This is a genomic window from Lysinibacillus sp. F12, from assembly GCF_057773605.1.
In genome coordinates, this window is the sequence record NZ_JBYMLP010000002.1 from 230,687 (window position 1) to 288,357 (window position 57,671).

A 57,671-nucleotide genomic window follows, 5' to 3' on the forward strand; every position below is an offset into this window, starting at 1 on the left:
AACTGGTTTGTTGCCAATCTGCCATCCCTTGTCTACTTTTAGGTGTTGGATGGAGCCAATGACCAAGTAGGAGAGACTGCTCTGCTTCAATAAACGTATCGCTAGCTCGGTGTTGCTTGTCACCTTCAAAACTCTTTTCAATATAATGGGCCATTGTTTGATAGCTCTCAATTATGCGAAGAATGAGTTCGTCAAAATGGGAAGAAAGCTTCAGACAGCCATCCATTTTAGTCGTACAATGTAGTTCCTGAATAAGCGTGATGAGAATCGTTAATTTATCCTCAACAAGCCATTGTTTTTGTTTTGTACAATATTTCAACGATGCACCAAATACCTGTCTTCCAACAAGAGATTTATATTCCACGCCAAATGCAAAACGTATGTTTTGTCTTGGTAACTCAAGCTCTAATATATATGCCTCGGTAATCAGGGCTGATAGTCGTTGTTCCTTAATCCATTCCTCCTTTTTGACCCAATGCCCGCTTCTCACCTCTCGTATATAACAATTCATAAACGCCTGAAACGTTGCATTCTTTGCAATCTGTTTAGCAATCTGCTGCATGAAATAAACCAATCCTTTCACAGAACCTTTTTACTATTAATTGATAATGATTATCACTCACTGTTGAAAAAATAAGTCTCCCTTATTAGAAAGACTGAGAAGTAAAAGTAAATCGAAACAAATGAGGTGTTGTTAACAATTGATAATGATTATCGTTTTCATTAATAATTACATTTTATAGGTAATATGGAAATGACTCAACTGTCTAAAGACCTATATGACAATACAAACCATTGAAATAGGTAAAAGTATAGAAAAAGTTGGCGTTTTCCGCATCACATATTAGAGATTTTTAATATTTAATGGATTAAAAAGCTTAAATATTACAAGAAAACAAGAATAGTTGTTTAATGAAACAAAGGTTCTTATGGTTTGAAAGACGTGCCATTTCACAAACGATGTACCTGTAGAAAAATAAGTATAGAAAAATAGCAAAAACGTTGATACCGCAACATTTCTGCTATTTAAAAATTTTATATTAATATTTTTGTCATAATTACATCTATTTGTTCTTCCTCATCCATATAAAAGCTGTGTGCCCCGGTCTGCACAAAGCCTATATTCTTATAAAAGCCTATGGCATTGTCATTTTTATCCCAAACTCCTAACCAGATGCTGCTTTTGTTTTGAGCTTCAGCTAATTCGACTGCCTTGTTGATGAGAAATTTGCCAAGACCTCTTCCTTGAAATGGCTGTCGAATATAAATACGTTCAATTTCAAGTGTCTCATCCCCCATTGGTTCAGACTGAGCATCATTGACATTCACCTTTAAGTAACCAGCAATGACATCATTGTTATAGATAAAATAAAATTCTGAAGCTTTATTAGATAATTCTTTTTCCAGCTGATACTCTGTAAATGCTTTCTCCAAGTAAGCGGTCATATTTTCAGGTGAATTATGATCTTTAAAGGTATCATTGAATGTTTCGATACTCACCTCTTGGAGTTTTTTTAAATCACCTATGCTACATTTTGATAATTTGATTGACATTGATTACACTCCTTCAGAACTCTTTATGTATTTTATATTGCAAATGCAATAAAAAGAATATATATTGAATGTAACTTATTTTTGTTGTATATGCAATAAAAAGTGGAGGGAGGTAATAAAAGTGAAATATGTTTTTTATGTCTTAGGCATTTTCATTTTAACACTGGGCATTTCTTTAACTATTCAATCTAATCTAGGCACTTCCCCCTTCGATGCCCTTTTAGTGGGTTTATCTAAAAATATAGGGCTGACTGTAGGTAGCTGGGAAATTATTATAGCTATTATTTTAATAGTTGGTAATTCTATGTTAACCAAGCAAAGGCCCGAATTCTTGGGCTTGATGACAGCCTTTATTACGGGAATTGGAATTGATATGTGGTTATTTGTGTTACACAATTGGATAACGCCTGTAGCTTGGTATAGTCAAGTTGTTAGTTTTGGTGTAGGTTTAATGGTGATTGGGTTAGGGACTGCCACCTATTTACATACGAATTTTGCACCGATACCTGTTGATCGATTAACCTTAATAATTAAAGAGCTCACGAAAAGGAGCATCTTTTTTGCAAGAACCACTATTTATCTCCTGTTTTTAGCGCTGGCGTTACTATGGAAAGGCCCAATTGGCTTTGGAACAATCATAACGGTTTGTTTGGGAGGGCTCATCCTCCATTTCTTTATGCCTATTACTGGCAGAATACTAGATAACCTCCTACAGCACTCTAATACCACTCTAAATGATCAAAATGAAGAGATTGAAAACTAGTATAAACCCAAATATTCTGTTTCTTGCTTAGAATGGGGTGATGTCATTTCCCCCTTTCTTCTATAAAGATAAAAATCCTGCTACGAACAGGATTTTTAAATGAAGTCTATCATGTAACATTATTTTCTTGAAAAAACTTTTTCTTCTCCTCTTCTGTAAATTCTTCTAGGTTTTGATAGGTATAGCGTGGATTACGATCCTTATCAATCACAACAGATCGTACACCTTCATAGAAATCCTTATGTCTTAAAAAGTTTCTTGCCAACATGAAATCTGTATTCAAACATTCCTCTACTGTTTTTTCACGAGCGTCAATAAGCTGCTGTAACGTAATTTTTAAAGAGGAAGGTGATTTCGACAAAAGCAAGTTCTTCGTGTCACGGGCAAATTCGCTTGGGTCATGGTTTAAGGATTGTATGATTTCCTCGACTGAATTTCTTGAAAAATGATGGTTTATTACTGTTTGAAGCTTCTCAAGTTCACTGTTCGTGGATGGATTACTAGAATATTTCTTAATTAGTTGGTGTAAGGTTGCGTTTATATTGTTAGAATGCCAATCTGTCTGTATAACGCTTTGAAGGAAATCAAATAGCTTATCGCTCGTCATATAATGATCTGCTCCGTTCGCAAAAAGGACATCTGCTGCTTTAATAATGGACGCAGTTAATGCCAAATAGTAACCAATAAATCCTGGCGCTTTGTTTAAGAAATAGCCCGCGCCAACGTCTGGAAAAAAGCCAATATCCATTTCCGGCATCGCCCATTTTGTACGCTCTGTAACGATTCGGTGGCTTGCTCCATAGGTTAATCCGACTCCACCACCCATGACTATGCCATCAAGGCAAGCAATAATTGGTTTAGAATAATGATAGATTTCCAAATCCACTTCATACTCTACTTCAAAAAAGTTTTCAGCTACTTTAAATGCTTCTTGACTGGATTGTGCTTGATAAAGTGTTTTAATGTCACCTCCAGCGCAAAACCCCTTCTCCCCTGCCCCTTGTAGTACAATAAGACAGATTTGATCATTCGCTTCCCATTCTTTTAATTTTTCTCTAATGAGGTTAAGCATGTTAGTGGAAAGAGAATTTAAAGCTTTAGGACGATTCAACGTAATGAAGGCTGATCCTCCATCTTCCACCGAAAATAAAACTTCGTTTGCCATGTTGGCCCCCTCCTTTAACAGTGTTTAAAGTGTGGCTGTCTTTTTTCAATAAATGCCTGCACACCTTCTTTGGCATCATTTGTTAAAAATAACTCAGCAAAACGCGTTCGTTCAAGTTCAAGTCCTTTTTGTAAGTTATCCTTCGTGCTTTGAATCACACATTCAATTGTACGAGAGACACATGTCATACTTTTACCCGCAACAAAGGACTGTGCAACAGCTTTAGCCGTCGTCAAAAGTTCCTCAGGTTCTGTTACGAGTTGAATAATACCTAGCTGTAATGCCTCGTCTGCACTCAGTTGTTTACTTGTTAAAATTAATTGGAGCGCTGTTGCTTGATTCGTCATTCTGCTAAGTCGTTGAGTCCCCCCGAATGTTGGGAGTAGCCCAAGCTTTAATTCTGGTAAGCCGAGAATGGCTTGATTCGAAGCAATTCGGAAATGACATCCTAACGCTAGTTCAAGCCCTCCTCCAAGAGCCGGTCCATTAATGGCAGCAATAACTGGTTTTTTCATGGCTTCTACTTCATCGCATAGCGCTTGCCCTGCTTGAGCCATTTGCAATGCTTTTTCCTGTTGGCCAAAGGCTGAAACAAACTCCTTTATATCAGCCCCAGCGACAAAAAATCGGCCAGTGCCTGTAATAATAATGGCACTTGTGTCTTCATCCTCTGCTAGCTCTTGGAAAATGAGACGTAGGTTTTCAATAGTGGCTGATGACAAAGTGTTTGCAGGTGGATGATTTAAATGAATAATTGAAATAGAATCCTCTTTACTAACGTTGACAAATGTATCGATCATGCTGCTCCTCCTAACTAATCATTTTTGGGTTGTCAATGAATGTTCTCGCAAGTGCCCGTTTTTTCATAAAGAGATTTTGCTGTAGCGGAATATTTAATTGTCGAATGTTATTTAGCAAGCTTACTCGTTTTTGTTCATTGCTTTCAGCGGCCGTAATGATAGTAATCGCACTTTCTTCTATTTTGCGGTAACCCTCCTGGCATAATATGTCAGTCATTAATTGTTTTGTTTGGACATGTGCAGTTTTTTTCGACCTGAGCCAGGCTGATTCCATGACATACGTTTCCATGGCCATATCCGCCAACAAACGCATAAATTCTTGCTCCTGTTCGAGTTGAATTTGTGCATTTGCAATGACATGAATAGCTAGTTGCATTAAATGCTTGGAGAGAAGGATGTAATGGTGATTTTTTTCTAATGGTTGAGCGTGAATAAAATCACCCTCTATTGCAGTTGTTTGTACATATTTTTTCCACAGCATTTTAGCCATTGTAAGGCGATTGATTTCATTTGTACCCTCGAAAATACGGTTAATTCTTGCGTCTCGATACAAACGTTCCACTTCATAATCTTGCATATAGCCATATCCACCATGTATTTGAACAGCTTCATCAGCTATTCTTCCAAGTGCTTCGGAACAATGTACTTTATGAAGTGCGCATTCCAGAGCAAATTCAGATATTTTCTGAACTATCGTTTCATTGCTTGCTGATGCAATAGCCTCATCAACTTTCCCAGCCGTTCGGTATGCACCGCTTTCTGCTCCATAAATCAGAACGGCCATGTCAGCAAGCTTTTCCTGTATCAATGTAAAGTCAACGATAGGTCGTTCAAATTGTTTCCGTCCCTTCCCATAATTCACGGCTATTTGAAATGCTTGTTTGGCCGTTCCTATATTAGAAAAGGCAAGCTTTAGACGTGCCATATTCAAAATGTTCATAGCGACTATATGTCCTTTGCCAACCTCTCCAAGAACACAATTGATTGGCACAATAACATCCTCTAAAATGAGCGTGGCCGTTGAAGAGCCTTTAATGCCCATCTTCTCTTCTTCCTGACCCACGGATACCCCTTTAATGGAACGTTCGACAATCAACGCAGTCATCCCCCTATTCGTCTGGGCAAATACAACGAAGACGTCTGCTAGCTGTGCATTGGTAATCCATTGCTTTTCTCCATTTACTAGCCATGCTTTCCCGTCTTCCGTTAATCTAGCATTCGTTTTGGGGCGCAGTGCATCAGAACCCGCTTCGGACTCTGTAAGGGCGTAAGCTCCAATCCATTCTCCAGAAGCCAACTTTGGTAAGTATTTCAGCTTTTGCTCCTCATTTCCAAAATAGATATAGGGTAATGTGCCCACCCCTGCATGAATATTGTAGGAGACACTAAAAGAACCCCCAAAACCCATTTTTTCTGCTACCAGACCAGAAATTTTTTTATTAAGCTCAAGTCCTCCATAAGCTTCGGGTATTTCAATGGCCAGTAATCCAAGATCACCTGCTTTTTGGAACAATTGTCGGGTGATCTCATATTGTTGCTGTTCAATGGATGAGATATTCGGTGAGACATCCTGTTTAATGAAGAGCTCAGCAGTTTTTGCAATGAGCTCTTCTTCATCGTGGAAATCCTCAGGTGTAAAGATCGTCATGTTGTTTTTTAGTCGATCCATATAAGCCCTCCTTGAAAGAAAGTGGAGAAAAGCCATTTACCTCTCCTACTTTATTTCCTCCTTCGGTAAGATGGTTTTTGCTAATTCACTATCTAAATCCTCGAATTTATAATAGGAAATCGTTTCATACAATTCGCTTCTTGTTTGCATATCCTCAATTGCTTCTTGTTGTGTTCCAGTATTTTTTATTAATTCAAATACGCGCTCGTATGCTTTTGCTGCAACTCTCATAGATGTAACGGGATAAATGACCATCGAGTAACCCATTTTTTCAAATTCCTTAGCGGTATAATAAGGAGTTTGACCGAATTCAGTCATATTGGCTAATAAGGGGGCATCTAACTCATTGGCAAATTGTTTAAACTCTTTTTCAGTTTGTAATGCCTCTGGAAAAATAACATCTGCACCAGCAGTAACATATGCTTTGGCTCTTAGTATAGCCTGCTCTAAGCCTTCAACAGACCTTGCATCCGTGCGAGCAACAATCATTAATGTAGGGGCTATTTGTTTAATCATTTTTATTTTTTGAATCATTTCCTCCTTTGGAACAAGAGTTTTGCCATTTAAATGTCCACACTTTTTAGGAAGATTTTGGTCCTCTAGCTGTACGGCAGCAACCCCTGCCTCTAGCATTTCACGAGCAGTACGGGCAACATTTAATACGCCACCAAAGCCCGTATCAATGTCCACTAGCATCGGTAAATTTGTAGCCCGAATAATATCACTAGCACGCTGGGCTATCTCATTTGAATAAATCATCCCTAAGTCTGGTAAACCTCTACTCGCTGTATAAGCGGCACCAGAAAGATATAATGCCTCAAAGCCAACTTTTTTAGCCATCAAACCAGCCATTGCATCATGTACCCCTGGTATTTGCAAAATAGCTGAACGAGCGATATGAGCTTTAAATTGTTCAGCTAATTGTTTTTGTGTCTTTGCTTCTTGGACAATCCATGTCATTTTTAAATACCTCCTCTTTATTGCGTTCGGAATCCATCTAAATTAAATAAATAGATTAACAAATTCATGAACAGCAATTTGTTCAAGCAGCTCTTTATTTACACAAACATCGTTTATTTTATTGAGTTGTTTTTGAGCATAATGCGTACGAAGGTTTTGCTGGAATTTATCAATAATCTGAGGGAATGCTTCCTCACGGCGGAAACGATGTCCTAAAGGATATTCACACTCAATTAGCTCAGTTGATGTACCATCTTTGTAATAAACTTGAACAGCGTTCGCAATGGATCGTTTATCAGGGTCTAAATAGTCGATTGTATATTGGCCTTTTTCCACAACAACCATTTTATTACGCAAGTCATCGATTCGTGGATCTGCCGCCACCTCATCTTCATAGTGATTTGCGGTAATGTCACCATAAATAAGACCAATCGCTGTAATATATTGAAGGCAGTGATCTCGATCTGCAGGATTGTGAAGAGGCCCTTCTTTATCGATAATTCGCATGGCTGATTCATGTGTTGTAATTTCTATGCGGTCAATATCAGCTAGGCGATTTTTTACTTCAGCATGCAAATGAACGGCACATTCTGCAGCCGTTTGAGCATGAAACTCTGCAGGATATGAAACTTTAAAGAGGACATTTTCCATAACATAAGATGCAAGTGGTCTCGCAAGCTTTAATTCTTGCTTATGAAAGAGCACATCTTGGAATCCCCAGCCTGGTGCAGATAATGCAGTTGCATAGCCCATTTCCCCTTTCACAGCCATCATTGCTAGTTGTACGGCCCTGCTTGTAGCATCGCCAGCAGCCCATGATTTTCTTGATCCCGTATTAGGAGCATGTCGATAGGTTCTTAAACTTGAATTATCAATCCAAGCATTTGATAGAGCATTGACAATCTCTTGATGAGTGCCCCCTAAAGCCTTTGTAACAACAGCTGTTGTCGCTATTTTGACAAATAAAACGTGATCTAAGCCAACACGATTTAAGCTATTTTCGAGTGCAAGTATTCCTTGTATTTCATGGGCTTGAATCATCATTTCTAAAACATCTTTCATTTGGAGAGGCTCTTGCCCTTCTGCAACACGTACACGACTCAAATAATCAGCTACAGCTAAAATACCACCAAGATTATCAGAAGGATGCCCCCATTCTGCCGCCAACCATGTATCGTTATAATCCAACCAACGGATCATACAACCGATATTAAAGGCACCTTTAACTGGATCAAGGACATAGGATGTTCCTGGAATACGAGTACCATTTGGAACGACTGTACCTGGTACTACAGGACCTAGAAGTTTTGTACATTCAGGATATTGTAAAGCTAAAATGCCACAACCTAACGTATCCAATAAAACATATCGAGCCGTTTCGTAAGCTTCTTCGCTCGTAATCTTTGTGTTTAATACGTAATCCGCAATATCAATAAGAAGCTGGTCTGTCATCGTTTTTTCATTCGTTTTAATCATCTATATCTTCCTTTCAAGGTATGAATTTGATATACTAGTATGCTGATGGGCATTGGTCAGAATGTCCATCAGCTCTATGGCGAGTTGTTAAAACTTGATTATACCGACAATTCTTCAAGGTTATGACGCTCGCCTATATAATGAACACGAGGTCTAAATAATCGATTATTGTCATGTTGTTCGATCACATGTGCACATAAACCGATCGTTCGAGAGCCAAAGAAAATAGGCGTATATAATTCAATTGGTAAGCCCAGCATGTAGTACACGGGCGCAGCATAATAATCTAAATTTGGATACAAGCCTTTTTCCTCCACCATCACTTTTTCACCGGCTTCGCACATGTGATATAAGCAGTCATCCCCTTGCTCCAAGCATAGTTTATACAAAGCTTCTTTCATGATCTGCGCTCTTGGGTCCATTTTTTTCATATAGACACGATGGCCAAAGCCCATTATTTTATCTTTATTTTTGAGCTTGTTTTTCAGCATCGCTTCAAAGCCCTCCACAGTCTTAGCTTCAAGCAGCATATACATGACTGCCTCGTTCGCCCCACCATGCAAATTTCCTTTCAATGATGCGACAGCACCAGTTAGAGCACCATACAGATCGGATTGTGTGGAGGCAATAACACGAGCAGCAAAGGTCGAATTCGGCATTTCATGTTCACTATATAAAACAAGTGATTGGTCAAAAATTCCCTCTTCTAATGGTGTTGGTTTTCTTCCAGTAATCATGTAATAAAAATTAGCACTATAAGAAAGCTGACTATCCGGTTCTACAACATCTTGACCATTTAATACACGGTAGCTATTCGCAACGATGTTGGGCATTCCACCTAAAAGTCGATATGCTCGTGTTACATTCATTTCAGTCGAACGATCATGGATGTGCTGATCATACCCTGCTAACGCTGAAATTCCAGTTCGAAGGCCGTCCATCGCATGTGTCCCATTTGGTAATAAGTTGAAAATTTGAAAAAGCTCTTGTGGAACGTGATAGTTTTCTTTCAATTTATCCTGTACGTCAGCTTGTTGCTCAGTAGTTGGTAGGTTTCCGTGCAATAATAAATGGACAATATCTAAATAGGCGTATCGCTGAGATAGTTCAATCAAATCATAGCCACGTATAACAATTTGACTGCCTACTACGTCTAAGAAAGACAGTTTTGTTTCCGCAGCAATAACTCCATCAAGACCTGGTGAATACGTTAACTCCATAGATTACAACCCCTTTGTTTAATCATTCTTGTAAGCGTTACCATTCAAACTCGAAAGAACAACAAAAAAACAACTTCTATCCTTTAGAAGTTGTTAATCTACAAAAGTATGACAGAACAAAAAACAGTGAACTTACATCCATTCACAATCATCATACAGTAGCTAACACCTCCCTATCCTCGTAGGTCAATTGATGCTTATTTAGTGGCAGGTCTCCTGACTTATCATCAACGTTCCTATAACACCTTCCCGTTTTGAAGAACAAAACAGTGGTCTCGTTATGGAACTCCTACATACAGTTGCGGGACAGTGTTGGACTCACACCAACTTCCCTTTTAATCAAATGGAATCAAACCCATTTGAACCACCAAAATTTAGCATATTCAATTTGTCTTTTTACCTTAACATAGAGGTTTCCAAACAATCAATATAGGTAAAATTCAGAAAAGACTGATTATAAAAAGCTATTTTTCATTTTTGACGAACTATTCTGCATATTTAAGCATTATTTCGCTCAAAAAAAGATTGTTAATCAATCCCAATGGAGCTATATTTATGAAGCCTGCTTTAAAAAAGCGATTTGTTTTGCATTACGATGAAACGAGGAGTGACGGGATGGGCTATATAACTGAATTAAGAAAGCTTATCGGTAATAGACCAATTATAAGCGTTGGTTCGACAGTTCTTGTTGTTAATGATGATAAGAAAATACTCTTTCAACATCGTTCAGATACGTTGGATTGGGGATTACCTGGCGGTTCAATGGAAATAAACGAAACATTAGAGCAGGTTGCTGCTCGTGAACTTTATGAGGAAACTGGTCTCGTGGCTAAAGAGTTTGAGTTTATCGGTGTTTTTTCAGGACCTGATTATTACTACTGTTATCCGAATGGCGATGAAATCTATACAGTCATTCACCTTTATAGAGCTAAACATGTAAGGGGTGTATTGGAAATGAAGGATGGTGAGAGCTTAAGCCTCACTTATTTCAGTAAGGAAGAACTTCCGAATAATATGGAACAGAGGACGGTCGCTCTCTTAAACAACCTAGAGGGCAAAATATGGGGGTTCGAAAGCTCCTTTACGAAGCTTTCCAAATAACAATGTAAGAATTTTAATAAGGACTTTCTTCGCAAAGACATTTCAGATCATTCCAAACTAGTATTCTTGTGAATTCTTTCGCGAGGGTGACTGGGCAAAATCGCGTTGTATAGCTCAAGTGATGCGGAATGCTTAAATGGTTCACCTTTCATGATTTCCTCTACTAGCTGACCATTTTGCATGACGAGGATGCGATCTGAAATAAAGCGTGTAGCCTGTAAGTCATGAGAAATGAAAATGTATGCAAGTTGCAAATCCTTTTGTAGTGTCTGCAGTAATTGAATGATTTGTTTTCGCAAAATCATATCTAAACTACTAATGGGTTCATCTAAAACAATTAATTTTGGATGTAAGGCAAGCGCTCTTGCAATGTTCACACGCTGTTGTTGTCCCCCACTAAGCTGGGAAGGATACTTTTCGGCAATAGATTTTTCTAACTCTACATGATTAAGTAATTCCTTTACCTTATAGTGTCTCTCAGCTGAGCTATAATGCTCGAAATTTAGGTACGGTTCCTCTAAAATTTGAAAAATAGTGTGCTTTGGATTTAATGAATGATAGCTATTTTGGAAGACTGCTTGTAAATCTCTCCGTATCATTTTTTTCTGTTGGCTAGTGGCATCATAAAGATTAACCCCTTGAAATAGAACCTCACCGGCTGTTGGCCTTTCCATTCCTAATATAATTCGGCCCAATGTGCTTTTTCCTGAGCCACTTTGTCCAACAATGCCTAAGCATTCCCCCTCCTGAAGTGAAAATGATACTTTCTGTAATACAGGAGCATCCTGTCTTCGCTTGAATATGAACGGTCTATGTGCATAGTTCTTCTCAATATTTCTCACTTCTAGTAGCTTCAATTTTTTCACCTCTAAAACATCATTCGGGATTGTAATAGTTTCTTTGTATAAGGATGCTGTGGTGCATCAAAAAAATCATAGACATTCGCTTGTTCAATTAGTTCCCCCTTATACATCACGGCTACATCATCAGCTAGTTCAGCAATAACGCCTAAATCATGCGTCACAAGAAGTATGGCTGCCTGTGTTTCCAGGCGAATCCGATCAAATAATGTCAATACCTGTTTTTGGTTGACTGTATCAAGAGCTGTCGTTGGCTCATCAGCTATGTATACCGAGGCTTGAATTGCGAGTGACAAAGCAATCATTACACGCTGTAGCATTCCCCCACTTAATTGGAATGGATAATAGTGTAAAAGTTTCTCGGGATTAGGTAAATTAACTTTTGACATGCTTTCCATAGCAATTTGTCTAATTTCATTTTTAGTTATAACAAAATGAGCCTTTAATGATTCACGAAAATGACTTTCAATGGTTTGCACACGGTCAAAGGCAGTCGAAGGATTTTGCATAATAATAGATAGATGTCTTCCACGATAAGCTCTCATTTGAGCAGCATTTATCTTCAATAAATCTTGTTGATGGTAGAATATGTGCCCTTTGATAATCTGCGCTCTAGACGGTAAGGCTTGCATGATAGCTTGGCAAAGCATGGTTTTCCCACTACCGCTTTCGCCAATAATCCCCAAAACGCGGCCTTGATAGGCTGTCAGATGAATGGCGTTTAAAATATTTTGTTCTCCAATTTTGACCGATAAGTCTTTCACTTCTAAAACTTTCTTCATAACTTCCCCTTTACTGGTCAGGCGTCTTTAAACTACTTGCCAAAACATTACATACTAGGACAACTAGAACGATAGTAAGCCCAGGATATAGCATTAATTCGGGATGTTGGCGGATATATTGCTTCCCTTCATTTACCATCATTCCCCACTCAGGAGTGGGAGCCTGCACGCCAAGCCCTATAAAGGAAAAGCCTGCAATCTCTAAAATAACCTTTCCCATATCTAATGCAACAATCGTTACAATAGGAGGCCAAACATGAGGGAGATAGTGACGAATAATTAATTTCACACCTGTAGTACCGCTTATTCTTGCCGCTAGAATAAAATCCTTTTCATTCATGCCGATAAATAAACTTCGAATTAGTCTTGAATAATAAATAAGCTGTGTCAAAATAAGTGCGATTAACACATTTTTTAAGCTTGGCCCTAATACACCTAAAAGCCCAAATGCTAGTACAAGTGTTGGAAAAGCTAATAAAATATCGCATATCCGAATAAATAGCGCATCTATTATACCTCTTTTTAAAGAGACCCATGCGCCCAACAGGATCGCTACTACAATAGCAACTATTTGTATGACGAGCGCCGCACCTAAAGAATACCGAATCCCTAAAAGCAATCGTGAGAAGACACATCTTCCTAAATGGTCTGTTCCTAATGGATAGTCCCATGAAGGTGCTAGAAAATTCTTAGAAATATCAACTGCTAAAGGGTCATGAGGCATCATGAGTGGGGCAAACAGTCCTAGTAAACCAATGATGATTAGTATAGTGAGACTCATAAATCTTCTCATATGTATACGTTCTAAGTTCACTTTACTCTCTCCTATTCTTCATCATCAGATGAGGATCCAATAAACGATGCAATACATCTGTGCCTAGATTGGCGAGCACATAGATGACAGCGATCACCAACACATAGCATTGTACAACGGGGTAATCACGATTCGTTATGGATTCTATTAAATATCTACCGAGTCCAGGCCAACTAAATACTTGCTCTACAATGACAGCCCCACCTAGCAAATTTCCGAGTGTCATCCCTAACAAAGTTGATATCGGTATGGCAGCATTCCTCCCCACGTGTCGGATGAGAATGACCGATTTTTTTAAGCCTCTAAGCTGTGCATATTTTACATAGGGCTGCTCGTATTCTTCAATGATGGCAGAGCGGATAAACTGTGAGAACAATCCGATTGTAGGTAAAGCTAATGTGAAAGCTGGTAAAACTAAATGTGCTCCTGAACCTTTTCCATTCGTCGGAAAAATCCCAAGTTTTAAACTGAATAGATAAAGTAGGATAAACCCTAACCAAAATGTTGGAATGGAAACACTTAGGACTGTAAATAATCGAATGATTTTATCGATAAAGGAATGCTTATATAATGCACTCACAACCCCTAACGGAATACTAAAGGTTAAAATAAGGATAAATGCTACTAAAGCTAATTCGATGGTAGCGGGTAGCTTAGCAAATAGCTCATCACCAACGGGTAATTTACTAACAAAAGATGTCCCAAAGTCTAGCTGTAAAACGCCTTTTACCCATAGCAGATATTGCATGATAAAAGGCTTATCTGTCCCTAATTCTTCTCGTAAAGCTTGTATAGCCTCTGGTGTTGGGGCTATTCTTGCAAGTCGAAGAATGACCTCTGCTGGTTCTACTGGTACGAAACGAATAAACACAAAGGTCAGAATAGATACGCCTACTAATACAAATGGAAGTGTGAGAATTCTTTTTACACAAAACATCCAAGTCGATTCGTACATGTCGTCACTTCCTATTTCATCCGATGATAAAAAGAGAGTTGTCCTGGTTCGACACACTCTCTCTTTCATACTTAGTTTTCTTTATCCATTTGTGCATATGGAATGTCATACTCAGAAGCACGTGGTGCAAAATCCTTCATATATGGTTGATAAATAACTTGATTCGTTTCATACGATATTGGATAGAACAATGCTTGTTTGTGGAACATTGTTAAAATATCCGTGTATAGCTGCACGCGTTCTTCTTCATCGGTCCCGACTAATAATTGATGTATGTTAGTATCGATTTCTTGAGTATTTGGTAAGCCTAATTTTGCTTCATAAACACCACTAGCATTTGGTGTAGCTGATTCATTTGCAAAGCTATGTGGATCAGTCGGCGGTCCATTAGTTCGCCAGAAGTTAATATCAACCTGATCATCCATTAATTTTTGCAGACCGACCATCACATCGGCGCCTTCAATATTTAACTGTACGCCTATTTTCGCTAGCTCGCCCTGCATTAACTCTGCCATAGGTTTTTGAATGGCATCAGTAGCAATATAGATTAAATCTAATGTAAGGGGTTGACCATTTTTTGAACGAATTTTTTCACCCTTCTGTAGCGTCCATCCAGCTTCCTCTAGCAATTTCTGTGCTTTTTCAGGATTATATATAATGGGGGCTAAATCAATATTGGCATATGGAATTGCTTCCCAAAATAGCGTGTTAGCCACTTTTTCTGTACCATGTGTAATGCTTTCTACCATTTGTTCCTTATTGATAGCATATTGCATTGCTTGTCGAACCTTTAGCTCAGCTAACGGTCCAGACTGTGTATTGAACAGTAATGCTTTCGTAGACAGTGGCTCAGATGTAGCTGTTCTATATTTGCCACTATCTCTTAAATACGTATAGTTATCTAAACTAATAACCCCTCGCCCATAAATGACATCTAATTCTTCATTTTCAAAGGCTAACGAAATGGATTCCGAATTTGGGATGATTTTAACCTTTATTTTATCTACGAGAGGCTTTTCTCCCCAATAATGTTCATTACGGCTAAATAAAGCATATTCATCTTTTTTATAGTCGGTTAAAACCCATGGCCCTGTGCCAATAGCTGATTGAATGGAATCATTTGTCTTATCGCCGTCTGGGAAGCCATTATCCCCTAAAAAACGGAATGGTCTGACAAAGGCTAATTCGTTTAACACAGGGTAATACGGTTCGTCTAATTGCAAACGTATTGTTGATTCATCTACTTTGACGACCTCTTTTATATGGTTGACCATGCCCATCCAAGAATGCATGTCACGATTCGCTAATACCGCATCAAAATTGCGAATCACATTATCAGCATTAAAGGCAGTCCCATCCGAATAGTTAACATCCTTGCGTAAATGGAACGTATAAGCAGTTTTATCCTCTGAGATGACCCAGCTTTCTGCTAGCTTTGGCGTAATTGTCCCATCATCGTTATACGCCACTAAAGATTCATAAACCATTGCTTGAGCAGTCATCTGATTTGGTAAATATGTATGGGGGTTTAATGGGCCTACATCTAATGGCCAACCAATCGTAATCATTTTTTCATCTGTCTGTTCAGTTGATGCTGAGTTTCCTTTGTCTTTTTCCGTGCTTGTACAACCTGCAAGAAAACTGAAGGTCAAAACAAGCATGTAAGGCAGTAAATACTTCGTCCATCTCATTTTTTATCTCCTATCTCTATTCCCTGTTCATATCTACAAATTGAATAGAAAGAAGGCATAAAAAAACCTTATTCTACAAGAATAAGGACAGATAAACCTACAATACGTAAGCTACCATCCATCTCCCTATCTTTCGTAGATCATCAATGAATCTTCTTACAAGCAGGCATTCTGGCTTATGAATCATCATTTTGCTTCACCTTCCCAAGAAAAAACTCAGTGGTCATCGAAACAAAACTCCTCATTTACAGCTGCGGGACAGCATGGGATTTACACCCATTTTCCTTTTAATCGAACGAAAAATAATTTCATTCAAACTTGTAATGCAATATTTGAAATTAGTAATAAACATAACATGCTCAAATGTTCACGTCAATTTTATTTTCTGAATATAATAAACAGATACAAAAAGACCAGGCAGATAACCTGATCTTTGCTTAACTCCTTTTATCTCTCGTTATCTCGATATAGATTCCTTCACCTCCTGACGCAATAGTTTGGTAGCAGCCACCATATTAGCTAAAGCCGCTATTGTTTCTGGCTCTTTCCTTGTTTTTAAGCCACAGTCCGGATTAATCCAAAATTGATGTTTGTCTAAAACTTGTAAACTATCTCTCATGATGGCTAACATTTCTCCCTCACTCGGCACACGTGGACTATGAATATCGTATACACCTAATCCAATCCCTTTTGTATAAGGATGCACTTGAAGTGAAGAAATAAGCTCTCCATGGCTTCGTGATGTTTCAATAGAAATCACATCAGCATCTAGCGCACTAATGGGTTCTATGAAATCGTTAAATTCGCAGTAACACATATGTGTATGAATTTGTGTTGTATCTTTTACACTCGAGGTAGCAAGTTTGAAGGCATTGATTGCCCAGTCTAGGTAAGCCCCCCAATTTTCTTTACGAAGAGGTAGCCCTTCTCTTAGTGCTGGTTCATCCACTTGAATAATGGAGATACCTGCCGTTTCTAGTGCTTTCACTTCCTTACAAAGTGCTAAAGCAATTTGATAGGCCACATCTTTCCGAGAAATATCATCACGTACAAAGGACCAATTTAAAATGGTCACTGGCCCTGTCAGCATCCCTTTGACAAAGCGCTTCGTTAAGCTTTGGGCATACGCTGACTCTTTCACGGTAATGGATGAAGTCCATTCAACATCTCCATAAATAATCGGAGGCTTCACACAGCGAGAACCATACGAAACCACCCATGCTTTTTCAGTAAAGGCAAAGCCCGTCAGTTTTTCACCGAAATACTCGACCATGTCTGTCCGTTCAAATTCTCCATGAACCAGTACATCTATATCCATATCCTCCTGCAAGTGAATCCAGCGCTTTGTTTCCAGTTCAATAAATGCTTCATAGTCTGTATTCGATATTTGTTTCTTTCGCCAAGCATTCCGATTTCTCTTCACCTCATCAGATTGAGGAAAGCTACCGATTGTTGTTGTAGGGAATAGTGGTAAGGCTAACGCCTGCTGCTGTAATTTTTGACGTTGACTAAAATCACTATGTCGCTCAAAATCCTTTGTGGAGACGGATTGAACGGCTTGCTGGATCATCTTATTTTGACGAATCGGATGATTTTTTAGTGCTTCAATGGCTTTCATACTTTCTGAGAAATTATGACGTCGAGTTCCGTTTTGACCCTTTCTATATTTAGTTAGCTCAGTAATCTCTTCGATTTTTTCATCGGCAAACGCCAGTGCTTGTTTGAGAACAGGGTCCAACTTCTTTTCAAATGAAGTAGATATTGGTACATGTTGCAGGTTACTTGAAGGTTGAATCCACAATTCCTTAGCATCACTTAGTTTTTCAATTGCTTGAATCATGGCATTCGCTTCCGCTAGGTTTGAACGCCATATATCACGACCATTGACCACCCCAATGGCTAAAACTTTATCTGGAGGGAAACCATATTGTCGAAGTGACTCCATATTCCCTTTATAGCCATGTACAAAATCTAAGCCAAATCCTTGTACAGGCAGTGTAATTAATGTTTCATAGGAGCATAATGCTTCAAAGTATGTTTGTAGCATTAGTTTTGCTGCTGGAACTGTCATCATCAATTGAGCATAGATTTCTTGAACTAGCTTCAGTTCTGCTGAGTCAAGTGTCGTCACTAAAGAAGGCTCCTCTATTTGAATCCATTCGGCACCTGCATCTACTAATTCTTGAATAATCTGGGCATAGAGAGGTATTAAGGCTAATAAGTATTCGACCTGCGTTAATTTATTGTAGCCCTTAGTGAGCTTATAAAATGTATAGGGGCCAATAAGTGTCGGCTTCGCCATAATACCGAACGCTTCCTTTGCCTCTAAAAAGTCTGCTAATACCTTATTTTCTGTTAGCTGCAACGGTTGTCCTTCATACTCAGGAACAATGTAGTGATAGTTGGTATTAAACCATTTGGTCATTTCACTAGCTACTGCTGAATGATTTCCTCTCGCTACACTGTAGTAGGTATGTAAATCTACCCTTCCACCTTGCCAGTTAAAGCGCTTCGGTACTAAGCCGAACATTAAGGCAGTATCCAACATTCTATCGTACAATGTGAAATCTCCTACTGTCACCACATCTATGCCGAGTTGTAGCTGCTTTTCAATTCTTGATAAACGAATACTTTTTAGTGTAGCCTGAAAATCCTCTTCCGTTAGTTCTTGACGCCAAAATGCTTCTAATGCCTTCTTCCATTCGCGATCATCTCCGATATATGGGTAGCCAATGAGTGTACTAGTATAAGTCATCTTTCATCTCCCTTTCATCAAAAAAATTTACTTCTAGCTTGCTCTACAAATTTGGTTATCCACATGCTAGTTTCGTTGCCCTATATGAAAACCAGTGGGCTTCACTTTGCAATATTAGCATGATAAAAAGCCATTCTCCTTTTTGGAAAATGGCTGCATAGTAAAATTATTAATACAAAAACAATACGAAAAAAAAAGAACTTCCGTATACATCATCTGTTTTCGCACAGTGCCTATTGGTCACTATTCACCACCTATTTCCACGTAGGTATTTGGTGTGTACTAGAAATTGGCAGGTCTCCTGGCTTCTCATCAACACGTCTCACAGCCTTCCCAGTTTCCCAGTGGCATTTGTGATTTGCTCCGAATTACAGTTGCGGGACAGCGTCGGATTTGCACCGACTTCCCTTTTAAGCCAAACTTTCATCTGGCACCATTTCTTACACTATATTCAGTTATACCCCTACTATACCATATATTTCAGAATAGTAGAAATTGTTTTTATATAAAAATTTATCTATTTACTTTGTTTTTAATTGTCAACAACTTGACCCTTACCCTTAGTGATAATGCCTTAATGATGTTTGTTGGCTTTAAGACTACTATTTCTACTATTCGCTACCCCAAAAAATCAGATAACTAACAATGTAAAGCAGCAAAGAATTTTTCTAGACTTTTACACAATCAGGAATTCTTAGTAAAAGTTGTTTACAAACAACTTAAAAAATGATATACTTACAAAGTAAAAAATTCTTAAGGAGGTCGAATGAAATGTTCGTTATCGCTAAATTAATGTCATTGGTAGTTACAACTTCAGTAAAAATGAAAATCACACATTCGACCAGATCGGAATGGATCGCTTAAGTTTTTTGTAATTAAGTATACCCATACCGCAGGGAGAAGTGTGCCCCTGCGGTATTTTTGTGTCTTTTTTCACCGTAGAGGAGTCTCTCTGCGGTTTTTTTCATTCCTCATGGTAATTTAAGGAGGTGATAATAAATGATGTTAAACATTTTTGCTCTTACGATAACTATTACAAAACGTGAGATTTCTATTGAAAAAGCACTTCAACATGAAAATGCGAAAAAAATCTTTGAAGAGAACAGAAGAAAAGTAGAAAATTATATTCGTATTCGTCAATATTAATGTTGTAATTTTAAAAAACAGGAAAGGTGGGAATAGAAATGATTTATATGATCAAAAGACGATATGCAGTTTTATGGCTGGAGAAAGACACAACCACCAGATGAAGTAATATTTTATAATCCCTGTAAAGCTAACCCGTTCTAATCTAGGACGGGTTGCTTCAGGATATGTTTTGCACTTTTCAAGCGATTTTTTACACATACCACTTGTTGTAGTTTAAGAAAATGCGGCATTACAATGTTCGAAAAATTCTAATTCTACAAAGCGTAATTCCTCGATACTAAAATTGAATGTAGCAATTTAGCCTAATTCAATTATTCTACTCCATTAGCCATCCATGTAACAAAAAACAGCGCTTCTCAGCCAAATCCAAGGATTAGGACAACCCCTTAATCCTTTAACTGATAGAAAACCTGTTTAATTTTGCCTCAGTGCCAAGTATGGCAGTATTAAGCTCATTTCCTCGGCTATCTTGTCCCCTTCTGAAATAGAGACTGCGTAAAAAATTCTTGCTGTTCACGCGAGCAATCACCTGACTGCGACTTCTCGGCAAATTGCAGCATTGCGCTAAGCAGCTAATCCAATCAGCAATTTCTTGATGTGGAAGTAATTCTTTGTCAATCATTGTATCCACGATATTGACCAACCGCTCATCATCCTCATCACTAAAAATATGTATTCCATTATGGAGCATGCTAGATATAGCGACAAGCACCTCACGTAGCATTGCAACGCTGCTCTCCTCGCACTGCACCAGCTCAACAAAAACATCTGCACCGTGAGACGCGCTGTGAGCCCAGCCTCCTACTGAAAGGTAACCCCGCAGATCCTTCTCCTCCTTGTAATAACGGAGCATGTCTCGCATTAATTGCTCAATTTCTTCTTGAGTTAAAAATGGATTCTGTCTGTGGCGTTGTATAATCAAAGCGATAGGCAAGGCAGAAAACGTCCTTGTAAAAACTGACTGATCCTCCTCACTGCCAATTTTATAGAACAAATGGTTCTCATCCGTCAGAACAGTTAAGAGACTACGCAACTCCTCTTCACTGAACCTATTCTCTTCCTTAATCCACATATAAAACATCGGATAAATCAAGTTATCCCGCAATTCTGGCTGAGGATCACCGATATATTGAAGTAACAAAGGTAAGAAATCTTGATGCTGCTCACCTTCGCCTAACTGATACGCATTCTCCTCAATTCTTTGTAAATCCTCCATAAGTTTAAACCTTATGTCGCTCATTTTCCCATCTCCTTTAACATGAATATAATCTCTTCTATTACAATATCAGGCTCATCATGATGTATATAATGTCCACTACGACTAGCAATCCGGAACTTACTAGACGTTGACAGCCATTGGAATTCTGCTTGTAGACTTTGTTCAATTCCTAATATTTCTTGTGAGGGCCATCCACCTTCATTTTCATTAGTATCGGGTAAACCTCTTGTAATAATTGAGAGAGGGATATCACTTTGGTTTGAATAATCAACGATTTGCTTATAACTCTGTATTTTATCAATTTTCTCACTATTTAACATAGGGTTCTCGAAATATTCCCTATTTCCTGCAAGTAGATTTTCTGGTAGAACCTTTTCATAGGCAAGTTCTTTATATTCCGGTGCAGCGTCAACCAAAACCATACCACAGATGTCCAGCGGATAAAGACTGGTATACAATCTGGCGACCAATCCACCAAAGGAATGGCCTACTAATATATAAGGCTTCTCCACATCAAGCGCTTGTACCAATTCGGAGAGCTCCTCAACAAGATCACAGCAAGTTCGCGGAACAGCTACGTCTTGACTCCTGCCAATACCCGCCCTGTCATAGGACAAGGTGGACGTTTCTTCCGATATTCGATCTTGGACCTTTTTCCATGTTTCATGGCTATCGCCTAACCCGGCAATAAAGATTACGCTGGGTGTATTTTTACGATATTTATTGAACCGTATACGCCTATTATAGAAATTGATTATCTTTTTATGTCGTATCGTCATTTTAATCACCTAATTAAATTATAAGCTTTACATTATTATTTCTACAATATAAAAAAGGTCCGTTTATGCAACTAAGGGGTAATTTTCCAAAGCCCTTCATTGCCGTTAAGTGCTTAGAAAAAGGGGATAGTATTGTTTATAAAAATGGTTATTGGATTCTTTAAATATGTTAGCGCTTATATTCGGGCTGTTCTAAAATAATTGGATTTGGATTGCTAAGTACCCATTGCACTGCTAACTCGCATAGTCTCGCAGGCTCCTTATCTCCATCACCTTTGTAAAGTTCTTTCGCTAAAGTGATAGATTCCTGAAGTGCAGCGGGATGTAATGGTGTACCTAAGCTAATGTAATGGTTCAAACTTTTGAGCATTTTACGAAAATCATTATCCCAGTTGATGCCGCCATTATGTAAAATTTCGTATGAGACTTTACCAGTAATACGAATAACCTCTCCTTGTACAGTTTGGGCATGTCCTTGCGAAGCAATTAGTAAATCCCAAAGTTCATTATGTTGTGCCTGCCAGCCCTTTGTACATACTGTTATTTTAGACTTACCATCATGCGTTTTTCGCTTCTCTACAGGTGAAACATCAAATAGCTCATAAAGACGGGAAAGTGCCTCATCCGTTTCTTTCAAATATTCTTTATTAAAACCTTCTCTATGGAATTCAAAGTCTTTTCCAATTCGCTTGATAGAATTTTTCATTTCCGGCGTTACAACTATACCTGCGCTCAAAAAAATCTCAGAAACTTCCACTAGATCAACAATATTTATATTTCTACATACTGCTAAAGCTTTGTCCAAAGGCGTCTCATTCAACATATTTACCGCTCTTATATTTGCTCCTTTAGAAACCAATGTGCGCACCGCATTTGGTTTAAAAAAAGCAGCCGCAGCAAATAAAGGTGTTTCATTTTGATAATCCAAGGCTTCTATATCCGCATCTAACTCAAGAAGCAATTCAATATTCCCCCGCCAATTTATTGCCTGATTATGTAAAGCTGTTCTTTTGTAATTGTCTCTCGCATTTATATTTGCTCCCTGTTCCGCCAGCCAGCGAACCAATTCATCCGGTACATCGAAAAAGCTTAAGGCTGTTGTTTTACTATAACCGCCATATGCATCTAGCTCGCATTTGGTAAATACCGCTTGTAATGCCGCAATATCACCTGCTTCAATTAGTTCACTAAAATTTTTCGGTAACGTTTTTCTCTTCCTCGCCATATGTATTTTCCTCCTCACATTAGATTTTTGAATACAATTCATCACGTCATTTACTCACTATATACCATTCTATATTTTACCATGTTTTAATTTCTTTTTTGGCATGGAGGAGGGATTGGTTGTGTCAACTATCCATAATACTAAAAAAGGCTGTTCAATCACTGAACGTTTTGAACAGCACTCTTCTTATTCACTATGCCATTTCAGTTTTACATCCTCCTCTAAACAACCGAGTTGATTGAAATGGTTGGCAATAATATTAAAATACATATTTTCATCTGTGTTTATATCGACTTTACGAAGCACATCATTAGCGATATATGCGGCATCCTTTCCTAATGCAAAGATTGTGTTGAAGGCACGCACACGTATATTTTGGTCTAAATCAAACATAGCAGATAACAGCTCATCAGCCGGTATAGGCTCACTAAAATGAGCATATGGATCTTCATAAGTAGCACAATAAATCCGCTCTCTTGCCTCCTCAAAAGTATCACCTAGTAATACTCCTCCAGCAAAAATCCCATTATCCGATTGCGAAATATTAGCCATATTAATCTCTACAAAATGCGTATCTTTTACAATATAATGTTTATCATCTAGGTTTAGTGCAATAACATAATCATCCCACGTAGCGACTCCTCCTGGTTCAATATAAACTGCAGGACGATACAAGTATTTTGCTGTCACATCTTTGAAGAAAATCGTACATTCAGCATAAGGGCTACCAAAGCTAGATAAAACTCGTAAGGCATATCTACCTTCAAACTTTATTAGTTCGTCATACACGTAATAGCCTTCAAGATAACCCTCTATATGGGCATCATGAAAAACTAATTGGACCATTGACTCGACTGTAAACCCGTTACTCATATCTAATAAAAGCATAAAATTATTTCCTTGTTGCTCAGCATTCAAAATTTCTCCATCGTGCAATGATTGTGAAAAAACAGTTTTTGCAGACGAATGAAAGCTTTCCACAATTGCTTCACGCTCTTCATAAATAGCATTACTCATAGTTATGAACTGCTCCATTGTCACATTGCACCACTCTTGAAACTCTTTCATTAAAGTATCATTTCCAAATAGAGTTCGTTCAATCATTCCGGATTGAAACTTTTGTGGTAAGACATCTATATACGCAGTTAAATACTCGTATAAATGATCTTCAAATTCGCCATCGAACTCCTCTTCAAATGGATATGTTTGTGCTGCGTTGAATACTTCCTGACGTTCACATGTTAAGAAAAACATCATCCCACTCCTTTTAGCTGTAATGCCTGTTATTTAAAGTATATGAACGATAAAAAAATGTAGTTTTAAAGTGTCTAATATACAGGTTTCTATGCTGAGTACACACTCAGCATACTCTTGAAAAGTACTTATAGTAGACCTGTTTATGTATTGCATAAATAGCTGTTTAAAGAATATTTCATTGATTTCAAAATTTGGTTTTGGAAATTTATCTAAAATGAATATGTAGTGAATTTAGTACTATTTCTTAAAACATTATTTATTTTTGCCACAAGCCATCACGGCAGCTATTGAAATAATCACGCCCATACCCATTAAAAAATAATATCTCCTCATTTCAAAAAAACAGACCACCAAACCAAAATAATACCAAATTTTCCGCCATTTAAAAGCTCGTAGTTGTATGTAATTTTATTTCTATACCCAGCTCTATATTTAAGAAAGTTTCTACACAAGTACTTCTTTAAGCATAAGACACATTTTAATTATTTTCTCCATATAGTTTGATAAGGGTTATATAACACTGTAGCGAATAGCTATTTACTTTTATAATCATCTATAAAGCTAACCCTTTCTAATCTAGGACAGGTTGCTTCAGGAGATATTTTGCACTTTTCAAGCGATTTTTTACACATACAACTTGATGTAGTTAATGCGGCATTACAATGTTAGGGAAATCCTAATTCTATAAACGTCATTCCTCGATTTATCTTTTCATGTTGCATCGAAGACGACCGTGTAGAGACAGGGGAAATGCCAATCCAACCCTCTACCCTATTGTCTTCTTCTGCAACAAAACGCAATGTTGCATGTTGTCTTTCATCCCTTACCTGTTCACTTGGCACAATTATTTTAAAGGTTGCCAACCCTGTTTCGATTCCTTCTTTATCAATCTGTAATTCCTCTTTCAATCCTTCTTTTCCATTTTACGAATAATGAGTGTGTCCATCCTAATTCCCTCCTTATTATTTTAAAAGGACTGCTAGCTTTCGCTAACAGTCGGAATCATTAACAACATGAATTTGATGGACCGGCAAGATTTATTCCACATACACCGGTTTCAGGTAACTCCAATTCCACACGTTTTGAAGCTTCTTCATCATCTGATAAAAAAGCTGTTATGGAACGAACTTGTTCGTAGCCTGCTGCCATTAAAAAAGTTGGTGCACGTCCATAGCTTTTAGCTCCGACTATATAGAAGTCCTTTTCTGGTTGGCGTAGAATTTCTTCTCCATGTGCTCTTACTGTGCCACAACTATGCACATTTGGATCAATTAATGGTGCTAAGGAATGCGCACTTTCAGTTGCTGAATCAATGGAAAGCCGTAATTCACTGTTAATTGAAAGGTCTGGTCTACTTCCTGCATTGACAATAAGCTCTTCAAATCCTGTTAATACTTTTTGTTCTCCGTTCATTGCACCAACAATATGGATGTTCTCAACTTTCTTCACCTGTGAGATATAGAAAGGTGTTATTACTTCAATCTTACCTGTATCCACTAATTCATGAATGCGAATACCAAGTGTGCCACGGGCTGCTAATGCATCTTTTTCTTCGCCACCATAGGCTTCTTCTACAGACTTTTTACGCATAATCCACACTAGCTTGGTTGCAGGATTCTCTGTTTGTAATTCCGAAAGCGCCAATAATGTATTAATAGCTGAATGACCACCTCCAATAACTGCAATCTTCTTATTGGCATATCTCTTAGTATTCGTAGCAATGTCTGGGATACCATATTCAATGTGATTGGCTAATGCCTTTTCACTTTGTAGCCATACACCTGTAGAATTTGCTGGGTTGGGATTTCCCCATGTACCCGTTGCATCAATAACTGCTCTCGCCTCAATCATACGGATGTCATTCTCTTGTTCAATATAAATAGTAAAGGGCTGTTCAACTCGATTTTTTGTCTTCATCTTATCATTCAACTGTCGTGAAATCCCTACTACTTTTGCGTTCAACTGAATGTTCGGCTTCATTTGTACTAGCTCAGAAAAAGGCTTTAAATAAAGATCAATTAATTCATGTCCTGTCGGTAACGTATCTAAATTAGGTGCTACCCATCCGGAGTCATCTAATAAAGCTTTAGCTGCTTTATTAATATTATATCGCCATGGTGAAAATAGTGTAACATGCCCCCAGGTACGAATATTGTGTGCTATTTCACGCCCAGCCTCAAGTAAAATAAATGCTTGCTTTTGTTCCACTAAATGAGCAGCTGCAGCTAATCCAATAGGACCTGCGCCAATTATGACAATCGGTAAATTCTTGTTGGATTTATTAACACTCTTCTGTACTTCAATATCCTTTGTAGTAGTACAACAAGAGCCATTTTGGTTGATTATATTTAGTGTTTTCATTATTACCTTCTCCTCTTTTTCTTTATATAAGCATTCTCTTATATATAATATATTTTTTACGTCTAGCAGTTAGCTAGACGTTTAAACTTTGCATGTGTAATTAACACATTTCACATATCGTTTATCAATTTCTTTTACAGCACTTTTAAATTGCAACCATGTCGAAGCGCCGTAACAATCCAAGGCTTCTTCAAAAAAATCAAAAGCGAACTCTTTGGCCTGACTCAATGTGTGCTCTCTACTATTCATAATAACTATTAAATAAGCGATAAAATAGTCTAGAGTTCATACGCTAGCATGAATCACTGTCATTTTTAATCCTCCATTCAATTACAGCTCATCAGCTACAAATTGCTCAATGCGTTTGCCGATTGCATCACGTACATTTTGGAATACAGTCCATTTCTCTTCATCTGTTCCTGTCGCTTTCGCTGGATCTTCAAATCCCCAATGCTCACGACGTACGTGCGGTGGAGTCATTGGGCATTTATCAGCGGCATCACCGCATAACGTAACAACTAATGTGGCATTGTTTAATGTCTCAAAATCAATTAAATCTGATGTGTGATCCGAAATATCAACCCCTACCTCTGCCATCGCTTTAATGGCCTTCGGATTTACGCCATGTGCTTCGATCCCAGCACTTTCTACAGTCCAATTAGTAGGGAGTAATTTTTTTGCCCATCCTTCAGCCATTTGACTTCGGCATGAGTTCCCCGTACATAAGAAATAAAGTGTATTTGTCATAAAAATTGCTCCTTACAATTCAACGGTTTTAAAGTATTTTTTCTGCCAACGTAAGGCAACCCATACAAGTCCGATGAGAACAGGTACTTCTACAAGTGGACCAATAACAGCAGCAAATGCCACGCCACTGTGAAGGCCAAACACGCCAACTGCCACGGCGATCGCTAGCTCGAAGTTGTTACTTGCAGCTGTAAAAGAAAGAGCTGCTGTGACAGGATAAGAAGCACCTGCTTTACGAGAAGAGAAGAATGACACAGCAAACATCACCACAAAGTAAATAAATAATGGAATAGCAATTCGCACTACATCAAGTGGCAGTTCTACTAATTGCTCACCCTTTAAAGCAAACATCATCATAATCGTAAATAACAGTGCAATTAAAGTAAGTGGTGAAATCTTTGGCAAGAACTTTTCTTCATACCACTGTTTCCCTTTTGTTTTAATCCCTATCCATCGTGTGAGGAACCCTGCAGCAAACGGGATACCTAAGTAAATAAGTACACTCTTAGTAATCTCCCACATAGAAATGGATACATGGAAATTCTCTAAACCAAACCAACCAGGCAATACATTTAAGAAAAAATAAGCAAAAATAGAATATGTCACGATTTGAAAGATGGAGTTAAAAGCAACGAGTCCAGCGACGTATTCCCGGTCTCCACGGGCTAAATCGTTCCATACAATGACCATTGCTATACAGCGAGCTAAGCCAATCATAATGAGTCCAGCCATATATTCAGGATAATCATGCAGGAAGATGATGGCTAAAAAGAACATTAAGAACGGTCCGAGTAACCAGTTTTGAAAAAGGGATAGCAAAAGCACCTTCCAATCCTTAAACACGCGCCACATTTCTTCATATTTTACTTTCGCTAATGGTGGATACATCATAACAATTAACCCTATTGCAATCGGTATGGACGTTGTACCAATAGACATGGCCTCTAATGCTTCGCCGATATTGGGCATGGTGATACTTAATACGACACCGATACCCATTGCAACGAATATCCAAAGGGTAAGGTAACGATCTAGAAAAGAAAGCTGTTTGGTTAAAGATTCATTACGCATGATCAGTCCCTCCTATATGGCAACAATCTGTGCCACAGTTGCACCCGTTTAAAGGTTGAATTTGTTCTAAAATCCCCTTCATCAATGGCGTTTGATCCTCTACTAAACGGTAATGTTTCCAAGTCCCTACTTTTCGTTCCGTAATAATGCCTGCCTCCTTTAATTTTCGTAGATGCTGACTAACGGCTGGTTGTGATATTCCTAACACCTCCACAAAATCACATACACATACCTCCCCATTTTTCATGCATGCAAGTAATTTAATGCGATTCAAATCTGCTGCTGCTTTTAATTGTTTTTCAATTAGTGTATTTTCCATGTATCTGCACTCCTTATATAACTATTTACTTATATATTATTTTAAATAAAATCACCTAACCAATTCAGGTGAATAAATTTTTATATAACTATACACTTATATTATGTACACTGATTGGAAATTGCAATAAAAATTTTTATAGATATTAAAAATTATTGTGTTGTAAACAAAACAAAGCACCGCTTCTTAGTTACTGTGCTTTGTTTTGTTTAACCATTATTCCATTACTGTCTGACCAAAGTACATATTCATCCTGAAACGAAACCTATAGATACCTGTTTTTTTGGTGCGAATACACAAGGCTATTCCATTTTTTCGGAGTTATTTCTAATGGAAAATCTTCTATAAGTAAGAAGGTTAAGCATCCACCGTCAGAACTCTTTTATTAAAATATGAACTAAGTAAATATTAATATTCGAATTTTAGTTAATAATTTTCTTTTTCCTAACCGTTTTTTCAAACCATCCAAATGCAACTTCTGCCTCAATATATTCATTGTCTGGTGCAACTAAAAAAATGACAAATGATTCACCCGATGGGAAAATATATTTTCCATCTTCATCACTAACTAAAGTACTTTGCGGGGGTACTATTCGCTTAAACGCATTGATTCCATTCTTAGGTAGTCCATTAACAAGTTCAGCAAATTTGATGTTCACCTCCGGCTTTGGAAGTGGAGAAATGGCTGTGTTTGAAGGTGTCACATTTTTCGAAACCATTGGATTTCCAGGTGGAATTGCGTTAAACCAGATTTCAGCTACAAAAGGTTGATTTGAGTGATTCGTTATGGTAAACGCATTGACAAATAGATCTACATTTGAATGATGGGGGTTACTTAAACTACCCCAAGCATTTTTTCCTTGTCCGAAACAAATCGCTTCAGTTTGTCCTACAAAATATCTCCCCTGTAATGATTGATATAATGGATTAGGTATATTAACAGCCTTAATCATTCGATCATGATTCATCATAAGAACAACACTCCTTTCTACAATTTATGTAAATTAATATAAAATGTGCAGATAAAGATTTTTCTGAAACAAAAATGTTGAACAGACGAATAATTAGCTTCATTATATTTTTTCATGAAAAAATATAACTCTAGAATTAAATATCTATTTAAAATTATTCATGAATACAAAAATGAATAGTGAACTTTGTATGTAAACACACCCCTCACTTCCAACTTATGAATAAGTTATGGAGAGGAGTTGATAAAAAATTGAGTGAGAATAAAACTAGAAAAAATGCTACTAATAATGAAATAGATCAATTTTATAAAGCTGTAGATGATTTCAATGAGGCAGCGAGTGCTTTTTTCCGTATACCCATTTTTTTTAGCCACCAAAACCTATTTACTCTGGGACCATCGCAACCACCATTATCACAAGAGCAGCGATTCATTATTCGCATGTTTAATGAAATAAAAGAGGTGCTTCTTTTCCCTAGAACACTACCAAATACAGACCAGTATCCTAACACCACTTTAGAAAATGTCCGTAGAATTGTAAACTCTAGTTACGGAACTATAGCTGCCCTTTTAAAACCAACACGTCGTACGGATCAATTAGAGCCCTATTCACCTTTCATGCAAATAGAACCTTCCATGTCTTTTCAACACGGGCTCCCTTTGCTTCTTGTGAAACAAAGTACTATTAAAGCTGGGGGGATTTGGGGTGATGCGGGACCCCTTGCACCCTTCACTCCATTAATTTGGTTTTCTGAAACAACGACAGTAGATGAATTTTTTGAAAGTGTAGCATGGAAAGAAGCACTGCAGAATTGGGCAGGGCAAGTTAGAAGTGGCTATTTTATTCAGACTAATCCGGAATTTAAATATACATGCGATGACTAAAACTGGGTTTCCTATAAATTAATTGGACGTATAAACAAGAAGGATCACTTGTCGCGCAATGTGGTCTTTCTTATCTATAGTATATGTTGTTCATTTGTGAACCATTTGAAAGTGTTTTTACTACATTAAAATATCCATACATAAGGTGATTGTTCATGTCTAATACTCTTTACTACATATTATAAATAGAAAGGGGATAAGTTCTTGTATGGATAATTGTCGGTATAATAGTAGATTGTCAACATTTAGAGCATGCGATAACTCCGGACCATTTATGGCTACAGAAACCAACTGTATAAACCCTTCTTCTCCTACTGATAACACTATAATTGCATTCTCAACTGGAAATTCAACATCACATATTCAAGCTCTAGTTGGACTTGCAAGTAGTATAGGGTTCGGTACTGCAAATACCGTTTCGATTATAAATAATGTCATTAACTTAAATGGAAACACGAGTGAAGCCTTCACAGTTCCTAGTGATGGTAACATTACAGCTATCTCAGCGTCATTTTCTCCATTAGGATCATTACCTTTAGTAGAAGGATCTGTTACAATCCGAGCTCAAATTTTTCATGCACCCGTTGGAAGTAATATGTTCACTGGTACAAGTGCCTTTGTTGATTTAACTCCCCCTATAACATTACCAGTAGTAACCTTCGGACAAATTGCTTTCGCATCAAGTAATATTTCACCCTTATCTATATCAGTTGGAGATTGTTTATTAATGGTATTTTATATCTCATCAATAATGGTAAACTTCCCAGTTAATTTAATTGGTACTGCAAGTGCAGGTATTCATATAGTAACTAAAAAATAATTCAACTTCACCTACTGTTATTTAGGATAATGAAGGTGATTGAGTTCTATTTATTCCTTCAATCATTGTATGTATAAAATATTTATAATCCATAATGAACCACTCAGGAGATTGCAAAGAAATACGGGGTTTCACATCGAACCATTATTCGCTATTGAATGGAACTGAGTGAGAGCTGAGGGATGTCTAAACTGGCCCCAGCAAAACTACACCACAGTTAGTAGTAACTACTAAACTGTGGTGTAGTGTTAATTTGGTGTTCACTTTACTTTTATCATTTTAAAATCTATCCTAATTTTCTATTTCACTTTAACCCCTGTGGAAACCTAAATACATTCAAGGGATCATACTTACTTTTTACTCGATTCAACCTCTGTGCATTGCCTCCGAAATACTCTTTCTCAAAATTTTTAAGATGACTAATGGGAAAGTTCACATAGGAACCTTTTGTCATCTTTTTAATAATTTCAAAGCGTTCACGAACCCATTCCTGATTTCCCTTAGCATACCTATCGTCTATCCATACAGACTGAATGCCCATGATATATTTAGCATCTCTATAGTAAAAGGCCGTTTCATTTTTATCTATGTTATTGATTGCTCCCCCTAGTGCATAAAAGGATATAGCTGCATAAACTGAACCATTGGGAGGGCTTTCCACAAGTCTTCCAATATTTTCGAGCTCATCGGATGTATAGCTCCTTTGAACAAACCTACCCGTTGATTTAAATTTTTCAAACGGTGGATAAGTTGCCTCTACCCTTTTCACTGCTTCTAGAAAGGATAATTCTTCTAAGTTCATTCGAAAACCCTCTATTTTTGCAAAAGGTTGTAAAATTTTCTTTGCCAATCTTGAAGAACCGTAAAAAAATCCTGTTGCAAAAATACCTAACCCTTCTTCCTCAGTGTTATAAAAGCTTGCAACCAAAGTCATTCGTTTATCCAATTCAGGTAACCAGTTTTGCCAAATATCCATAACTTCTAGTTGCTTAGCCTTTGTAGTATTTACATAAAAGAATCTAATTAATGTGACAGGGCCTTTTATTGGTTTTGGTAACTGAAAAGTCATGCTTACAACCACCCCAAAATTACCTCCACCAGCACCACGACAAGCCCAGAAAAGATCAGAGTTGCAATTTTTATTTGCCTTTATGATTCTTCCCTCAAAATCTACCAATTCAAGTTCAATCAAACTGTCACACCCTAGACCATAAAGTCGACTGGAGAATCCCCAACCTCCACCCAGTGTAAAGCCAGAAACTCCAACGGTCGGGCAAGTTCCCCCTGGAAAAACATATCCATTTGAACCTATAAAATCATATACGTCTGAATTTTTTGCTCCTGCTTCGATTGTTAATACATCTTCCTTCTTCTCCAAACTCATTGCATTTAAGCGACTTATATCAATTACCAATACAAAATCACCAGAGGAATATCCCTCATAATGATGTCCACCCGACCTAATGCGAATTCCGATGCAATGTCTACGTGCCCAAAGAACGGCGTTAACAACATCCTGCTTTATTTCACAATATACAATTACCAGCGGGAATTTCTGATTAGCTCGATTCCATTCTTGTCGTGCTTCATCATAATTAGGATTTTTTATCGTTATCACTTCACCTGTTAATCCTTTTAAAAGCTTAAAATCTTGTTCCATTTCAGTCACCTCTACTAATACAATAATAGTTTTTTATTATCGTATTCTTTGGCTTCAAAAGGGTGTAGGTATTAGGGACGTATGATTGAAGTTCTCAGGGGTATCAATCACTTCAAAAGTTGTGCTCGAAAACAAGTAGATTTTTATACTATTAATAATTTGTTTGTAATTAGGATAAATTCTAACCTTACCTACAATAAAACTAGAAATTTACCTATTAACTTAATAACTTTAAAGTATCAGATAAAAAGAATATTAAATATGAATCCTACATATATTGATTTTAATATTGCTTGAAAACAGGAGTCTATTATTAGCCTAATCATGAAATTATAAAATAAGCGAAAATTATCTATAAAGATAGGATGATGACAATAATTGATAAATCGCTTCTTGCTATGGTTATTTTACGTGTATTATCTGGAAGTATTGAAGTTAGTGCTGGATTGTTAATGCTGAAGCTGAATAACTTGGAAAAAGCATTCTATATTAATACAATGCTTGCTTTGTTTGGCCCAACCGTTTTAATTGTCACGACTGCAATTGCATTATTTGGATTAGCTGATAAAATTCCTGTGACGAGAATCATTTGCCTATTTACGGGAATTACCCTTATTATAATAAGCTCACATATTAAGTAATAATAAATGAATCTAAAAAAGCACTTTCCAGGAAAGCGCCCTTATATATTAAAACTAACTCTTCTCTTTAAAAAGTCATAACATCTACCTCAAACCGTCCCATCATTTTCTAATTTTATATGAATCACTTCTTGTAGAAGCCTTTGGAGGATAGAAGCAACATTGAACGCATCATCCAGAATACCCATTAAGATACCAAGTACATTCACTACAAAACTATGTCCTATTCTATCCCTCTATAATTTCGTATAAAAAAAGGGATTCGCACCGATAACCGAAGTACGACCAAATCCCTATTTTTTCGAAAATCGCATTAGAAGTTTAAATAGTGAAGTTTTGTAGACTTTCTGAACTTAGACTATATGAAATCACTTTCTCCTTACGCTTCCTGACTACATCCACATGATTGTCGTAGGGAAAAATTAAGAAATTCACATCTTTTTTACCACTTTTTAAGTTGATGATAAAAGGTGTAACATTCGTCTCAGGCTGTAAAAATAATTTTTCATTGCCCGGAAATATATAATATTTTTTCAAAAAGATAGCTTTGTTAAAAAAGTCTATAAATCTTATTTTTTCTCTCTCTTCTAAATTCTTTCCCTTAAATGAGATCGTAACCTCTTTTGAGTCGAGTTCTTTATGAAGCTCAAATTTATTTACTAGCCACGCCACAGCTATACTTGGTGGGCTCATTAACAATTTAATAATAGATCCAATCACTATTGTAATTATCAATCCCGTTGTCATATCCTATCAACTCTTTCAGCTATTTTTTCTTAATAGCTACTACTATATTAATAATTTCATTTCTCATTAATCAGTAATTACGCTATATTGATGTTTATCATCCACCTTTCAATGATAAGGGATTTATATTATTTATCACCCTCCAATTTTTAATTTTTTTGACCATCCACTTATGTACTAATAACATCTCTGGTATGTCATGTATCGAAGTAAATCTAATACTTCTAATACCCTATTAATCCAGCAAAATATAAAAAGCCCAAAACTTTTTGTCCTTTTTAAGACAATTCGTTTTGGACATTCCTTTTTATCATTGGTAGATTAAGATTCTGCTCTTATCGAATTAAGAAACTTCATTCATGGTGCTTCTTCATCAGCCGAGGGACCGTAGCTGCCGGGCACCGGAATATTGAGAAGGCGTAAATATACTCCGATTTGCGCTCTATGGTGAATCATATGGCTTAATCCAAAGGTACGGAACGCCATGGCTCGTGGCTGACTGCGGATGATATGTTCACCTTGACGTAATGTCCATTCTTCAGCAAGCAGCTTCTCGTTACATTCAGCTAGCAACTTTTCAAGCTTGTCTACGTTTTCATCAAATTCATTCAGAATGGAAGCTTGCTTATCTATTGGCTCCCTTCTCAGCGGTACTGTCAAAAGATCAAACTCTGAGTGCTGAAGTATTGCGATTTGCCAGTTCAGTAAGTTGATTAAATGTGTGGCTAACCCACCAAGTGTCATCGATTTCTCGTGCGGCTTCCACGACAGGTGCTCCTCAGGCAAACGTTCCAAAATGCGGCGTGTAGCGGCTAATTCATGCAATGTGTCGCCGATAATCAGTTGTTTAATCATAGATTCCTCTCCTCCCTTTTGGTTAGCATACTATAAATTCCATTCAAATAGAAAGCTCTCACTAGACTTGGCTTTATGCTTACGGCAATAAAAAGAAGCTGTAATCACAGCTTCTTTCATAAAAAAACTATAGCCACTCCGCACTATTATCAGCAAGTCCTTGCAGCTCATTCATAAAGATACCTGCATGATAACCATCACAAACGGCATGATGAAATTGTAGGGAGATTGGTAGGTGGTACTCCCCATTTATACGCGTATACTGAGCGCCGGTTATAATTGGTAGTAGGTAATCTCCACCATTATGAATGTTCAAATTAAATCCAGTAAAGGAACACCAAGGAATCATAGAGATTGGGATATTGTTTTCTGGCACAGGCATTTTTGGAAACATTCGACCTGTACCTTTATACATATCTACATCTTGCTCGTATTGTTTGTGAAATTCAGAAAATGGAGTTAAATTGGATGTCCAAACGCAAGAAAATGTGCACGACTGTTTTTCAAAAATTGTGTAAGATGGTAACATTTCCGTCCAATAACCTAATTGCCCTTCTTCGTTAAAGTTAGTTCTGAATTCTTGATGAGCATTGACTATTTTAGTCATCATAAAAATAAACGCGGGATATAGCTTAAAATTCTTTTTCTTTAAATTCTCCATCAAAACAGTAATATTAATTTCATTCGTTATACTAAAGGTTGTTTGTTGTTGTAAATAGTGTTCAAAATACTCTTTGCGGTGCCAATTCTCACGGTCAATCAAATTAAATTCCATTTTTTACGCCTCCTAAAATGTTTTATTGGATTTAGGAGGCAATTTTCACTGCTTTTTTCATTTAAATCATCCTTTTTTCTAAATGAAATATGAGAACAGTATAAGGATATGTGATGGGATAGTCAATTATCATCATAATACTAGAGCTTCTTAATAGCAAAATTTGTCGTAAAAAACCGAATTTCGAGAGGGGCTTTTACTTGCGTATATACATAACATTTAATATGCAATATTGAGAAAGTAAATGGAGACGAATCCATTTTTGAAGGAGACTCCCTAGACCACAAAAAAACACAGAAGTCCCATGGACCTCTGCGTTACTTGCTCTCCTTAATAAGTGCCTTCATATCTCCAACGATTGTTTCAACTGGTACGTTCGTCGCGCCATCATAGTCTTTTACAACTGTGCCGTCTGCATTCACTAAATAATAGCTCGACATATGTATGACTTGGTCTGAGTTAGGATCATTTTTGACTAAAGAATTGAATGATTTACGTGCAAATTGCTCGATAAATTTTTGCTGATAACCTGTTAGTAGCTGCCACTTGCTTTCATCTGCAACGTTATACGTATTTAGGTAGTTTGTTAATACATCTGGCTTATCCACTTCTGGATCTACACTAAATGCAACAATTTGATAATCTTCAAGGCCTTCATCCTGCAGTGCCTGCTGTACCTCTGTCATATTAAATGTCATGGGCGGACAGATTGTTGTACAGTTTGTAAAAATAAACATAGCCAACCACGGCTTGCCCTTTAAATCATCCAGGCTTACCTGTTCATTTTTTTGATTGGTTACATTAAAATCTTGAACCTCAATGTTTAAAGATGGCTCAAATTTATAACTTCCGCAAGCAGCTAAAATGCTACTGATTGCTAGTACTAAAACTAGCAGTATGCTTTTCTTTTTCATTTGTATTGCACACATCCCTTCATTTCTTCACCTTATTTTATGCATTCTAGATACCAAATACAAGATAATGAACTTCCGCAAGCAATGCATTTTGTGTAAGTTGTGAACATTAACTAATTTTGGAACTCCATCATACTTATTCTTCCGAATAGCTCTCCTTTTTCAGAAATTTTTTCATAGCTTTTTTTTATTATTTTCGTTATTTCCCAAAGAAAATAACGATTGTTATATAACAAACGATTCTTCACCTTATTATGAATCTGGAATTTTAATAGCAGAATAATAAAATACAGAAAATTCTCTTTTAAGTGCAAATTTTCTCCCGCAATCATTTTTATTAGCAGCAAGCTATTTTAAGAATATTATATCAATAAAAATAATCACTCTCTTTCAAACAATATTTCTCTATTAAATCCTTAATATTTCTATGTTATTACCATAAAAATGAAATGACTAAAAATTATAAAAACTCAAAATTTAGTATTGCATTATAAGAATATCCCCCATAAAATAAGTGAATATAACGACGAACGAAAAAGAAATATGTCGTTTAAAACAGAAATATATAACTTTAGGGGGAATAATAATGGCGAATGTTTCTAGTAAAAAACAAGCACAACCTATTGATTATCATGCAATCGAGGCTATGGAATCGTTCAATAGTTTTGTGAAAAAGAAAAACACCTTTCTTTTTTCGATTACAGCACTGTTTCTTATTCTTTATATCCTACTTCCAATCCTCGCATTCCAGCCTGTACTACAACAAAAATTCTTCGGAAATATTACAGGGGTATGGGTGTACTCAGCTGGATTATTTGTGATGACTATCGTGCTCTGTACAGTATATGTAAAAAAAGCTGCTTCATTCGATAAAGCTGCAGCTGCTGTGTTAGCCGAGTATCAAACGAAAGGTGGTAACTAAATGAATATTGTATCCGTTGGTTTCTTTTTAGCTATTGTTGGTTTAACACTCGTTGTTACCTATATTGCAGCAAAGCGCACTTCCTCAGCAGCTGATTTTTACACAGCTGGCGGCGGATTAAAGGGATGGCAAAACGGGTTTGCCATTGCTGGTGATTATTTATCAGCAGCGGCATTTCTTGGGGTGTCGGGTGCGATTGCTTTAACTGGCTTTGACGGTTTCTTCTTCTCAGTGGGCTATGTTGTAGCCAATTTAGTGCTTTTATACGTTATTGCTGAGCCTATGCGCAATTTAGGCCGCTATACACTAGCTGACATGTTAACGGCTCGTTTTAATGAAAAGCGAATTCGTGGCGTAGCTGCATCAGGTACGATTATTATTGTGATTCTTTATATGATTGCACAGCTTGTAGGTGCAGGCGCATTGATTAAACTACTGTTCGGCATTGAATATTGGGTTGCTGTGTTAATTGTCGGTGTAATGATGACTACTTATGTTTTATTCGGTGGCATGACAGCGACGTCTTGGGTGCAAATTATTAAAGCTAGTCTACTATTATTCGGGACAGGCTTATTAGCAATATTAGTATTAGTGAAGTTTGATTTCTCTCTAATGAAAATGTTTGACACAATTGCAGTCGATCATGGGGAGGAATTCCTTGTACCAGGAATTAAATACACAAGCACGATTGATTCTGTCTCTATGATGATGGCCCTAGTTTTAGGAACATCCGGTTTACCACATATATTAATGCGCTTCTTTACTGTAAAAGATGCTAAAACAGCTCGTTCTTCTATTTCATGGACAACTTGGATTACAGCTATCTTCTTCTCGTTAACTATATTTTTAGGATTCGGCGCGTTAAACTTTGTCGGTCTCGATCAAATTTTAGCTGAAAGTAAGGCTGGTAACACAGCTGCTCCACTACTCGCACATTATTTAGGCGGTGATGTGTTAATGGCATTTATTGGGGCTGTAGCCTTTGCAACAATTTTAGCCGTCGTTTCTGGCTTAGTATTAACAGGAGCATCCGCGATTTCACATGATATATATGGAGAAATTATGAAAGGTGGAAAATTAACAGAAAAGCAACAGGTAGTTGCAGCACGTACAGGCTCTATTTCCATTGCAATTGTCTCTATTGTTTTGGCGCTGTTTGCACAAAGCTTAAACGTTTCGTTTCTAGTGTCATTTGCGTTTTGTATTGGTGCTTCCGCAAATTTACCTGTCATTCTTTATACTATCTATTGGAAGAAATTCAATTCTACTGGTGCTGTAGCAGCCATGCTAACAGGGTTAATTTCTTGTTTAATCTTAGGAGCGATGGGACCAAATGTATGGAGTCCTGTTGAAGGTGCAGCTATTTTTGTTGGTAAGCCACTTGTACCACTAGCTGTTCCGGCCATTATTACCATTCCATTAGGCTTTATTGCAGGTTATTTGGGATCAGTCCTTTCATCTAGTAAAGTACCGACTGAAGAGGCCGAGCGTATTTATAAAGAAATTCGTGTAAAAGCGAATACTGGCGTTTCTGTATCTGATATTTCACATTAATTTTTATGCACCTTATGCATAATGAACCGAAATTCAAAATATACAAAAAAATAGGCAAAAAATTCGATTTTTGGTCGAGTTTTTCGCCTTTTTTGTTATTCCACAACTAGCAATTTACTTATCGAACAATATTATTTGACTTCCAAAATACAGAAAAAAACCAATTTTCACTAAGGCAATAGTATTTAAATATGGATAAAAAATCTAGGCATTTTTATAAATTTATCGTTCTTTTTTTGTTAAGAATCTAGATTTCTCTTTGCTTCATTTATTTGTCTGAATATTCTAAAACCCTATATATTCTTGATTTAGGAGGTTATTTTCTCTTTCAGGACTATTTTCAGAAAAATTTTTTTTACATAATTTTTCTGAAATGTATTGCAATTTTGTGAACTCTTTCATAAAATGAGAATGTGAATTCACTAAACTAGCAAAATCAAGTCTTAAGGCAGAAAAAATATACACAAAATGGGGAATGTTAATGGCGAACAATCAAGCAAAAAAAGGTGTCGTGATTGACTATGATGCAATTGCAAACCAAGAATCGTTTAAGTCTCTTGTACGTAGAAAGAACTCTTTTCTTTGGTCTATGACTGCCATATTTTTATTGGCCTACATGTTGTTACCAATTCTGACATCGTACACAACAATTCTACACCAAAAGGCATTTGGGGAAATTACTTGGGTGTGGATTTATTCCGCAGGGCTATTCATTATGACATGGGGGTTATGTCATTTATATGTAGCTAAAGCAAATAGCTTTGACAGAGAAGCTAAAGCAATTATCGCAGAATACGAGAACGGAGGTGGCCACCGATGAATAACGGAATGAGCTTTACAGCCATATTCTTCTTTGTAGCCATTGTTGGTTTAACATTAGTTATCACATGGTGGGCATCTAAACGAACTTCTTCTGCAAGTGACTTCTATACAGCTGGTGGGGGCTTAACAGGCTGGCAAAATGGACTAGCTATCGCAGGTGACTATTTATCGGCAGCCTCTTTCTTAGGGATTGCAGGTGCAGTAGCACTATTTGGATTTGACGGATTCTTCTTCTCTATTGGTTATTTAGTCGCTTACTTAGTGGTATTATACATCGTTGCTGAGCCATTACGTAACCTTGGAAAGTTCACTTTAGCTGACATGATTACAGCGCGTTTCAATAATGCGAAAGTACGTGGAACAGCTGCTTTAAGCACTATTACCATTGTTTTATTCTACATGATTGCACAACTAGTTGGTGCAGGAGCACTTATTCAATTACTTTTAGGTATCGACTACTGGGTAGCTGTATTGATCGTAGGTTTCATGATGACAACTTACGTATTATTCGGTGGTATGACAGCGACTTCATGGGTTCAAATTATTAAAGCTTGTCTTTTAATGCTAGGTACAGTGATTATCTCATTCTTAGTATTAAAAGAGTTTGGCTTCAGTATTGCAACAATGTTCAAGGAAATGTCTACAGTGACTGATAATGGTGCTGCTTATTTAAATCCTGGTCTAAAATATACAGAGGGACTTGACACAATTTCAATGTTAATTGCATTAGTATTAGGTACTGCGGGTCTTCCACATATCTTAATGCGTTTCTTTACAGTAAAAGATGCAAAAACGGCTCGTTCATCTGTTATTTGGGCAACTTGGATTGTAGGTATATTCTACGTTTTAACCATTTTCTTAGGTTTCGGTGCAGCAGCATTCGTTGGAAAAGAAGATATTATTGCGGCTAACGCTGCAGGTAATATGGCAGCCCCTCTTCTTGCAGAAGCACTAGGAGGCGACATTCTATTCTCATTCGTTTGTGCGGTAGCATTCGCAACAATTTTAGCGGTAGTAGCAGGCCTTGTCCTTTCAGGTGCCTCTGCCCTATCACATGATATTTATGGTCAAATCATTAAAAAGGGTAAAGTTACTGAAAAAGAGCAAGTTCTTGCAGCTCGTATTGGCTCCATTACAATCGCTGTAATATCTATTCTATTAGCTCTTGGTGCACAAACATTAAACGTTGCATTCTTAGTATCTTTAGCATTCTGTATTGCAGGTTCCGCTAACCTTCCAGTTATTATTTACACAATTTATTGGAAACGCTTTAATACAGCTGGTGCTGTTACAGCGATGTTAACAGGCTTAATCTCTGCATTAGTATTAGTAGCTATGTCACCAAACGTATGGAATCCAGTTGAAGGCAAGGCGATTTTTGTTGGTGATCCGTTAATTATGTTAACGAACCCTGCCCTAATCTCTGTACCGCTTGGTTTCCTTGGTGGTTTCATCGGCACATTACTTTCTAAAGAAACTGATGATGCAAAATATCGTGAAGTTGACGTTAAAGCAAACACAGGTATTTCTGTACAGGACGTATCTCACTAAATCGATTTCATAAACCTCGTAAGTTCTTGCTTACGAGGTTTTACTTTTTCATTCATTTTCGTTACTATAATTGTTAAAAGGAGGGAATGAAAATGGCTCAATCTAGGGCGAAAAAGAAGCGGATGCATATAAAAAGAACTGCTGGCAAGGATGTAGAGAAAAATCGCCAATCCAATTCCTTCAGCACACATGAACGCACCACCAAAACAAAAACAGAGAAATTGATGCATGATTTTACTAAACATAAAAAGCAGTATACGGATAACTAATTGATATCCTATACTGCTTTTATTATTGTAGAAAACATAAGTGGCAATTGCCACGTTACCTTAAAGTCGATAAAAGTTTTTTGTATTCTGAGTGATAATTTTAGCCACTTGCTGAATAGACAATCCCTTGATGGCTGCAATCACCTCAATCGTCGAATGCATCATCCACGGAGACGTTGGTTTATTTGTAAAAGGTCCCTCAAACGACCATGGGCCATCTGTTTCTACCATCATTAAGTCAATCGGGTAGATTTGAATTAGCTGTTGAATTTCCTCTTCATACAATGCATCAGGCGTAATAGAGATAAAATAACCTCGCCGAATCATGCGTTTCATGACTGCCTCGTCCCCTTTAAACCAATGGAAATGAGCCTGACAAAGCTGATGCTTTTCTAGCAAATCGCACACGATGCTAGCATCCTCATATACAGCATGCAACACAATCGGTTTGCCCAATTCCTTAGCCAATACGATAAATCGTTCCAATAAAGCCTCATATGGACGAACATCCAAGGCTTGTTCTTGCCTTAAATAATAGGGTAAACCGACCTCACCAACCGCTACCATGTTATCACGATGCGCGCGAATCCAATCAAATAAAGCCTTCTCTTCTATTTCATCCAGTAAAGGCTGTTCAGGATGAAACCCAAAAGCCGCCTTCACCTTGGGATAGACCTTCGCTAAATGCAACGTCTTTTGACAGGAGGACAACTGCATACTTACCGCAATTAATGCCTCTACTTCTGCCAATAATGAAGGTATTTCCACGTCCTTATATTGATCTAAATGAATATGGGCATCAATCAACATTCAAATCCCCCTTTTCTTCCTGTAAATACGTGAATAACTGTTGCTTCAAGGCTGTGAATGTGGCAGAATGACGAATTTCTTCTTTGCGGGGGCGCTCAAATGGCACAATCATTTCTTTTTTCACTGTTGCAGGCCGTTTCGATAAAACAATTATACGATCGGCTAAAAAGAGGGCCTCTTCAATACTATGTGTGACGAATAAGATAGATTTTTTATGCTCTTCCCAAATGGATAGGAGCCATGCCTGCATTTCCAGTCTTGTAAATTCATCAAGCGCAGAAAATGGTTCATCTAGACATAAAATAGGTTTATCACTGACAATGGCACGGATAAAAGACACACGTTGTTGCATCCCTCCCGAGAGCTCGTATGGGTAAGCTTGACTAAAGGAAGCAAGCCCCACCTTTTCAAGCCAACCTTTTGCACGTTCAACATTTGGATTTTGCTGTAATTCCTCGACAATTGTTACATTCTCTAAAATAGTACGCCAAGGAAGTAAACAAGGCTGCTGTGGCATATAGCCAATTGCGCCTCTTTTTTGCTGAATCTCCTCTCCATTTAATAAAATCGTCCCTTGATCAACCAAAGAGACCCCACCAATTAATTGAAAAAGGGTACTCTTACCACTGCCAGATGGTCCTACTATGGCCACAAACTCACCATCCTTGACATCAAAGGAAACATGGTCAAGTACATGTAGACTGTCAAAGGATTTAGCGATGTTTTGAATGCTGAGCATGATAACCTCTCCCCTTTACCATTAATTTTTCAAGCAAGCGGATACTACTAAACAACAATAAGCTTAGCAAGACAATCGCAAAAATGGCGACAAACACTCGATCTGTACGGAAGGAAGATTGTGCTAAGGTCATGTATACGCCTATTCCCTTTTTTGCACCAAGCCATTCCGCAATAACTGCTCCCATTACACTATAGGTAGCAGCAATTTTTATGCCCGAGAAAATTGCCGGATAGGCATGTGGCCATTCTAATTTCCAAAACGTTTGGGCCTTCGTTGCTCCAATCATTTCGAAGTAATGCTTTAACTCGGGTGCTGTTTGACGAAAACCGTCCATTGCCGCAATGACAATAGGGAAAAAGCATACTAGACAAATAATGATGAGCTTTGGTAATAAGCCAAAGCCAAACCAAATAATAAGTAACGGCGCCAATACAAGAATGGGTATATTTTGCGACATAATGAGAATCGGATAAAATAACGACCGAATGAAAGTAAAACGATGCAAAACAATCGCCACGGTTAGACCACAGCCAACCCCAATAGCAAGTCCAAGTAAAGCTAATTCCACAGTAGCCAGGGCATGTGGCAGAAACGTTTGATATGATTGAAAGCCTTCCTTTAAGATTATGCTTGGTGCTGGTAGGAGCCAGGAAGGAACATCAGCGATATGCACAACAAGCTCCCATATGAATAAGAGGAAGGCGATAAACATTATCGTCCTTCCCTTTTGTAATGCCCGTTTCATGACTGATATTTCTCCGTTAATGTAGCCATGGTAATCCCATTTGGTTGATATAAAATTTTTACTTGTGTAATGACATTAATGGCTCCTAGCTCGACCATCTTAACATTCATTTTTTCAATGATTTGAAGAAGCGTTGTAAGCTCACCTTCCATTGTTGTTTCAAGGGGATGAACCTCATAGTTCACACCAGATGCATCAATAACCGCAATGGCCGCATCCACATAAGGAATGACATCCTCGTATTTCTCTGTCTTTGGAATGATTTGGACACTGATTAATGAATTTGCCATGTTAATTGGCCTCCTTTTTCGGTAGGAACTCATTCGTAAACGCCTGTTTAGCATCAAATTCGCCCTCTAACACTTTATTACTCGACATCCATTTAGCATAGTTTTCCCACACAGAAAGCTTTTGCTCCCCCCATTGATTAGCGTCATCCTGATACTTATCAGCCAACCACTCTTGACTTTTATGCACTAACTCCTTATCTAAGTCTGGTGCCGCTTCTAGTAAAATATCAGCCGCTTCATTCGGATGCTCGATGGCATATTCATAGCCCTTCGATGCAGCTGCAACAAAAGCTTTGACGCTGTCTGGATTGTTTTGAATCATTTTTTCATTGGTTGCTAAAACAGGTGTATAGTAATCTAACTGATCACTATAGTCCGTTAAATACAGCATATTAATTTTTTCCCCACGAAGCTCTGCCTCAATACCTGTCCATGCATAATAAATCCAAGCAAAGTCGATGTCCTTTTTCATCATCGTAAAGAAATCTAAATCTCCCGCATTGACAATGTCTAATTTATTAATATCAGCGTTTTCTTTTTGCATTAATGATTGTAATACCGCTTGTTCGAGAGGTGCTCCCCAGCCCCCATATGTTTTTCCTTCAAAGTCCTTTGGAGAGGTAATACCCTTTGACGCTACAGAAGCAAATCCAGATGTATTATGCTGGATGATGGCCGCTATCGAAACAAGTGGCACATCCTGAACACGAGCCTGTGTAATGCCCTCCTGATAACTCACGCCAAATTCTGCCTTACCAGAAGCTACGAGCTGATCGGCTCCTGCCTCTCCTGGCATTATAATATCAACATCTAAGCCTACTTCTTCAAAATAACCGAGCTTTTTCGCAACATACAATCCTGTATGATTCGTATTCGGTGTCCAATCGAGTACCACTGATACCTTTTTCTTTGTATCAGCAGACTGCTTGTCCTCCTTGTCGCTACAGCCTACTAACGTCAATAGAGTAGCTAATAGGATAAATAACCATTTTTTCATGCTAGGTCCTCCCAGTTTGTAATATGAAAGTGTTCATGAATGAATGTTGTCACCAGAAGAAAGCGTATTATACGGTTGGTAAGATATTGCTTAGAAAATAAAAAAACGCCTAGGATTCCTCCCAGACGTATTGCAATCAATCTCCAAAACATTTGCTTTTTTGAATAGATGTTCCCTACGCTGGTACGAGCCAAATCAGGTTCAAAGGGTCAGTGTCTATCGGACACAATCTCAGCTAGCCATAACTAGCCCCCCTACATTCTTTCGCTATGAACTTTTCGATGTTTATTATACCCATAGTTGATCTTAAATGACAAGATGCTAATTTTGGATAGTTGTGCCACTATAAACAAATAGCCCAGCTCTACTTATAGAGACTGGGCATGATGTTAGCTTGTTTTTTGTTCTTTTTTGGCCGTTAAAACATGTGAGATGGCTCCATCTGTTGCAATGTCCACTTTAAATGAACCATTAGAATGGCGATCAGCGCGCGTCAATGCATGGACATCGATAACCTCTTGTATGCCTTTTTCAGTTTCAATCACAACCTGCTCATCGTCTGTTGCTTGAATAACAGCGACAATTCGATGAGGATTTGCTTTTAATTCTGTAAGGACTTTAAGTCCACGCTTGGCACGACTTGCTATTTCTACCTCTGCGACATTCATTTTCTTTACAGCCCCTCGTTGTGTCACAATAACGACATATTGTGTTTCGTCTGGCTGTAGGACATTGACCCCGACTAAAGCTTCTCCATCTTTTAGCGTAATACCTTTAACACCGCCCGTTTTCACTCCAGTAACTGGTAGTTCTTCAATAGGGAAACGAATGGCATAGGCCGTATCAGTTGTTAAGAGCAGTTCCGCATCATCAGTTATAAACGATGCATAAATCATTGCATCGCCCGCTTTAACATTCATTGTTTTAATTGGCTTCGAATAACGCGTCACAGCATAATCTGCTAATGGCGAACGTTTAATTTGGCCATCTTTCGTAGCAGTTAAAATATACATATTTGGCTGTTCAAATGTTTCAAAGCCATAGACTGCAATAATCGACTCATCTTCACTTGTTGGCACAATACTTGAAATATGCTGTCCAAGGTCCTTCCAGCGAATATCAGGTAATTCATGAACAGGCTGATAAATATAATTCCCTCTATTTGTAAATAACAATAGATGATGTTGTGTATTTAAGTTTGCTTCATACAATAAGTAATCGGAATCTTTCATCGCAAAATCTTGACCGTTGGAGGCGGCATGGGATCGTGTAGATGTACGTTTAATATAGCCATCTTTCGTGACAGTCACTACAACCTCTTCACTTGGAACAAGGACATCTAATGTAATTTTAATTTCTTCTATTTCTTGTTCAATTTTCGAGCGACGTGGCTCTGTGAAACGTTTTTTAATATCTAGCAATTCTTGTTTAATGACGCGTACAAGTTTGGCCTCGCTTTGTAAAATTCCTTCTAGCTTGGCAATCAATTTGTTTAAGTCATCCTGTTCTTGACGGAGTTCTGTAATATCGGTATTCGTTAAACGATATAATTGCAGGCTCACAATCGCCTCTGCCTGTACCTCAGTAAAATCGAACTTCGCCTGTAAATTGAGCTTGGCGTCCTTCTTATCGTTAGATGAACGAATCGTAGCAATAACCTCGTCTAGAATAGATAGGGCTTTAATTAAGCCATCCACGATATGGGAGCGATCCTTTGCCTTTTGTAAATCATATATAGAACGATTTGTGACCACTTCTTTTTGGTGAGTAATATAGGAATCCAGCAATAATGGTAATGTCATCATCGTTGGACGACGATTATGAATGGCAATCATATTAAAATTGTAAGCTACTTGTAAATCTGTTGTTTTAAATAGGTACTGTAGAATCCCCTGTCCAGGAACATCCTTTTTCAGCTCGATAACGACACGTAACCCTGTACGATCTGATTCATCACGAATTTCAGCAATCCCTTCAAGGCGTTTATCTACACGTTGCTCATCAATTTTTTTCACAAGATTCGCTTTATTCACATCGTATGGTAATTCGGTAACGACAATTTGCTCTTTTCCGCCCTTGATAGGTTCGACCACAGCTTGTGCACGGACAATAATTTTACCGCGCCCTGTTTCATATGCCTTTTTAATGCCGTCTACACCTTGAATAATTCCGCCTGTAGGGAAATCAGGACCCTTGATAACTGTCATCAATTCATCCACTGTCACAGTAGGCTTGTCTAAGCGCATCAAAACAGCATCCAGCACTTCATCTAATGCATGCGGTGGAATATCTGTTGCATAACCCGCAGATATCCCTGTAGAGCCGTTTACTAATAAATTAGGGAAACGAGCTGGTAAAACAGTTGGTTCCATATCCTGGTCATCGAAGTTTGGCACGAATTCAACCGTTTTCTTCCCAATATCTCGTAACATTTCACCAGCAATTGCAGAAAGTCTTGCCTCCGTATAACGCATGGCTGCTGGTGGATCTCCATCAACCGAACCGTTATTCCCATGCATTTCTATAAGCATATGGCGAGCTTTCCAATCCTGACTCATACGAACCATCGCCTCATAGACTGAGCTATCTCCGTGCGGATGGTAATTACCGATTACATTTCCGACTGTCTTAGCCGATTTACGAAACGGTTTCTCATGTGTATTACCTTCCGTAAACATTGCATATAAAATACGACGCTGTACTGGTTTAAGACCGTCACGTGCATCTGGCAACGCGCGGTCTTGAATAATATATTTACTATAGCGACCAAAACGGTCACCCATTACTTCTTCTAAAGGTAAATCTTGAAACTTTTCTGTACTACTCATGCTTGGCCCTCCTCTTGTTGGATGAATTCATTTTCTAAAATGTTAGCATCATCCTCCATACCGAAGTCTACATTGGCTTCGATCCATTTACGACGTGGCTCTACTTTATCGCCCATTAACGTCGTGACACGTCTCTCTGCACGTGCACCATCCTCGATAGTGACACGAATTAATGTCCGTGTGTCAGGGTTCATTGTTGTATCCCATAGCTGGTCAGCATTCATCTCTCCAAGACCTTTATAGCGCTGTAATATGTAACCCTTTCCAACTTGTTTGATGGCCTTTTGTAAATCGTTTTCTGTCCAAGCATATTCAATCACTTCTTTTTTGCCAGTTCCTTTCGAAACCTTATAAAGTGGTGGTAACGCAATAAAGACTTTTCCAGCCTCGATGAGCGGACGCATATAACGATAGAAAAACGTTAGTAGCAATACTTGAATATGCGCACCATCCGTATCAGCATCGGTCATAATGACTACCTTATTGTAGGCTGAATCCTCCACAGCAAAATCTGTACCTACACCTGCACCGATCGCATGAATAATCGTTGAAATTTCTTCGTTTTTCATAATATCTTGTAGCTTGGCTTTTTCTGTGTTAATAACTTTCCCACGCAGTGGTAATATCGCCTGGAATGTTCGATCACGACCTTGTTTTGCAGAACCACCCGCTGAATCACCCTCGACTAAATATAATTCATTTTTCGCCGCATTACGTGACTGTGCAGGCGTTAATTTCCCAGACAGAATCGTACTACCCTTTTTGTTTTTCTTACCATTTCGTGCATCCTCACGGGCTTTACGAGCCGCCTCACGCACTTGCTGCGCACGAATCGCTTTACGCACAAGAGACGCTGACAATTCAGCATTTTCCTCTAGCACATATAAAATTTGCTCAGACACCACACTATCTACCGCTGAACGAGCCTCACTCGTACCAAGCTTGCCCTTTGTTTGTCCTTCAAATTGTAATAAGTGCTCTGGAATACGAACAGATACGATAGCCGCTAAGCCCTCTCGAATATCCGTTCCTTCTAAGTTTTTGTCCTTGTCCTTTAATAAGCCAATTTTTCTTGCGTATTCATTAAAGACACGCGTCAAGGCTGCTTTTGCACCGGTTTCATGTGTACCGCCATCTCGTGTACGTACATTATTGACAAACGATAAAATCGTTTCAGAATAACCATCATTATATTGGAAGGCAAACTCTACTTCAATATCGTCTTGAATACCCTCAACATATTTCACAGGATGAAGAACATCCTTCTCTTCATTCAAATACGCAACGAAAGCTTCAATGCCGTTCTCATAAAAGAACACATCATTTTTGCCTTCCTCGCGCTCATCGATTAATTCAATTTTTAAGCCCTTTAATAAAAAAGCCGACTCACGTAAACGTTCTGCTAAAGTATCATAATTAAATTTTGTGACAGAGAAGATTGTTTCATCAGGTAGGAAATGAACAAGCGTTCCTGTTTGTTTTGTTTGACCAATTTCTTCAAGTGTTGTCACTGGATGTCCACCATGCTCGAAGCGCTGGCGATATTTTTTCCCATCACGATGGATGGTTACTTCTAAAAAAGTTGATAGCGCATTCACAACAGAAGAACCTACACCGTGCAAACCGCCACTTGTTTTATAACCACCTTGTCCAAACTTACCACCTGCGTGTAGGACGGTAAAAATAATTTCAGGAGTAGGTTTACCCATCTTATGCATACCAGTTGGCATTCCACGGCCGAAATCGCGTACGCTAATACTCTGGTCTTTGTGAATCTTGACAATAATATGAGATCCAAAGCCAGCCAATGCTTCATCCACCGCATTATCTACGATTTCATACACAAGGTGATGAAGTCCACGGCCATCTGTCGAACCGATATACATGCCTGGTCGTTTGCGCACCGCTTCTAATCCTTCTAATACTTGTATAGCGTCATCATTATAGACGCTAGGTGACTGTTTATTCGTCAACAAAATTCCCCTCCAAAAAACAAACACATGTTCTATTTATGTTCTCATCCTAATAATAATAGCATTTCCTGTCAATAGTTAGCGACAGGTCCAATTAAATTTTTAAAAATTGCTCACAGTTTTAATAAACATTTCAATAGTAAACATCTTCAACAGTTGCTTAAAATTGGAATTTAAGCAAGACAGACAACCACTAGTATCCGTAAACACCTGACGCATCGTAGCTTATTTAGTTGCAAAATAGTGTTTCTGCGTCATTCCATGTAAATGAATAAAGTTAGACTTCTATTCTACCAAAGGAATGAACGATTGACAAAATTGCCATTTTGCCTAAATTTTAAGAAAGACTTTTTTCGTGCCTTCATCAATCATGTCTAAAAGCCTATCTCCAACTTACATTTAGTTTCTTTTGTATTGAATTCAAGACTCCTTAGGAATTCTCCTTCATAACATTGTAGATTAGCAAGAAAAAGTGTAAAATACTTGTTACAAACTATTAGTACCAAGTGATGGACTATGAATGAAAGGAGTCCAACTATGATCAATGGACTTATTATTTTATGTGCTTATCTAATCGGCTCTATACCTTCAGGGCTATGGATAGGTAAAATTTTTTATAATACCGATATCCGAGAACACGGAAGCGGTAATCTAGGAGCAACGAATACATTTCGAACATTAGGAAAAAAGGCCGGTATTGTTGTGACTGTGATGGATGTTCTAAAAGGGACTGCCGCTGTCTTACTAGCTGCACTTCCCATATTCTCAGACAGTTCTATTCATCCCTTAATCCTAGGTCTTGTTGCAGTGATTGGTCATATGTTTCCGATTTTCGCCAATTTCCGTGGTGGAAAAGCCGTTGCCACATCTGCAGGTGTTTTATTAGGCTACTCATGGCCATTGTTTGTCTTGCTCCTAATTGCTTTTCTTGTGACATTGAAACTCACAAAAATCGTCAGCCTAACATCTATGATAGCCGCTTTAGTAGCACTTATCTATTCAATCGTTTATTATTTTGTTACAGGTGACTTTGCATTAAGCATCTTGGTAGCCTTTTTATTTACCTTTATTATTTATCGTCACCGTGCCAATATTGCACGTATTAAAAATGGCACTGAGCCAAAGGTAAAATGGCTGTAGGAAGAGAGGAGCATTCGCTATGAAAATTGCACTGACAAATGAAGCCCTACAATGGTTCAAGCAAGAGATGGAAGTAGAACCAGGCGATACTATTCGCTTTTATGCACGCTATGGTGGCTCAAGTCCTTTTCACGAAGGCTTTTCACTAGGTATGACGCGAGAAGAGCCCATTGCTATTGGAGCTGAAGCAGTCATTGATGGCGTAACCTATTACATCGATGAAAAAGATTTATGGTTCTTTAACGATCATAACTTACATGTGGACGTGGATGCTAGTTTAGATGAATTACAATACGAGTATCGTACATAAAACAGTATTTTCCTTTCAGTCTTTGAAAGGAAATACTGTTTTTTTATTTGAAAAATAGTAGCTAGAATTTCATTCCTTTTTCGTTTATCTCCGCATAAAGTTGTCCATTCTATAAATAATGAACATTCATTTGAGGAGGAAAGCGCATGTCCATATCAAACAAGATCGATCCCTCCCCATCCCTTACAACGGACGATTTATTAAATACTTCCCTTGCCAAAAATATAAAGGTCATTCAAAACACTCTTGGTCATAGCAATGACATCATTATACGAGAAATTACAATTGGTGAAGCTGAACCCCATCGGCTCGCTATTATTTCCATTGATGGCTTATCCGATAAAACCATGATTTCGGATTCTGTCATTGATAAATTAATGGCGAATATTGAGGAAGAACAAGAAATAGAAATTACTACCATAAATCAATATGTGCGAAGTTCCTATTTAACTGTTGGTGACGTGATGAATATCGAGTATTTTACCACACTTTATCATGCCATACTGAATGGTGAGACCGTTATTCTATTAGATGGCTTTGCGGAAGGCATTGTAACAAGTACGAAAAGTGCGAAAGACAGAGCTGTGACAGAGCCATCAACCGAATCCGTCATTAGGGGACCTCGAGAGTCCTTTACTGAAACTTTACGCACTAATACTGCGCTCATTCGGCGCAAAATAAAAAGTCCAAACCTTTGGATTAAGTCCCGTGTCATTGGTGAAGTGACACAAACAGATGTCGCCGTGATGTATATACATGGTATCGCCAGTGACAAAATTGTTGCAGAGGTGTTAGCGCGGTTAGACCGCATTAATATCGATGGCATTTTAGAAAGTGGCTATATTGAGGATTTTATTCAAGACTCCAAAAATTCCATGTTTCCAACCGTTTATAACTCCGAACGTCCTGATGTGATTGCTGGCGAATTATTAGATGGTAAAATAGCCATTTTGGTAGATGGAACACCCTTTGTTTTAGTGGTGCCTGCATTATTTACTTCCTTTTTGCAATCTGCGGAGGACTACTACCAACATTGGATCATTAGTTCCCTCATTCGTATCTTACGTTTCTTTGGTATTAGTTTGGCATTGGTAGCACCATCTCTCTATGTTGCGATTACGACGTTTCATCAGGAAATGCTACCGACGCCCATGCTCATTAGTATTGCTTCACAACGAGAAGGCGTGCCCTTCCCTGCTGTAGTAGAAGCACTTATTATGGAGCTTGCCTTTGAGATACTAAGAGAGGCAGGGCTTCGAATGCCGCGAACAATCGGTCCAGCGGTGTCCATCGTGGGTACATTGGTTATCGGACAGGCGGCGGTAGATGCCGGTGTGGTCTCAGCAGTTATGGTTATTATTGTAGCATTGACGGCCATTTGTAGCTTTTTATTTCCTGCTTATGGGTTGTCCAATACGATTCGTGTACTGCGTTTTCCATTAATGATTTTAGCTGCTATGTTCGGTCTATTTGGCGTAATGTTTGGCATTATAGTCATTATTCTTCATTTATGCAGCATTCGTTCATTTGGTGTACCATATTTAAGCCCATTTGCTCCATTCATTATACAGGACCAAAAAGATGCTTTTTTATTACTCCCACGCAGACATTTATTAAAACGTCCACGTTTGGTGAATCAGAAAAATGTTGTCAGAGGGCATAAATATGTCACAAGAACAGGCAGGAAATAAAACTACTGAACAAATGAGGAATGAAATATGGCAAAAGTAAAAACAATTTGCTTACTATGCATCCTCCCTTTACTGTTAAGTGGCTGCTGGAGTAAGCGTGAATTAAATGAATTAGCCATTGTCGTAGCGCTTGGAATAGATAAAGTAGAGGACGAATTTGAAATTACTGTTCAAATCGTTGATCCTAGTGAGGTTTCAATGCGACAAGCTCCCACTCAGCGCACCCCAGTTATTAGCTATCATTCGAGGGGGGAAACAATTTTTGAGGCCATTCGTAAAATGACAACTATTGCTGCACGGAAACCCTATTTTGCTCATTTACAAGTAGTTGTCTTAGGTGAAGACCTCGCCAAAGAAGGAATAAGTGATTCATTGGATTTGATTGCACGAGACCATGAGTTTAGAAAAGATTTCGATGTCATTATGTCTCATGAGGCTACAGCTAAGGAAGTGTTAAATGTTCTTACCCCTATCGAAAAAGTGCCTGCTAATAAAATATTAAATTCGCTCAAGGTTTCTGAAAAAGTTTGGGGCTCTACAATTGCTATTAATATAGACGAATTGGTCACGAGGCTCAACGAAAAGGATAATGGCGCATTGATTTCTGCCATTGAAATTCACGGGGACAAACGATTAGGTGCCGATAAAACAAACGTCCAACGTGTTAAAACTCCTGTGTTATTAAAATATGCAGGATTGGCTGTCTTTAAAGGAGATCGATACATTGGTTTACTTTCAGAGGGAGAAAGTAAAAGTATTAGCTTCCTCAGTGACAAAATACAAAGTACCATTGAAATCGTCAACTGTCCCAAACAAGGTACGCTGTCGACTGAGATTACGCAATCCTCCACAAAAGTAAAGGGGTCATTTCAAAATGGGAAACCGCAAATTGATGTCCAAATAGATGTGGAGCAAAATGTAGGTGAGGTCGAATGTAATATTAATCTCACAAAAAATAAAACGATGGATTATATCAATAAAAAAACAGCACAAGGCATCGATGAACGTATTGAAAAAACGTTAGAAAAAATTCAGCAGCAATACCAAGTGGATGTTTTAGGCTATGGGGATGCCCTTCATCGTGCAGATGCTAAACAATGGAAAAAAATCAAAAATGATTGGCCAACTATCTTTCCTGATCTTCCTGTCCATGTTCGTGTAAAAGTAACGACACAAGGCTTAGGGACAATGCAAAATTCATTATTAAAAAAGCCAAAGGAGGAATAGTAGCATGGTATTAGCGGTAGCTGTCTTCATTATTTCGGTCATTATTGCATTACTATTCATCCCAAAGCTCAAAAAGCAAAAGGAAACCAAGACCATTCTTGTTTTTTCTATTCTTTTACTAATTGGGACAGCACTTAATATGGGTATTGCCCTCAAAATAAATATCCCGAGCCCTTTAGATTTCGTAACTTTTATTTTTACACCCATTAAGGATTTTATCGTTTCACTCACAAAATAGTAGACACATCGACATGTATGGGAGGACAGTTAAATGGAAAAAGAAGTCATTAGTTCAAGACAATTTACAATCATTACGTCCCTCCTTTCTATCGGTACAGCCATTTTGATTATCCCTTCAACTATTGCAAGCTCCAGTAAGCAGGATGCATGGATTGCTGCAAGCATTGGCGTTGTTCTTAGTTTACTAGTGGTGAAATTATTTTTGACGTTAGGCAACCAAACACCCACACTGAATTTTATTGAGGCAAATGAAAAAATTTTCGGTCGCTTTTTTGGAAAAATTACAGTGATTGGTTTTCTGTCCCTTACCCTATTTTCGGGAGGAGAACTATTATACTTTATTGGCATTTTTATGAAAACTGAGGTAATGCCAGAAACACCCACACTGGCATTCGCCTTGTTGTTTAGCATTATTATTATGTATGCTGCCTATTTAGGCTTAGAGACCTTTGCTCGCTCAGCAGAAATACTTTTCCCTATGTTTATCTTAATTTTTATTTTCTTTATTATTTGTATTACTCCACAAATTAAGTTTGAAAATATACAACCAATTATGGAAGTATCCAAAACATCACTGTTCTATAGTATTATTCGCTTTATGAGCGTCTTTTCTTTTTCCCTAGTTATGTTATTAATGATTTACCCTGCCAGTGTCAATGTCCAGCAATCCTCAAAGAAAGGATTTTACATAGGCACGATTCTCGGTGGATTTGTTTTAGTAACATTGATTACCCTTTGCATACTTGTATTAGGGGCAGCCAATACGGCTTCCCGAACTTTTCCTAGCTATGCTTTAGCACAGAGAATCTCGATCGGCAACTTTTTACAGCGTATTGAAATTATTATGGCTTTTATGTGGATTACATCTATTTTTATTCGAACCTTTATGTACTTCTATACAACGGTTGTGGGAATTGCACAAATTATGAAACTGAAGGATCACCGCCCACTTATCTTACCAATGGGTATCATTATGATTGGTCTTTCACAAATTATTCATCCTGATATTGTCCATTCCGACAATTATAATAATGAAATTTGGCCTATCTATTCATTTATTTTCACCATTTTATTACCTATCCTGCTACTTATTGTAGCCGTCATACGTAATCGAAAATCACAAGGGAATGCGGCTGCGAATGCTAATCAGGGGCAAGTAACTGATGTGGGTAATACGGATGCTAATCAAGGAAATCAACCTAATCCTGCTAATACGGATTCCCAACAGGATAATCAGATGAAACCTAATAATAGGGATGTCAATCAAGATAATCCAACTAACGATGCTACTACTGATTCCAACCAGGATAATCAGATAAAACCTAATAATAGGGATGCCAATCAAAATAATCAGACTCACCATGCTACTACTGATTCCAACCAGGATAATCAGATGAAACCTAATAATAGGGATGCCAATCAAGATAATCCAACTAACGATGTTACTACTGATTCCAACCAGGATAATCACAGTAAACCTGACAAAATGGATGCCAATCAAGATAATCCAACTAACGATGTTGCTACAGATTCCAACCAAGATAATCACACTAAGCCTGATAAAATGGATGCCAATCAAGATAATTCAACTAACGATGCTGCTACAGATTCCAACCAGAATAATCAGATGAAACCTAATAATAGGGATGCCAATCAAGATAATTCAACTAACGATGCTGCTACAGATTCCAACCAGGATAATCAGATGAAACCTAATAATAGGGATGCCAATCAAAATAATCCAAATAACGATGCTGCTAGTGATTCCAACCAAGATAATCAGACTCACCATGCTACTACTGATTCCAACCAGGATAATCACAGTAAACCTGACAAAATGGATGCGAATCAAGATAATCCAACTAACGATGCTGCTACAGATTCCAATCAGAACCATCAGGCTAAACCAGATATTACGGTTTCTGACAAGAAGAATTTAGAATAACAAAGTCTAATTCCTTCAGCTACTTAGCGAAGAAATTAGACTTTTTTATTGTTATTTAAATATGATATTCAATTTCGTCCACAAAGTCCCATTCATATGGTGTCTCTTGGTATACATAGTAGTTCAACCAGTTGGAGAACAATAAATGTGTATGGGCACGCCATGTATTCATCGGTTCCTTTTCTGGATCATCATTTGGGAAGTAGTTTACTGGAACGTTGATATCAATGCCCTTGGCAACATCGCGACTGTATTCATCAGCCAGTGTTGTCGCATCATATTCTAAATGACCTGTAATCATAATGTTTTTATTATCTTTAGATTGCACGATAAACACACCTGCATCCTCTGAATAGGATAATAAGCGTAAGTCTGGATGATTGCGAACCTCGTCAATCGAGACAGATGTATAGCGAGAATGAGGGGCTGTAAATAAATCACTAAAGCCTCGTACTAAATCCACTGTTAAATCAGTAATCACATGAGAATAAACGCCGGAGCATTTAGCAGAGAGCTCTATTTTTCCAATTCCATAATGATGATATAACGCAGCCTGTGCCCCCCAACATATATGTAGCACGGATGTCACATTCTTTTTAGACCAATCCATAATTTCAGCAATTTCCTGCCAATAGTTAACCTCTTCAAATGGCATT

The 57,671-nt window shown here is 37.9% G+C and carries 54 protein-coding genes and 4 riboswitches (2 of these 58 running past the window's edge); of the genes, 17 read left to right on the top strand and 37 right to left on the bottom strand.

Annotation, left to right across the window (positions count from 1 at the left end; genetic code table 11):
• Nucleotides 1-562, bottom strand: the start of a protein-coding gene (locus tag AC3CH7_RS08150; protein ID WP_012294576.1) for an IucA/IucC family protein. 1,259 nt of this gene lie to the left of the window's left edge; the window shows 562 of its 1,821 coding nt (coding positions 1-562); its start codon is at nt 560-562; its stop codon lies beyond the left edge, outside the window.
• A 473-nt stretch (nt 563-1,035) separates the two neighbouring features.
• Complete coding sequence (gene paiA / locus AC3CH7_RS08155) at nt 1,036-1,554, bottom strand: spermidine/spermine N(1)-acetyltransferase (protein ID WP_416277656.1); 519 nt, start codon at nt 1,552-1,554, stop codon at nt 1,036-1,038.
• A 121-nt stretch (nt 1,555-1,675) separates the two neighbouring features.
• Here paiA and AC3CH7_RS08160 point away from each other — a divergent pair, with 121 nt between their 5' ends.
• The gene (locus AC3CH7_RS08160; RefSeq protein ID WP_488381674.1) at nt 1,676-2,317 is read left to right on the top strand and encodes a YczE/YyaS/YitT family protein; all 642 of its coding nucleotides are present in this window, start codon (nt 1,676-1,678) and stop codon (nt 2,315-2,317) included.
• A gap of 109 nt (nt 2,318-2,426) precedes the next feature.
• On the opposite strand, the gene AC3CH7_RS08165 is transcribed toward AC3CH7_RS08160, so the two are convergent.
• The 6 genes from AC3CH7_RS08165 to mmgD all read right to left on the bottom strand — a co-directional run bounded on the left by AC3CH7_RS08165 (nt 2,427) and on the right by mmgD (nt 9,607).
• Nucleotides 2,427-3,482 carry an enoyl-CoA hydratase/isomerase family protein gene (locus AC3CH7_RS08165; protein WP_012294579.1) on the bottom strand — a complete coding sequence of 352 codons (1,056 nt, stop codon included), beginning with the start codon at nt 3,480-3,482 and terminating at the stop codon, nt 2,427-2,429.
• Between the two features lie 14 nt (nt 3,483-3,496).
• Nucleotides 3,497-4,282 (bottom strand): enoyl-CoA hydratase-related protein, encoded by a 786-nt coding sequence (locus tag AC3CH7_RS08170; RefSeq protein ID WP_031416003.1) that lies wholly within the window; start codon nt 4,280-4,282, stop codon nt 3,497-3,499.
• A 10-nt stretch (nt 4,283-4,292) separates the two neighbouring features.
• Nucleotides 4,293-5,951, bottom strand: a complete 1,659-nt coding sequence (locus AC3CH7_RS08175) for an acyl-CoA dehydrogenase family protein (RefSeq protein WP_031416004.1) — start codon at nt 5,949-5,951, stop codon at nt 4,293-4,295.
• A 45-nt stretch (nt 5,952-5,996) separates the two neighbouring features.
• Nucleotides 5,997-6,911, bottom strand: coding sequence for a methylisocitrate lyase (prpB, locus tag AC3CH7_RS08180; RefSeq protein ID WP_036163716.1), 915 nt, complete (start codon nt 6,909-6,911; stop codon nt 5,997-5,999).
• 42 nt (nt 6,912-6,953) lie between these two features.
• Complete coding sequence (locus tag AC3CH7_RS08185; protein WP_036216312.1) at nt 6,954-8,387, bottom strand: bifunctional 2-methylcitrate dehydratase/aconitate hydratase; 1,434 nt, start codon at nt 8,385-8,387, stop codon at nt 6,954-6,956.
• Nucleotides 8,388-8,485: 98 nt separating this feature from the next.
• Nucleotides 8,486-9,607 carry a citrate synthase gene (gene mmgD / locus AC3CH7_RS08190; protein ID WP_012294584.1) on the bottom strand — a complete coding sequence of 374 codons (1,122 nt, stop codon included), beginning with the start codon at nt 9,605-9,607 and terminating at the stop codon, nt 8,486-8,488.
• Nucleotides 9,608-9,796: 189 nt separating this feature from the next.
• Nucleotides 9,797-9,991: riboswitch (cobalamin riboswitch) on the bottom strand.
• A gap of 231 nt (nt 9,992-10,222) precedes the next feature.
• Between mmgD and AC3CH7_RS08195 the strand changes: the two genes are divergently transcribed.
• Complete coding sequence (locus AC3CH7_RS08195; protein ID WP_031416007.1) at nt 10,223-10,708, top strand: NUDIX hydrolase; 486 nt, start codon at nt 10,223-10,225, stop codon at nt 10,706-10,708.
• Nucleotides 10,709-10,755: 47 nt separating this feature from the next.
• Here the strand turns inward: AC3CH7_RS08195 and AC3CH7_RS08200 are convergent, their stop codons facing one another.
• The 6 genes from AC3CH7_RS08200 to metE form a co-directional block, all read right to left on the bottom strand.
• The gene (locus AC3CH7_RS08200) at nt 10,756-11,574 is read right to left on the bottom strand and encodes an ABC transporter ATP-binding protein (protein WP_488381675.1); all 819 of its coding nucleotides are present in this window, start codon (nt 11,572-11,574) and stop codon (nt 10,756-10,758) included.
• A gap of 2 nt (nt 11,575-11,576) precedes the next feature.
• Nucleotides 11,577-12,350 (bottom strand): ABC transporter ATP-binding protein, encoded by a 774-nt coding sequence (locus AC3CH7_RS08205; protein WP_012294587.1) that lies wholly within the window; start codon nt 12,348-12,350, stop codon nt 11,577-11,579.
• A gap of 10 nt (nt 12,351-12,360) precedes the next feature.
• Nucleotides 12,361-13,164: an ABC transporter permease subunit gene (locus AC3CH7_RS08210; RefSeq protein WP_236249520.1), complete on the bottom strand. Its 804-nt coding sequence runs from the start codon at nt 13,162-13,164 to the stop codon at nt 12,361-12,363.
• 1 nt (nt 13,165) lies between these two features.
• Nucleotides 13,166-14,119, bottom strand: coding sequence for a nickel ABC transporter permease (nikB, locus tag AC3CH7_RS08215; RefSeq protein WP_036161745.1), 954 nt, complete (start codon nt 14,117-14,119; stop codon nt 13,166-13,168).
• 71 nt (nt 14,120-14,190) lie between these two features.
• Complete coding sequence (gene nikA, locus AC3CH7_RS08220; RefSeq protein WP_289448968.1) at nt 14,191-15,810, bottom strand: nickel ABC transporter substrate-binding protein; 1,620 nt, start codon at nt 15,808-15,810, stop codon at nt 14,191-14,193.
• A 144-nt stretch (nt 15,811-15,954) separates the two neighbouring features.
• Nucleotides 15,955-16,147, bottom strand: a riboswitch (cobalamin riboswitch).
• A gap of 120 nt (nt 16,148-16,267) precedes the next feature.
• Entirely contained in the window at nt 16,268-18,565 is a 2,298-nt protein-coding gene (gene metE / locus AC3CH7_RS08225) for a 5-methyltetrahydropteroyltriglutamate--homocysteine S-methyltransferase (RefSeq protein ID WP_036163729.1), read from the bottom strand.
• A gap of 274 nt (nt 18,566-18,839) precedes the next feature.
• Nucleotides 18,840-19,018: riboswitch (cobalamin riboswitch) on the bottom strand.
• Nucleotides 19,019-19,564: 546 nt separating this feature from the next.
• Here metE and AC3CH7_RS08230 point away from each other — a divergent pair.
• Nucleotides 19,565-19,711 carry a YrzI family small protein gene (locus tag AC3CH7_RS08230; protein ID WP_080695201.1) on the top strand — a complete coding sequence of 49 codons (147 nt, stop codon included), beginning with the start codon at nt 19,565-19,567 and terminating at the stop codon, nt 19,709-19,711.
• A gap of 397 nt (nt 19,712-20,108) precedes the next feature.
• Here the strand turns inward: AC3CH7_RS08230 and AC3CH7_RS08235 are convergent, their stop codons facing one another.
• The 10 genes from AC3CH7_RS08235 to AC3CH7_RS08280 form a co-directional block, all read right to left on the bottom strand.
• Nucleotides 20,109-20,954: a DUF2785 domain-containing protein gene (locus AC3CH7_RS08235; protein WP_426388675.1), complete on the bottom strand. Its 846-nt coding sequence runs from the start codon at nt 20,952-20,954 to the stop codon at nt 20,109-20,111.
• Nucleotides 20,951-21,712 (bottom strand): alpha/beta fold hydrolase, encoded by a 762-nt coding sequence (locus tag AC3CH7_RS08240; protein WP_207889108.1) that lies wholly within the window; start codon nt 21,710-21,712, stop codon nt 20,951-20,953. Before AC3CH7_RS08240 ends, AC3CH7_RS08235 begins: the two co-directional genes overlap by 4 nt.
• A gap of 169 nt (nt 21,713-21,881) precedes the next feature.
• Entirely contained in the window at nt 21,882-22,937 is a 1,056-nt protein-coding gene (locus tag AC3CH7_RS08245) for an ankyrin repeat domain-containing protein (protein WP_325881485.1), read from the bottom strand.
• A gap of 186 nt (nt 22,938-23,123) precedes the next feature.
• Entirely contained in the window at nt 23,124-24,191 is a 1,068-nt protein-coding gene (locus AC3CH7_RS08250; RefSeq protein ID WP_488381676.1) for a DUF4085 family protein, read from the bottom strand.
• Nucleotides 24,192-24,859: 668 nt separating this feature from the next.
• Nucleotides 24,860-25,102 (bottom strand): GNAT family N-acetyltransferase, encoded by a 243-nt coding sequence (locus AC3CH7_RS08255; protein WP_289448964.1) that lies wholly within the window; start codon nt 25,100-25,102, stop codon nt 24,860-24,862.
• A gap of 97 nt (nt 25,103-25,199) precedes the next feature.
• On the bottom strand, nt 25,200-26,555 hold the full coding sequence (locus AC3CH7_RS08260; RefSeq protein ID WP_200990356.1) for an NAD(P)-binding domain-containing protein: 1,356 nt from the start codon (nt 26,553-26,555) through the stop codon (nt 25,200-25,202).
• A gap of 330 nt (nt 26,556-26,885) precedes the next feature.
• Nucleotides 26,886-27,302: an arsenate reductase (thioredoxin) gene (gene arsC, locus AC3CH7_RS08265; RefSeq protein WP_036161757.1), complete on the bottom strand. Its 417-nt coding sequence runs from the start codon at nt 27,300-27,302 to the stop codon at nt 26,886-26,888.
• Nucleotides 27,303-27,314: 12 nt separating this feature from the next.
• Entirely contained in the window at nt 27,315-28,373 is a 1,059-nt protein-coding gene (arsB, locus tag AC3CH7_RS08270) for an ACR3 family arsenite efflux transporter (protein WP_036161760.1), read from the bottom strand.
• Nucleotides 28,366-28,692, bottom strand: a complete 327-nt coding sequence (locus tag AC3CH7_RS08275) for an ArsR/SmtB family transcription factor (protein ID WP_012294603.1) — start codon at nt 28,690-28,692, stop codon at nt 28,366-28,368. Before AC3CH7_RS08275 ends, arsB begins: the two co-directional genes overlap by 8 nt.
• Nucleotides 28,693-29,114: 422 nt before the next feature.
• Nucleotides 29,115-29,663 (bottom strand): DUF6143 family protein, encoded by a 549-nt coding sequence (locus AC3CH7_RS08280; RefSeq protein ID WP_012294604.1) that lies wholly within the window; start codon nt 29,661-29,663, stop codon nt 29,115-29,117.
• Nucleotides 29,664-29,914: 251 nt separating this feature from the next.
• Between AC3CH7_RS08280 and AC3CH7_RS08285 the strand changes: the two genes are divergently transcribed.
• Together AC3CH7_RS08285 and AC3CH7_RS08290 are read left to right on the top strand one after the other, a co-directional pair.
• Nucleotides 29,915-30,547, top strand: a complete 633-nt coding sequence (locus tag AC3CH7_RS08285) for a hypothetical protein (protein WP_004229970.1) — start codon at nt 29,915-29,917, stop codon at nt 30,545-30,547.
• A gap of 235 nt (nt 30,548-30,782) precedes the next feature.
• Nucleotides 30,783-31,367, top strand: a complete 585-nt coding sequence (locus tag AC3CH7_RS08290) for a hypothetical protein (protein WP_236249523.1) — start codon at nt 30,783-30,785, stop codon at nt 31,365-31,367.
• A gap of 304 nt (nt 31,368-31,671) precedes the next feature.
• On the opposite strand, the gene AC3CH7_RS08295 is transcribed toward AC3CH7_RS08290, so the two are convergent.
• A complete protein-coding gene (locus AC3CH7_RS08295) occupies nt 31,672-33,027 on the bottom strand; it encodes an FAD-binding oxidoreductase (protein ID WP_036161765.1) in 1,356 nt (451 codons plus the stop codon).
• 365 nt (nt 33,028-33,392) lie between these two features.
• Here AC3CH7_RS08295 and AC3CH7_RS08300 point away from each other — a divergent pair, with 365 nt between their 5' ends.
• Nucleotides 33,393-33,668, top strand: coding sequence for a YqhV family protein (locus AC3CH7_RS08300; protein ID WP_012294608.1), 276 nt, complete (start codon nt 33,393-33,395; stop codon nt 33,666-33,668).
• 321 nt (nt 33,669-33,989) lie between these two features.
• On the opposite strand, the gene AC3CH7_RS08305 is transcribed toward AC3CH7_RS08300, so the two are convergent.
• From AC3CH7_RS08305 to AC3CH7_RS08320, 4 genes are all read right to left on the bottom strand, one after another.
• Nucleotides 33,990-34,415, bottom strand: coding sequence for a YfmQ family protein (locus AC3CH7_RS08305; RefSeq protein ID WP_031416018.1), 426 nt, complete (start codon nt 34,413-34,415; stop codon nt 33,990-33,992).
• A 357-nt stretch (nt 34,416-34,772) separates the two neighbouring features.
• Nucleotides 34,773-35,270: a DinB family protein gene (locus AC3CH7_RS08310; RefSeq protein WP_031416019.1), complete on the bottom strand. Its 498-nt coding sequence runs from the start codon at nt 35,268-35,270 to the stop codon at nt 34,773-34,775.
• A gap of 127 nt (nt 35,271-35,397) precedes the next feature.
• On the bottom strand, nt 35,398-36,045 hold the full coding sequence (gene catA, locus AC3CH7_RS08315; RefSeq protein ID WP_036163740.1) for a type A chloramphenicol O-acetyltransferase: 648 nt from the start codon (nt 36,043-36,045) through the stop codon (nt 35,398-35,400).
• Nucleotides 36,046-36,362: 317 nt separating this feature from the next.
• A complete protein-coding gene (locus tag AC3CH7_RS08320) occupies nt 36,363-36,959 on the bottom strand; it encodes an SCO family protein (protein WP_012294613.1) in 597 nt (198 codons plus the stop codon).
• A gap of 586 nt (nt 36,960-37,545) precedes the next feature.
• On the opposite strand from AC3CH7_RS08320, the gene AC3CH7_RS08325 reads away from it, so the two are divergent.
• The 5 genes from AC3CH7_RS08325 (at nt 37,546) to AC3CH7_RS08345 (ending at nt 42,077) form a co-directional block, all read left to right on the top strand.
• Nucleotides 37,546-37,881 carry a DUF485 domain-containing protein gene (locus tag AC3CH7_RS08325; protein ID WP_012294615.1) on the top strand — a complete coding sequence of 112 codons (336 nt, stop codon included), beginning with the start codon at nt 37,546-37,548 and terminating at the stop codon, nt 37,879-37,881.
• The gene (locus AC3CH7_RS08330; protein WP_036161769.1) at nt 37,882-39,435 is read left to right on the top strand and encodes a solute symporter family protein; all 1,554 of its coding nucleotides are present in this window, start codon (nt 37,882-37,884) and stop codon (nt 39,433-39,435) included.
• A 481-nt stretch (nt 39,436-39,916) separates the two neighbouring features.
• Nucleotides 39,917-40,255 carry a DUF485 domain-containing protein gene (locus AC3CH7_RS08335; RefSeq protein ID WP_031416022.1) on the top strand — a complete coding sequence of 113 codons (339 nt, stop codon included), beginning with the start codon at nt 39,917-39,919 and terminating at the stop codon, nt 40,253-40,255.
• A gap of 8 nt (nt 40,256-40,263) precedes the next feature.
• Nucleotides 40,264-41,808, top strand: a complete 1,545-nt coding sequence (locus AC3CH7_RS08340; protein ID WP_036163773.1) for a solute symporter family protein — start codon at nt 40,264-40,266, stop codon at nt 41,806-41,808.
• Nucleotides 41,809-41,900: 92 nt separating this feature from the next.
• Nucleotides 41,901-42,077, top strand: a complete 177-nt coding sequence (locus AC3CH7_RS08345) for a hypothetical protein (RefSeq protein WP_227256847.1) — start codon at nt 41,901-41,903, stop codon at nt 42,075-42,077.
• A gap of 60 nt (nt 42,078-42,137) precedes the next feature.
• On the opposite strand, the gene AC3CH7_RS08350 is transcribed toward AC3CH7_RS08345, so the two are convergent.
• The 7 genes from AC3CH7_RS08350 to parE form a co-directional block, all read right to left on the bottom strand.
• A complete protein-coding gene (locus AC3CH7_RS08350) occupies nt 42,138-42,887 on the bottom strand; it encodes a TatD family hydrolase (protein WP_036161772.1) in 750 nt (249 codons plus the stop codon).
• A complete protein-coding gene (locus AC3CH7_RS08355; protein WP_012294620.1) occupies nt 42,877-43,626 on the bottom strand; it encodes an ABC transporter ATP-binding protein in 750 nt (249 codons plus the stop codon). The genes AC3CH7_RS08350 and AC3CH7_RS08355 overlap by 11 nt, the downstream gene beginning before the upstream one ends.
• Nucleotides 43,601-44,374: an ABC transporter permease gene (locus AC3CH7_RS08360; RefSeq protein WP_488381677.1), complete on the bottom strand. Its 774-nt coding sequence runs from the start codon at nt 44,372-44,374 to the stop codon at nt 43,601-43,603. The genes AC3CH7_RS08355 and AC3CH7_RS08360 overlap by 26 nt, the downstream gene beginning before the upstream one ends.
• Nucleotides 44,371-44,664 (bottom strand): thiamine-binding protein, encoded by a 294-nt coding sequence (locus tag AC3CH7_RS08365; protein ID WP_012294622.1) that lies wholly within the window; start codon nt 44,662-44,664, stop codon nt 44,371-44,373. Before AC3CH7_RS08365 ends, AC3CH7_RS08360 begins: the two co-directional genes overlap by 4 nt.
• Nucleotide 44,665: 1 nt before the next feature.
• Nucleotides 44,666-45,661 carry an ABC transporter substrate-binding protein gene (locus AC3CH7_RS08370; protein WP_012294623.1) on the bottom strand — a complete coding sequence of 332 codons (996 nt, stop codon included), beginning with the start codon at nt 45,659-45,661 and terminating at the stop codon, nt 44,666-44,668.
• Between the two features lie 155 nt (nt 45,662-45,816).
• Nucleotides 45,817-45,927, bottom strand: a riboswitch (TPP riboswitch).
• Nucleotides 45,928-46,050: 123 nt separating this feature from the next.
• A complete protein-coding gene (gene parC / locus AC3CH7_RS08375) occupies nt 46,051-48,489 on the bottom strand; it encodes a DNA topoisomerase IV subunit A (RefSeq protein ID WP_447402360.1) in 2,439 nt (812 codons plus the stop codon).
• Nucleotides 48,486-50,462, bottom strand: coding sequence for a DNA topoisomerase IV subunit B (parE, locus tag AC3CH7_RS08380; protein WP_031416030.1), 1,977 nt, complete (start codon nt 50,460-50,462; stop codon nt 48,486-48,488). Before parE ends, parC begins: the two co-directional genes overlap by 4 nt.
• A gap of 537 nt (nt 50,463-50,999) precedes the next feature.
• On the opposite strand from parE, the gene plsY reads away from it, so the two are divergent.
• The 6 genes from plsY to AC3CH7_RS08410 all read left to right on the top strand — a co-directional run bounded on the left by plsY (nt 51,000) and on the right by AC3CH7_RS08410 (nt 57,015).
• Nucleotides 51,000-51,602: a glycerol-3-phosphate 1-O-acyltransferase PlsY gene (plsY, locus tag AC3CH7_RS08385; protein ID WP_031416032.1), complete on the top strand. Its 603-nt coding sequence runs from the start codon at nt 51,000-51,002 to the stop codon at nt 51,600-51,602.
• A gap of 19 nt (nt 51,603-51,621) precedes the next feature.
• Nucleotides 51,622-51,912: a HesB/YadR/YfhF family protein gene (locus tag AC3CH7_RS08390; RefSeq protein WP_031416033.1), complete on the top strand. Its 291-nt coding sequence runs from the start codon at nt 51,622-51,624 to the stop codon at nt 51,910-51,912.
• A 146-nt stretch (nt 51,913-52,058) separates the two neighbouring features.
• A complete protein-coding gene (locus AC3CH7_RS08395) occupies nt 52,059-53,603 on the top strand; it encodes a spore germination protein (RefSeq protein ID WP_488381678.1) in 1,545 nt (514 codons plus the stop codon).
• A gap of 27 nt (nt 53,604-53,630) precedes the next feature.
• Nucleotides 53,631-54,830: a Ger(x)C family spore germination protein gene (locus tag AC3CH7_RS08400; RefSeq protein ID WP_197223908.1), complete on the top strand. Its 1,200-nt coding sequence runs from the start codon at nt 53,631-53,633 to the stop codon at nt 54,828-54,830.
• A 4-nt stretch (nt 54,831-54,834) separates the two neighbouring features.
• Entirely contained in the window at nt 54,835-55,068 is a 234-nt protein-coding gene (locus AC3CH7_RS08405; RefSeq protein WP_197148445.1) for a hypothetical protein, read from the top strand.
• 33 nt (nt 55,069-55,101) lie between these two features.
• The gene (locus tag AC3CH7_RS08410; protein ID WP_488381679.1) at nt 55,102-57,015 is read left to right on the top strand and encodes a GerAB/ArcD/ProY family transporter; all 1,914 of its coding nucleotides are present in this window, start codon (nt 55,102-55,104) and stop codon (nt 57,013-57,015) included.
• 55 nt (nt 57,016-57,070) lie between these two features.
• On the opposite strand, the gene metA is transcribed toward AC3CH7_RS08410, so the two are convergent.
• A protein-coding gene (gene metA, locus AC3CH7_RS08415; RefSeq protein ID WP_012294631.1) for a homoserine O-acetyltransferase MetA crosses the window boundary here: on the bottom strand, nt 57,071-57,671 show its 3' portion. 335 nt of this gene lie beyond the right edge of the window; only the last 601 of its 936 coding nucleotides appear in the window; the start codon falls outside the window, past its right edge; its stop codon occupies nt 57,071-57,073.

What these genes read in the sequence shown, in the direction of transcription:
- AC3CH7_RS08275 (WP_012294603.1), bottom strand. Translation starts at nt 28,692, where the DNA reads ATGGAAAATACACTAATTGAAAAACAATTAAAAGCAGCAGCAGATTTG.
- AC3CH7_RS08325 (WP_012294615.1), top strand. Translation starts at nt 37,546, where the DNA reads ATGGCGAATGTTTCTAGTAAAAAACAAGCACAACCTATTGATTATCAT.
- metE (WP_036163729.1), bottom strand. Translation starts at nt 18,565, where the DNA reads ATGACTTATACTAGTACACTCATTGGCTACCCATATATCGGAGATGAT.
- prpB (WP_036163716.1), bottom strand. Translation starts at nt 6,911, where the DNA reads ATGACATGGATTGTCCAAGAAGCAAAGACACAAAAACAATTAGCTGAA.
- AC3CH7_RS08165 (WP_012294579.1), bottom strand. Translation starts at nt 3,482, where the DNA reads ATGGCAAACGAAGTTTTATTTTCGGTGGAAGATGGAGGATCAGCCTTC.
- AC3CH7_RS08230 (WP_080695201.1), top strand. Translation starts at nt 19,565, where the DNA reads ATGATGTTAAACATTTTTGCTCTTACGATAACTATTACAAAACGTGAG.
- AC3CH7_RS08300 (WP_012294608.1), top strand. Translation starts at nt 33,393, where the DNA reads ATGATGACAATAATTGATAAATCGCTTCTTGCTATGGTTATTTTACGT.
- AC3CH7_RS08245 (WP_325881485.1), bottom strand. Translation starts at nt 22,937, where the DNA reads ATGGCGAGGAAGAGAAAAACGTTACCGAAAAATTTTAGTGAACTAATT.
- AC3CH7_RS08370 (WP_012294623.1), bottom strand. Translation starts at nt 45,661, where the DNA reads ATGAAAAAATGGTTATTTATCCTATTAGCTACTCTATTGACGTTAGTA.
- AC3CH7_RS08280 (WP_012294604.1), bottom strand. Translation starts at nt 29,663, where the DNA reads ATGATGAATCATGATCGAATGATTAAGGCTGTTAATATACCTAATCCA.
- AC3CH7_RS08355 (WP_012294620.1), bottom strand. Translation starts at nt 43,626, where the DNA reads ATGCTCAGCATTCAAAACATCGCTAAATCCTTTGACAGTCTACATGTA.
- AC3CH7_RS08205 (WP_012294587.1), bottom strand. Translation starts at nt 12,350, where the DNA reads ATGAAGAAAGTTTTAGAAGTGAAAGACTTATCGGTCAAAATTGGAGAA.
- AC3CH7_RS08390 (WP_031416033.1), top strand. Translation starts at nt 51,622, where the DNA reads ATGAAAATTGCACTGACAAATGAAGCCCTACAATGGTTCAAGCAAGAG.
- nikA (WP_289448968.1), bottom strand. Translation starts at nt 15,810, where the DNA reads ATGAGATGGACGAAGTATTTACTGCCTTACATGCTTGTTTTGACCTTC.
- AC3CH7_RS08365 (WP_012294622.1), bottom strand. Translation starts at nt 44,664, where the DNA reads ATGGCAAATTCATTAATCAGTGTCCAAATCATTCCAAAGACAGAGAAA.
- AC3CH7_RS08260 (WP_200990356.1), bottom strand. Translation starts at nt 26,555, where the DNA reads ATGAAAACACTAAATATAATCAACCAAAATGGCTCTTGTTGTACTACT.
- parC (WP_447402360.1), bottom strand. Translation starts at nt 48,489, where the DNA reads ATGAGTAGTACAGAAAAGTTTCAAGATTTACCTTTAGAAGAAGTAATG.
- AC3CH7_RS08350 (WP_036161772.1), bottom strand. Translation starts at nt 42,887, where the DNA reads ATGTTGATTGATGCCCATATTCATTTAGATCAATATAAGGACGTGGAA.
- AC3CH7_RS08345 (WP_227256847.1), top strand. Translation starts at nt 41,901, where the DNA reads ATGGCTCAATCTAGGGCGAAAAAGAAGCGGATGCATATAAAAAGAACT.
- AC3CH7_RS08400 (WP_197223908.1), top strand. Translation starts at nt 53,631, where the DNA reads ATGGCAAAAGTAAAAACAATTTGCTTACTATGCATCCTCCCTTTACTG.
- arsC (WP_036161757.1), bottom strand. Translation starts at nt 27,302, where the DNA reads ATGACAAATACACTTTATTTCTTATGTACGGGGAACTCATGCCGAAGT.
- AC3CH7_RS08170 (WP_031416003.1), bottom strand. Translation starts at nt 4,282, where the DNA reads ATGATCGATACATTTGTCAACGTTAGTAAAGAGGATTCTATTTCAATT.
- AC3CH7_RS08175 (WP_031416004.1), bottom strand. Translation starts at nt 5,951, where the DNA reads ATGGATCGACTAAAAAACAACATGACGATCTTTACACCTGAGGATTTC.
- AC3CH7_RS08335 (WP_031416022.1), top strand. Translation starts at nt 39,917, where the DNA reads ATGGCGAACAATCAAGCAAAAAAAGGTGTCGTGATTGACTATGATGCA.
- catA (WP_036163740.1), bottom strand. Translation starts at nt 36,045, where the DNA reads ATGGAATTTAATTTGATTGACCGTGAGAATTGGCACCGCAAAGAGTAT.
- AC3CH7_RS08250 (WP_488381676.1), bottom strand. Translation starts at nt 24,191, where the DNA reads ATGTTTTTCTTAACATGTGAACGTCAGGAAGTATTCAACGCAGCACAA.
- paiA (WP_416277656.1), bottom strand. Translation starts at nt 1,554, where the DNA reads ATGTCAATCAAATTATCAAAATGTAGCATAGGTGATTTAAAAAAACTC.
- AC3CH7_RS08185 (WP_036216312.1), bottom strand. Translation starts at nt 8,387, where the DNA reads ATGATTAAAACGAATGAAAAAACGATGACAGACCAGCTTCTTATTGAT.
- AC3CH7_RS08360 (WP_488381677.1), bottom strand. Translation starts at nt 44,374, where the DNA reads ATGAAACGGGCATTACAAAAGGGAAGGACGATAATGTTTATCGCCTTC.
- AC3CH7_RS08330 (WP_036161769.1), top strand. Translation starts at nt 37,882, where the DNA reads ATGAATATTGTATCCGTTGGTTTCTTTTTAGCTATTGTTGGTTTAACA.
- AC3CH7_RS08240 (WP_207889108.1), bottom strand. Translation starts at nt 21,712, where the DNA reads ATGACGATACGACATAAAAAGATAATCAATTTCTATAATAGGCGTATA.
- AC3CH7_RS08310 (WP_031416019.1), bottom strand. Translation starts at nt 35,270, where the DNA reads ATGATTAAACAACTGATTATCGGCGACACATTGCATGAATTAGCCGCT.
- AC3CH7_RS08235 (WP_426388675.1), bottom strand. Translation starts at nt 20,954, where the DNA reads ATGAGCGACATAAGGTTTAAACTTATGGAGGATTTACAAAGAATTGAG.
- AC3CH7_RS08395 (WP_488381678.1), top strand. Translation starts at nt 52,059, where the DNA reads ATGTCCATATCAAACAAGATCGATCCCTCCCCATCCCTTACAACGGAC.
- AC3CH7_RS08320 (WP_012294613.1), bottom strand. Translation starts at nt 36,959, where the DNA reads ATGAAAAAGAAAAGCATACTGCTAGTTTTAGTACTAGCAATCAGTAGC.
- AC3CH7_RS08405 (WP_197148445.1), top strand. Translation starts at nt 54,835, where the DNA reads ATGGTATTAGCGGTAGCTGTCTTCATTATTTCGGTCATTATTGCATTA.
- AC3CH7_RS08410 (WP_488381679.1), top strand. Translation starts at nt 55,102, where the DNA reads ATGGAAAAAGAAGTCATTAGTTCAAGACAATTTACAATCATTACGTCC.
- nikB (WP_036161745.1), bottom strand. Translation starts at nt 14,119, where the DNA reads ATGTACGAATCGACTTGGATGTTTTGTGTAAAAAGAATTCTCACACTT.
- AC3CH7_RS08305 (WP_031416018.1), bottom strand. Translation starts at nt 34,415, where the DNA reads ATGACAACGGGATTGATAATTACAATAGTGATTGGATCTATTATTAAA.
- plsY (WP_031416032.1), top strand. Translation starts at nt 51,000, where the DNA reads ATGATCAATGGACTTATTATTTTATGTGCTTATCTAATCGGCTCTATA.
- AC3CH7_RS08195 (WP_031416007.1), top strand. Translation starts at nt 10,223, where the DNA reads ATGGGCTATATAACTGAATTAAGAAAGCTTATCGGTAATAGACCAATT.
- AC3CH7_RS08340 (WP_036163773.1), top strand. Translation starts at nt 40,264, where the DNA reads ATGAGCTTTACAGCCATATTCTTCTTTGTAGCCATTGTTGGTTTAACA.
- AC3CH7_RS08295 (WP_036161765.1), bottom strand. Translation starts at nt 33,027, where the DNA reads ATGGAACAAGATTTTAAGCTTTTAAAAGGATTAACAGGTGAAGTGATA.
- arsB (WP_036161760.1), bottom strand. Translation starts at nt 28,373, where the DNA reads ATGCGTAATGAATCTTTAACCAAACAGCTTTCTTTTCTAGATCGTTAC.
- mmgD (WP_012294584.1), bottom strand. Translation starts at nt 9,607, where the DNA reads ATGGAGTTAACGTATTCACCAGGTCTTGATGGAGTTATTGCTGCGGAA.